The 45,044-nt window shown below is 56.6% G+C and carries 53 protein-coding genes, 1 tRNA gene and 1 other RNA gene (1 of these 55 cut by a window edge); 10 read left to right on the plus strand and 45 right to left on the minus strand.

The genetic code is table 11. The features are described 5' to 3' along the window. The 3 genes in view from G5168_RS13515 to G5168_RS13525 are tightly spaced (at most 4 nt apart) and all read right to left on the minus strand, a layout consistent with a single transcriptional unit that may run on beyond the window. A protein-coding gene (locus G5168_RS13515) for a curculin (mannose-binding) lectin protein (RefSeq protein ID WP_421252322.1) crosses the window boundary here: on the minus strand, positions 1 to 1,694 show its 5' end (the start). It extends 1,924 nt beyond the left edge of the window; only the first 1,694 of its 3,618 coding nucleotides appear in the window; it begins with the start codon at positions 1,692 to 1,694; the stop codon falls past the left edge of the window. Positions 1,695 to 1,698: 4 nt separating this feature from the next. Further along, positions 1,699 to 2,073: a hypothetical protein gene (locus G5168_RS13520; RefSeq protein WP_421252323.1), complete on the minus strand. Its 375-nt coding sequence runs from the start codon at positions 2,071 to 2,073 to the stop codon at positions 1,699 to 1,701. Next, positions 2,070 to 4,910, minus strand: a complete 2,841-nt coding sequence (locus tag G5168_RS13525) for a tape measure protein (RefSeq protein WP_421252324.1) — start codon at positions 4,908 to 4,910, stop codon at positions 2,070 to 2,072. The genes G5168_RS13520 and G5168_RS13525 overlap by 4 nt, the downstream gene beginning before the upstream one ends. A gap of 705 nt (positions 4,911 to 5,615) precedes the next feature. On the opposite strand from G5168_RS13525, the gene G5168_RS13530 reads away from it, so the two are divergent. The 4 genes from G5168_RS13530 (at position 5,616) to G5168_RS13545 (ending at position 7,864) form a co-directional block, all read left to right on the plus strand. Then, positions 5,616 to 6,179 carry a hypothetical protein gene (locus G5168_RS13530; RefSeq protein ID WP_421252325.1) on the plus strand — a complete coding sequence of 188 codons (564 nt, stop codon included), beginning with the start codon at positions 5,616 to 5,618 and terminating at the stop codon, positions 6,177 to 6,179. Positions 6,180 to 6,260: 81 nt separating this feature from the next. Continuing rightward, entirely contained in the window at positions 6,261 to 6,554 is a 294-nt protein-coding gene (locus G5168_RS13535) for a hypothetical protein (protein WP_421252326.1), read from the plus strand. Positions 6,555 to 6,779: 225 nt separating this feature from the next. Next, positions 6,780 to 7,064: a hypothetical protein gene (locus tag G5168_RS13540; protein ID WP_421252327.1), complete on the plus strand. Its 285-nt coding sequence runs from the start codon at positions 6,780 to 6,782 to the stop codon at positions 7,062 to 7,064. 200 nt (positions 7,065 to 7,264) lie between these two features. Continuing rightward, positions 7,265 to 7,864, plus strand: coding sequence for a hypothetical protein (locus G5168_RS13545; RefSeq protein ID WP_421204971.1), 600 nt, complete (start codon positions 7,265 to 7,267; stop codon positions 7,862 to 7,864). Positions 7,865 to 7,930: 66 nt separating this feature from the next. On the opposite strand, the gene G5168_RS13550 is transcribed toward G5168_RS13545, so the two are convergent. From G5168_RS13550 to G5168_RS13660, 23 genes are all read right to left on the minus strand, one after another. Continuing rightward, on the minus strand, positions 7,931 to 8,680 hold the full coding sequence (locus G5168_RS13550) for a hypothetical protein (protein ID WP_421252345.1): 750 nt from the start codon (positions 8,678 to 8,680) through the stop codon (positions 7,931 to 7,933). After that, complete coding sequence (locus tag G5168_RS13555) at positions 8,680 to 9,126, minus strand: phage tail terminator protein (protein WP_421252328.1); 447 nt, start codon at positions 9,124 to 9,126, stop codon at positions 8,680 to 8,682. The genes G5168_RS13550 and G5168_RS13555 overlap by 1 nt, the downstream gene beginning before the upstream one ends. After that, positions 9,123 to 9,548 carry a gp436 family protein gene (locus tag G5168_RS13560; protein ID WP_421252329.1) on the minus strand — a complete coding sequence of 142 codons (426 nt, stop codon included), beginning with the start codon at positions 9,546 to 9,548 and terminating at the stop codon, positions 9,123 to 9,125. The genes G5168_RS13555 and G5168_RS13560 overlap by 4 nt, the downstream gene beginning before the upstream one ends. 1 nt (position 9,549) lies before the next feature. After that, the gene (locus G5168_RS13565) at positions 9,550 to 10,029 is read right to left on the minus strand and encodes a Rho termination factor N-terminal domain-containing protein (protein ID WP_421252330.1); all 480 of its coding nucleotides are present in this window, start codon (positions 10,027 to 10,029) and stop codon (positions 9,550 to 9,552) included. A gap of 70 nt (positions 10,030 to 10,099) precedes the next feature. Continuing rightward, positions 10,100 to 11,008, minus strand: a complete 909-nt coding sequence (locus tag G5168_RS13570; RefSeq protein ID WP_040069229.1) for a Mu-like prophage major head subunit gpT family protein — start codon at positions 11,006 to 11,008, stop codon at positions 10,100 to 10,102. An 80-nt stretch (positions 11,009 to 11,088) separates the two neighbouring features. Continuing rightward, entirely contained in the window at positions 11,089 to 12,309 is a 1,221-nt protein-coding gene (locus tag G5168_RS13575; protein ID WP_421252331.1) for a phage protease, read from the minus strand. 419 nt (positions 12,310 to 12,728) lie between these two features. Beyond that, positions 12,729 to 13,262, minus strand: coding sequence for a hypothetical protein (locus G5168_RS13580; protein ID WP_421252332.1), 534 nt, complete (start codon positions 13,260 to 13,262; stop codon positions 12,729 to 12,731). A 14-nt stretch (positions 13,263 to 13,276) separates the two neighbouring features. Beyond that, positions 13,277 to 14,350, minus strand: coding sequence for a hypothetical protein (locus G5168_RS13585; RefSeq protein WP_421252333.1), 1,074 nt, complete (start codon positions 14,348 to 14,350; stop codon positions 13,277 to 13,279). A gap of 278 nt (positions 14,351 to 14,628) precedes the next feature. Next, positions 14,629 to 15,063, minus strand: a complete 435-nt coding sequence (locus tag G5168_RS13590) for a phage virion morphogenesis protein (protein WP_421252334.1) — start codon at positions 15,061 to 15,063, stop codon at positions 14,629 to 14,631. Then, positions 15,063 to 15,263 (minus strand): hypothetical protein, encoded by a 201-nt coding sequence (locus G5168_RS13595; RefSeq protein WP_013723702.1) that lies wholly within the window; start codon positions 15,261 to 15,263, stop codon positions 15,063 to 15,065. The genes G5168_RS13590 and G5168_RS13595 overlap by 1 nt, the downstream gene beginning before the upstream one ends. 35 nt (positions 15,264 to 15,298) lie before the next feature. Beyond that, positions 15,299 to 16,771, minus strand: a complete 1,473-nt coding sequence (locus G5168_RS13600; RefSeq protein ID WP_421252335.1) for a phage minor head protein — start codon at positions 16,769 to 16,771, stop codon at positions 15,299 to 15,301. 337 nt (positions 16,772 to 17,108) lie between these two features. Next, complete coding sequence (locus G5168_RS13605; protein ID WP_421252336.1) at positions 17,109 to 18,692, minus strand: DUF935 domain-containing protein; 1,584 nt, start codon at positions 18,690 to 18,692, stop codon at positions 17,109 to 17,111. Further along, positions 18,692 to 20,251: a terminase large subunit domain-containing protein gene (locus G5168_RS13610; RefSeq protein WP_421252337.1), complete on the minus strand. Its 1,560-nt coding sequence runs from the start codon at positions 20,249 to 20,251 to the stop codon at positions 18,692 to 18,694. Before G5168_RS13610 ends, G5168_RS13605 begins: the two co-directional genes overlap by 1 nt. After that, positions 20,251 to 20,826, minus strand: coding sequence for a DUF3486 family protein (locus G5168_RS13615; protein ID WP_005353368.1), 576 nt, complete (start codon positions 20,824 to 20,826; stop codon positions 20,251 to 20,253). Before G5168_RS13615 ends, G5168_RS13610 begins: the two co-directional genes overlap by 1 nt. A gap of 2 nt (positions 20,827 to 20,828) precedes the next feature. Further along, positions 20,829 to 21,125: an ArsR family transcriptional regulator gene (locus tag G5168_RS13620; RefSeq protein WP_421252338.1), complete on the minus strand. Its 297-nt coding sequence runs from the start codon at positions 21,123 to 21,125 to the stop codon at positions 20,829 to 20,831. Between the two features lie 79 nt (positions 21,126 to 21,204). Then, entirely contained in the window at positions 21,205 to 21,519 is a 315-nt protein-coding gene (locus G5168_RS13625; protein ID WP_215782978.1) for a DUF2730 family protein, read from the minus strand. Further along, the gene (locus G5168_RS13630) at positions 21,500 to 21,727 is read right to left on the minus strand and encodes a TraR/DksA C4-type zinc finger protein (RefSeq protein WP_076495051.1); all 228 of its coding nucleotides are present in this window, start codon (positions 21,725 to 21,727) and stop codon (positions 21,500 to 21,502) included. The genes G5168_RS13625 and G5168_RS13630 overlap by 20 nt, the downstream gene beginning before the upstream one ends. A 10-nt stretch (positions 21,728 to 21,737) precedes the next feature. Continuing rightward, positions 21,738 to 21,959 carry a hypothetical protein gene (locus G5168_RS13635; RefSeq protein ID WP_058059549.1) on the minus strand — a complete coding sequence of 74 codons (222 nt, stop codon included), beginning with the start codon at positions 21,957 to 21,959 and terminating at the stop codon, positions 21,738 to 21,740. Further along, positions 21,952 to 22,254, minus strand: a complete 303-nt coding sequence (locus G5168_RS13640; RefSeq protein ID WP_421207288.1) for a hypothetical protein — start codon at positions 22,252 to 22,254, stop codon at positions 21,952 to 21,954. The genes G5168_RS13635 and G5168_RS13640 overlap by 8 nt, the downstream gene beginning before the upstream one ends. Next, positions 22,251 to 22,826 (minus strand): glycoside hydrolase family 108 protein, encoded by a 576-nt coding sequence (locus G5168_RS13645; protein WP_279488095.1) that lies wholly within the window; start codon positions 22,824 to 22,826, stop codon positions 22,251 to 22,253. The genes G5168_RS13640 and G5168_RS13645 overlap by 4 nt, the downstream gene beginning before the upstream one ends. A gap of 70 nt (positions 22,827 to 22,896) precedes the next feature. Then, positions 22,897 to 23,346 (minus strand): hypothetical protein, encoded by a 450-nt coding sequence (locus G5168_RS13650; RefSeq protein WP_421252339.1) that lies wholly within the window; start codon positions 23,344 to 23,346, stop codon positions 22,897 to 22,899. 38 nt (positions 23,347 to 23,384) lie between these two features. Continuing rightward, complete coding sequence (locus G5168_RS13655) at positions 23,385 to 24,656, minus strand: hypothetical protein (protein ID WP_128296783.1); 1,272 nt, start codon at positions 24,654 to 24,656, stop codon at positions 23,385 to 23,387. Between the two features lie 73 nt (positions 24,657 to 24,729). Beyond that, the gene (locus tag G5168_RS13660; protein ID WP_042084123.1) at positions 24,730 to 25,152 is read right to left on the minus strand and encodes a Mor transcription activator family protein; all 423 of its coding nucleotides are present in this window, start codon (positions 25,150 to 25,152) and stop codon (positions 24,730 to 24,732) included. A 113-nt stretch (positions 25,153 to 25,265) separates the two neighbouring features. Between G5168_RS13660 and G5168_RS13665 the strand changes: the two genes are divergently transcribed. Continuing rightward, positions 25,266 to 25,559 carry a hypothetical protein gene (locus G5168_RS13665; RefSeq protein WP_042084125.1) on the plus strand — a complete coding sequence of 98 codons (294 nt, stop codon included), beginning with the start codon at positions 25,266 to 25,268 and terminating at the stop codon, positions 25,557 to 25,559. A 1-nt stretch (position 25,560) separates the two neighbouring features. On the opposite strand, the gene G5168_RS13670 is transcribed toward G5168_RS13665, so the two are convergent. The 12 genes from G5168_RS13670 to G5168_RS13725 form a co-directional block, all read right to left on the minus strand. Further along, positions 25,561 to 26,013: a gp16 family protein gene (locus G5168_RS13670; protein WP_288729734.1), complete on the minus strand. Its 453-nt coding sequence runs from the start codon at positions 26,011 to 26,013 to the stop codon at positions 25,561 to 25,563. Between the two features lie 38 nt (positions 26,014 to 26,051). Then, complete coding sequence (locus G5168_RS13675) at positions 26,052 to 26,279, minus strand: hypothetical protein (RefSeq protein ID WP_288729733.1); 228 nt, start codon at positions 26,277 to 26,279, stop codon at positions 26,052 to 26,054. Next, a complete protein-coding gene (locus G5168_RS13680) occupies positions 26,266 to 26,523 on the minus strand; it encodes a hypothetical protein (protein WP_042084131.1) in 258 nt (85 codons plus the stop codon). The genes G5168_RS13675 and G5168_RS13680 overlap by 14 nt, the downstream gene beginning before the upstream one ends. A gap of 45 nt (positions 26,524 to 26,568) precedes the next feature. Continuing rightward, positions 26,569 to 26,638, minus strand: an RNA gene (locus G5168_RS13685) — hammerhead ribozyme type II. A 7-nt stretch (positions 26,639 to 26,645) separates the two neighbouring features. Further along, a complete protein-coding gene (locus tag G5168_RS13690; protein ID WP_042084133.1) occupies positions 26,646 to 26,840 on the minus strand; it encodes a hypothetical protein in 195 nt (64 codons plus the stop codon). A 12-nt stretch (positions 26,841 to 26,852) separates the two neighbouring features. Further along, positions 26,853 to 27,473, minus strand: a complete 621-nt coding sequence (locus tag G5168_RS13695) for a DUF3164 family protein (protein WP_005345949.1) — start codon at positions 27,471 to 27,473, stop codon at positions 26,853 to 26,855. Between the two features lie 10 nt (positions 27,474 to 27,483). Then, entirely contained in the window at positions 27,484 to 27,663 is a 180-nt protein-coding gene (locus G5168_RS13700) for a hypothetical protein (RefSeq protein ID WP_029300298.1), read from the minus strand. Between the two features lie 19 nt (positions 27,664 to 27,682). After that, positions 27,683 to 27,931, minus strand: coding sequence for a hypothetical protein (locus G5168_RS13705; RefSeq protein WP_042084137.1), 249 nt, complete (start codon positions 27,929 to 27,931; stop codon positions 27,683 to 27,685). Positions 27,932 to 27,987: 56 nt separating this feature from the next. Next, positions 27,988 to 28,539 (minus strand): transcriptional regulator, encoded by a 552-nt coding sequence (locus G5168_RS13710; RefSeq protein WP_421252340.1) that lies wholly within the window; start codon positions 28,537 to 28,539, stop codon positions 27,988 to 27,990. Further along, positions 28,523 to 29,125: a hypothetical protein gene (locus G5168_RS13715; RefSeq protein WP_148610685.1), complete on the minus strand. Its 603-nt coding sequence runs from the start codon at positions 29,123 to 29,125 to the stop codon at positions 28,523 to 28,525. Before G5168_RS13715 ends, G5168_RS13710 begins: the two co-directional genes overlap by 17 nt. Before the next feature lie 45 nt (positions 29,126 to 29,170). Then, on the minus strand, positions 29,171 to 29,893 hold the full coding sequence (locus G5168_RS13720; protein ID WP_029300291.1) for an AAA family ATPase: 723 nt from the start codon (positions 29,891 to 29,893) through the stop codon (positions 29,171 to 29,173). 42 nt (positions 29,894 to 29,935) lie between these two features. Continuing rightward, on the minus strand, positions 29,936 to 32,149 hold the full coding sequence (locus G5168_RS13725) for a DNA-binding protein (RefSeq protein WP_421252341.1): 2,214 nt from the start codon (positions 32,147 to 32,149) through the stop codon (positions 29,936 to 29,938). 408 nt (positions 32,150 to 32,557) lie between these two features. Here G5168_RS13725 and G5168_RS13730 point away from each other — a divergent pair, with 408 nt between their 5' ends. After that, positions 32,558 to 33,304, plus strand: coding sequence for a LexA family transcriptional regulator (locus G5168_RS13730; RefSeq protein ID WP_421252342.1), 747 nt, complete (start codon positions 32,558 to 32,560; stop codon positions 33,302 to 33,304). A gap of 367 nt (positions 33,305 to 33,671) precedes the next feature. Here the strand turns inward: G5168_RS13730 and G5168_RS13735 are convergent, their stop codons facing one another. From G5168_RS13735 to fadR, 4 genes are all read right to left on the minus strand, one after another. Further along, on the minus strand, positions 33,672 to 34,556 hold the full coding sequence (locus G5168_RS13735; RefSeq protein ID WP_421252343.1) for an AEC family transporter: 885 nt from the start codon (positions 34,554 to 34,556) through the stop codon (positions 33,672 to 33,674). A gap of 12 nt (positions 34,557 to 34,568) precedes the next feature. Beyond that, on the minus strand, positions 34,569 to 35,126 hold the full coding sequence (locus tag G5168_RS13740) for a YaeQ family protein (RefSeq protein ID WP_005352343.1): 558 nt from the start codon (positions 35,124 to 35,126) through the stop codon (positions 34,569 to 34,571). Positions 35,127 to 35,314: 188 nt separating this feature from the next. Next, complete coding sequence (locus G5168_RS13745; RefSeq protein ID WP_005345965.1) at positions 35,315 to 35,455, minus strand: TIGR02808 family protein; 141 nt, start codon at positions 35,453 to 35,455, stop codon at positions 35,315 to 35,317. Positions 35,456 to 35,720: 265 nt separating this feature from the next. Continuing rightward, positions 35,721 to 36,434, minus strand: a complete 714-nt coding sequence (gene fadR / locus G5168_RS13750; RefSeq protein WP_026034983.1) for a fatty acid metabolism transcriptional regulator FadR — start codon at positions 36,432 to 36,434, stop codon at positions 35,721 to 35,723. A 333-nt stretch (positions 36,435 to 36,767) separates the two neighbouring features. Here fadR and nhaB point away from each other — a divergent pair, with 333 nt between their 5' ends. Both nhaB and dsbB read left to right on the plus strand, forming a co-directional pair. Continuing rightward, positions 36,768 to 38,348, plus strand: a complete 1,581-nt coding sequence (gene nhaB / locus G5168_RS13755) for a Na(+)/H(+) antiporter NhaB (RefSeq protein WP_421252344.1) — start codon at positions 36,768 to 36,770, stop codon at positions 38,346 to 38,348. A gap of 98 nt (positions 38,349 to 38,446) precedes the next feature. After that, the gene (dsbB, locus tag G5168_RS13760; RefSeq protein WP_005336895.1) at positions 38,447 to 38,968 is read left to right on the plus strand and encodes a disulfide bond formation protein DsbB; all 522 of its coding nucleotides are present in this window, start codon (positions 38,447 to 38,449) and stop codon (positions 38,966 to 38,968) included. 79 nt (positions 38,969 to 39,047) lie between these two features. Here dsbB and G5168_RS13765 read toward each other — a convergent pair whose 3' ends face one another. From G5168_RS13765 to uvrB, 3 genes are all read right to left on the minus strand, one after another. Beyond that, positions 39,048 to 39,695, minus strand: a complete 648-nt coding sequence (locus G5168_RS13765; protein WP_040069761.1) for a DedA family protein — start codon at positions 39,693 to 39,695, stop codon at positions 39,048 to 39,050. Between the two features lie 179 nt (positions 39,696 to 39,874). Continuing rightward, positions 39,875 to 40,132 carry a YkvA family protein gene (locus G5168_RS13770; protein WP_005360976.1) on the minus strand — a complete coding sequence of 86 codons (258 nt, stop codon included), beginning with the start codon at positions 40,130 to 40,132 and terminating at the stop codon, positions 39,875 to 39,877. Further along, positions 40,129 to 42,141, minus strand: coding sequence for an excinuclease ABC subunit UvrB (gene uvrB / locus G5168_RS13775; protein ID WP_193859255.1), 2,013 nt, complete (start codon positions 42,139 to 42,141; stop codon positions 40,129 to 40,131). Before uvrB ends, G5168_RS13770 begins: the two co-directional genes overlap by 4 nt. 133 nt (positions 42,142 to 42,274) lie before the next feature. On the opposite strand from uvrB, the gene G5168_RS13780 reads away from it, so the two are divergent. Together G5168_RS13780 and G5168_RS13785 are read left to right on the plus strand one after the other, a co-directional pair. After that, positions 42,275 to 42,350 (plus strand) — tRNA-Asn (locus G5168_RS13780). A gap of 773 nt (positions 42,351 to 43,123) precedes the next feature. Beyond that, positions 43,124 to 44,809, plus strand: coding sequence for an aspartate:alanine antiporter (locus G5168_RS13785; RefSeq protein ID WP_005345980.1), 1,686 nt, complete (start codon positions 43,124 to 43,126; stop codon positions 44,807 to 44,809). The last annotated feature ends 235 nt before the right edge of the window (positions 44,810 to 45,044 follow it).

Here is a 45,044-nt window from a genome sequence, read left to right on the forward strand (position 1 = left end):
CCGGGGGTATTGAGGCGCCCCGGTTCGATATGGCGCTCGGTCACCGGCTCGCCGTACTGGTACTGGGCGGCGTACTCCTGACCCAAGGCGGGCAAGGTAACGTGCTCCAGATCGATGATCCCCTCGGCATAGTTGATGATGCCGGTGATATCGCCGGTTATCTTGCCGTCCCCCGCCACATCGGTGGCCCGCTTGCCATCGCCCCAGGTGAGGATCACGCTCTTGGGGGTAATCCCCTTGTGGGGGAGCTGCCAGGCGCTTTTGCCGATGCTGATGGCCTGCCCGCTGCGGTTGGTGTAGTTCACAGGGGTGGCCCAGCTGAACATGATGGAGGTATCCACATCCGGCAGGGCGCCAAGGGTCAGCATCACCGACCCGGTGGCCAGGTTGATGGTGCCAGAGCCATAAGAGCGGTCGATGCCCAGCAGCTCCCCGCGCCCGTTGTCTTTCAGGTCATACCATTTGCCTTGCGCCATAAAGCTGACGGTAGTGGTGCCAGGCGCCGGGGTCGGATGCAGGGTGATGGTGTAGGCATAGCCCCGGTTGTTCGCCTTGACCTCGATCCTCGCCGTGTCAGCGATACGGGCAGGGCGGGCAGCTGGCCAGAAAGAGACGGTCTTGCTCTGGGTTCCGTAGTTCGGGCACTGGGCATTGAACTCCAGCTGGCCACGGCCATAGTCGATGGAGCCGACCACCGACCCGGCAACAACCAGCTCGCCCCCCTTGTCGGTGATGGTGGCCGCGCCGATGGTGATGGTCACCGTGCCAGGCTTGGCACCGCTGCCCAGGAACAGGCCACGGCTCGGGGCGATCACCGCTGCGGTGTTGATGCTCACCAGCCCACGGCCAGAATCCACCAGGCTGGCCAGCTCACCGGCAGCGGTCAGATCCACCGCTGGGGTCTCGCTGCGGGCCGCTGGCACCAGCTGGGTAAAAATGGTCTTGGCCCGTACCTGCATCGAGCCAAAGGCGGCATCTTCCACCATCCGGGTAGATGCAAAGTAGTTGGCCGCATCGGCCACCACGGTTTCGCGCAGGGCGGTCTTGGGGTTGGTCACCACATCATAGGGGGTCGGCTGCTCCCCCTCGAAGGTGAAGCGCAGCGGATCCGCCAGGGTGCAGGTGACCACGTTGCGGGTGAACTCGGGTACACCAGCGATCTGGAACTTGGTCAGCTTCTGGGTTACCTCCAGCACCCGCACATACTGCTCGAACTCCCCGGCCTTGTTCTCGTTGCCGACCATCACCAGGGTTTCGCCCACCTCCGGCAATCGCGCCTCAACCCGCTGGAAGAAGCGGATCGCCCGCTGCCCTTCCAGTTGGGTATCGTAGAGAAAACCCTGCCACTTGGGGCCACGCGCCAGATAGCGCTCCACCACATCGCGGGCGTTGTTGCGGGTGTCGTGGTGGTCTTTGGTGGTCATCAGGGCAAGGCCCACGTTCGGATCGTAGGGCGGCAGCAGCACGGCGGCATTGGCGCCATAGTAGGTGTCGGTGTCGTCCGTCTGTACCGCCAGAAAAACCTTGCGCAGGTTCACCACCCCATAGGCCCGATCCAGATCGCTGATATCGGGAAACATGCTGTTATGTTCGCCGCTGACGATCTCCTTGCCGGTGATGCGCCCGCCACCGTCCTCGGTGTCCGTCATCCGCTGGCTGGCCATCAGCTTGATATCGCCAGATAGAATGGTCATGGGGTTACTCTCCGCGCTCAATTTCGGTCAGATTCAGGGTCAGGGCGTAAGGGTGATCACCGTCTGGGTCAGCCAACTCGTACAAGGGCGTGGCTACCACACCAGGGCGGCGCCACACCACGGTGCGGGTCACGCCATCGAGCAGGGTCAACGTCATCAGCTGGGCCACCTGCGCTTCCAGCACCTTGAGCTCCTGCACCTTGGCACGGGAGCAATGCCCGCTCAGGGTCAGCGGCTGCCCCTCCGGCTTGGCGGTCTCCTCCACCAACAGGGCGCCGCTCAGGGTCGGGGTCACCACCTGTTCGACCGGCGCCCACTCGAACTCGTCGCGCCAGACCAGATCATCTGGTAGCAGCACGCTGTTTAAGGTCACGTTCATTGCCGCAGTCCTTGCTGTTTAAGAATGTTGATAAAGGCGTTGGCATTGGCCTCATCGGCCTGCAGTTCAGCCGAGCCCCCTGCCCCTTTGAGCTCGATGGTGATCCGCTCGGACAAGGGCCTGCGTGTCCCTGGGGTGTTGGTGCTGTGGGTAGATGCCGCGACAACCGGGGCCGGTGGCTGGGCGGCGGCCTGATTGGTTTTGGCACTCTCTTTGGCAAGAGCCTTGTCGAGCTCCTCCTTGAGGCGAGCCCGCATGACCTCCATTTCCTTTTGGAACTTCTCGCCGTAATACTTGCTCCACTCGCTGTAGGCCGGAATGTCCTTGACCTTCTGGCTGTAGCGGGCCAGCTCATCCTCAACACCAGCCAAGGTATTGGCCAACCCCTCGGCATTGCCGCGCAGACCATTGAGATCCACGGTTTTGTAGTAGAAGGAACCGGCGTTCACTGTGCGGGTATCGCCTCGGCCACCTCCCCCGCCACTACTGCTGAGGCTGGCATTCGTCTGCTTGGCTTCATCCTGTACCCCTTTAAGCCCCGCCCGCATCGCATCAGTAGCACCTTTGGCCCGTGCGGCCGCTTCGTCAAAGCCATCACCAATGGCCGCGACTGCCTGCTTGGTATCGCCGCTCCCCCCTTTCACTTTGGCCATGGCATCGGCGGCGATGGCCATGGAGCGAGCCAGCGCATCCCCGGTGATTTTTCCCTGGGCAGCCAGTTGCTTCTGACGCTCGATCACCGCATCGATCTCGGCGGTGGTCTTGGCGCTGTTGTAGGCGGCGGCCAGCGCCTCCTCGATGGCGGCACTACTGGCCCCCGTGTGCGCCACCAATACATCCAGGGCGCCGATGGTCTTCTGAAAACCCTCACCGATACGGCCATTGGCCTGCTCAAAATCGAGGCCGAGCACCTTAAACGCCTCTGCCAGTTTGGCTGGGCCATCAGCTGCGGTTTGCTTGGCCACTGCATTAATCTCGGCCAGATAATCACGGGTACTCTTTGCCTCATCCCCCAGCGCTTTAACGGCTGCAGCCCCCTTCTGCCAGCTTCCAGTGGCATCGTCGTAATGCACCTTGCCCTCGGCGACCAGGCGATCGAGATCCGCCATGCTGGTGATGGCAAAACCGAGCTCGGCTGACAGGGCGGCAAACTGACCATTGAGGCGGGCCTGAGTCTCGGAGCGCAGCGCTTGCGCCTCCCGGAGTGCCAGCTCAGCCTGCACCAGCTGACGCAGGGCGGAGGCGAACTGGGTGATCTGGATGATGGACTCGACTGCCACGGCGGCCAGCAGCCCCTTGACGGCTGCGCCCAGTACCCTGACCCCTATCGCAGCACCGGCTGCTGCTGTGCCCGCTGTCGTCATACCGCCTGCTGCTGTCGCTGTCGCCACAGGCATGGCAATAAACTGGGCGTAGAGGCCGCGCAGATCACCAATCCAGCCCGCGATTTTCAGGCCGACCCACGCCTGAGCCAGTACGGTCAGCGCGGTGCGCCACTCATAGAGGGTCTGGATCAGCGACTTGAGGGTTTCCCCCATGGTGATAAAGCCATCGGAGAGGCGCTTGGCCCACTCCTGCAGGCGGCCATCCTTGGCCATCGCCTCAAATTCGGCATTAAGGTTGGCCAGCTGGTTTTTGAGCCAGGCCAGCGCCCCGTTCTCTGCCACCATCCGGTAAAACTTGGCGAGGTTGTCCTGGGCGTTGGAGATAAGCCCGGAAAGCAGACTCATGTTGTCGGCAGCGGCACCGCGCGATTGGGCAGCAATCTCGTTCATCAGGGCCGAGATGGTCTCGCGGCCCAGCTTGCCCGCCTCAGAGAGTTTCTGCAGCTCGGCGGTATTCTTGCCAGTCACCTGCTCCAGCATCTGCCAGACCGGCACGCCACGCTCAATCAGTTGCAGGATCTCCTCCCCCTGCAGCTTCTGCTTGGCCCAGGCTTGGCCGAGCGCCAAGGAGATGCCTTGCACCTCTTCAAAACCGCCGCCCAATTTGAACGCCTGATCGACAATGCCCTGCATGGCCCCCGCCATGGGGTCGATGCCGAACGCCTTGAGGCGCACGAACACCTGGGTGACTTCACTGAGCTGCAGGGGGGTGTTCTTGGCAAAGTCCTGGATCCAGGCTGACGCCTCTTTGCCACCAGCAATCGACCCCATCACCGCCTTGAGTTGCACATCGAGGCGCTCGGCCTGATCGCCAGTCTGGAACATGGCTATCAGTTGGGTGGTAAGGGTCTGGATACCGAACCAGGTACCTGCCAGCGCCACCAGGCGCCCGGTCAGGCTGCCGATGGCCCCCTGCAAGCCACCGGCCTGCTGACTACCCTGGCTAAACTCGCGCCCCAGCCGTTTGGTCTGGGCGACACTCTTGGTCAGCTCACGCTGCAGGCGCTGCTGTTCCTGGGCAAGGTTCCTGGTATCGAGCCCGGACTGCTTGAGCCCTGCATGCAGGCGGGTATGACTGGCGGACTGAGCGACCAACTGGCGCTCCAGCTGCTTGACCTCGGAGGCCAGCAACCGCTCTTGTTCGGCCAGCACCTTGGCGTCGCCACTGCCTGCTTGGCTGGAGCGACGCAACTGCTCCAGCTTGTCACGGCTGAGCACTGTCGCCAGTTCGAGTTGGGTCAGGGCGGCTTTGGAGTCATTGAACTGCTGGATCAGCGCCTGCTGGCGGCTTAACGATTCGAGGCTCTCGGCCAACTGCGCCGTTTCGGCGGCCGTCTCGTCCGAGATCGGGCCAAGCTCCTGCACCTCACCCGCCAAGGCGGCCAGATCTTCCCGACCGGTGACCTTGGCCGCCAGCTCCAAGGCAAGTTTGAGGGTGGAAGAGGTGGACATGGAGCATTCCGATCAGATTCAGATATGCCCCATGGTAAAGGGATGGCAAAATAGGAGGGTTTATGGCGAATTACTGAGAGATATCACAGGAAGACCATTCACGGTCGATTATGATTTGCCGAAGTGGGTATTCATGGATGGTAGTTTTACCAGTGTATTGCGTAGCCAACCCCTTGACGGTATTTTCATATGATATCAATGACAGCCCCAACTAATGAGCTCAGATGAGCGTAAAATTCATAGTTAGCTTCTAGTGAAATGATTTTTAACGAGATTTATGTATCAACCACCAGATTGACATGAGCCATTTTAGGCATCAAGTGAAACTAGGGAGTAACTAGTGATGAATACGCGTGCTAACATGCTCTCGGTTGTAGCAGTTCTTGCTTTTTTCTACGCCGGAAGTACCCAAGCGGAGTGTCGCAAAGCTCAGGTATGCGACGATTACGGAATGAACTGTGAGGTACAAGATATCTGTGATAGTACCCTTGACCTTCCTTCTGTCGATTTACCACCGCTGCAACCACTACCCTCTACCGACCTTAAGCCACTCCCATCAATGGATTTGCCACCAGTCGGAACTTCACAGTGCGAATACAGACAAGTAGATGGACAGTGGCAAAATGTGTGCGAGTGATGTGAGGACACCCAACAAGTTCTTCCAGCCGATGGAAGGCTACCGTAACAGGGAGTGAATGGCTTTTTATGAACATTCTCGATGTCTTCACAATCTCGGCAATAATGAGTGCGATTGCTACTATTTTGGGTTGGTGGCTCAAGTCACGGCTTGACAGCTCGATTCAGCATGAGTACTCAAAGCTACTTGAACAGTTCAAGGCACAACAACGCCGATCAGATCTTCTACACTCCGAAAGGCTGAGCGCGTTGAAGGCCTTGGCAACAAAGCTACTTGCGCTCCGCAGGTATTGCAACGCCAGAAGCGCTGAGGTACGAAACGAATCCGAGTTCGAACCGCGAACAGAGTCTCTATCTTCAGAAGAGAACCTGTCTCTGCTTCAACACAGGCAGCAAATTGAGCGCGCAGTGGAAGAACGAGAGTTATTTTTAAGTCCAAATGTTCGAAGGAGTTTTAATGAGCTGTTCTCTCAAATGAGCCTGGGATTCAATCTCGAACTTTGGATAGCATCCGGCCAAAGTGAAAGCGAACTCAATGCTGCTCAACTTTTCAATCTCATAGCGGAAAAGGCAAATGATGTCATGAGTGCACTCTACCAAGATCTGAATCTTCCAGATGAAATCATCACCTAACCAATCTATCGAAATAGTCTCACCCTAGTAATTCGATTCGAACCTCTTGTGTAAACACACCTATATAAACTTGGAGTAAATGTGGATAAAAATATCCAGGCAATAGTTAATAACTGCTCAAATCTAACATTAAAGATCAATCTTGGCCCGAGATATAGAGTCTCAAAAAATGGTATGATGCATGGCAGTCTATGGCTTGAAGTTCAACAAGAATGTTATCGATTAAAGTTAACAGGTGAACCCAAGCTATTATTAACTAATTTCATCAATACAATCACTAACCAAAAGCCGACTTTCGACCAAGGTAATCCTGTTTGGCATTTATCTTTTGATGGTGAAATGGAGAAGATCGTAAAGTATTTAAATGAAATATAAATTCGAATGTTCACTGTAGAATAAACAATGGCGGGTCTGCCCGCCGTTCTGCTATCCCGCCCTTATACCGTCACGGGCCAATCCACATAGAAGAGGACGCTCTTACCATCCACGGCCAGCAGCTCCCTCTCCAACTGACAGCACAACGACCTGTCATTTCTGACAGTGGCAAGTGAGCCTGTACGGTCAAGACTTAGATTTACTGAGTCGAAAGGTATGGGCGTAATGCATCAATTTGGCGTCTGGCATGAAGGGGGGCAGCACACTATACAAGGGCTGCCGATCCTGAAACATCTACTGCGCTCACGCCATGGCGATGTGATGGTGCGTTATGTCAGCCGTGCAGATACCCCTTGCACCTTGTTTCTAATCATCAAAGATGGCGTACCGTACCAGAAGTTCAAAGAAGGCACTCCGCCGCTGGATTGGCAGTGGCTAGAACAATCCACCCTTCCCCTTTCTGCCTCATCTCAACCACTGGTCATGATTAAGCGGCTAGCATTGCGTTAAAACCAATCACCTCTAATCGTTCCCCCTCCTGTGTCGAGACACACTTTCTTGATTTAACTTGATGGTTATGTGCGGCAAATCACACTTACCAGCCCCTGATTTAGAGCTCGAGCACTAGTCTTAAAGTGTAAGCAGGAAGCGATCATGGTGGTGAGCTTTGCCAGCTCTGCAGTCCCCATACATAAATGGAGAGTGCGATCATGGAAAAAATTCCCTGTCTAATCTTGGCAGTCTGTATAGCCCCCCTTACTGGCTGTTCAAGCATACCGGACAAGTTAGCCGAATCTACGGCCATCGAATGGCCCTGGCCCGACAACAAACCAGGCGATAATGCCCAAGCTGAATATCTAAAAGCAACTGCGTATTGCGTCAAACTCCAGCAGTATTACGCCGCAGGCGGTAGTTCTACCAAAGCAGCAAAATTTGGTCTGGCAGCACTAGGTACAATGGCTGGCGCAGTCTTTGCGCCTATAGCCACGGGATCAGCAGCAATTGCATGGTCTGGCTTTTCGGGGGCGACCAATGCCCTACAAATATCCTATGACCAGTCCTTTGACTATGCCCTTGTGACGGCTCGGCGAGCACAAATTCAGAGAGAGATGGAAAAGGGTCAAGATGCTTATGCTGAAAAGCCAACGGTTCTAAGTGCTATTAATTTGGCATCCAGATGTGCCATGGCACCGGCACAGGTTGACCAAGCATTTATGGCTACGCTTAACGACTTAAGAAACAGCGGAAAAAAACCAGAAGAGAAGCAACCAGAGGTGGTAAAACCACCAGCAACCCCAGACAAAAAATAAGCAGAAATGAAATAATGGAAAACGGCGGGCCTCCCGCCGTTATTCATTCCCCCACAGCCCCAATCATCACACAGTGACCGGTCGATCCACATAGAAGGGGGCGGTCTCGCCATCCACGGCCAGCAACTCTCCCTCCAGCTCAATCTCGATGGGCTTGTCGCTCATAAAGTCCACTGCCTTCTTGGGGGACAAGCTGGCACGGGGCACAGTCAGTTTGATGGCCTCGCCACTGACGATACTGCGGCCATCAAGCAGCAGCCGCGCCTTGATCTCCGGCTGGATATTGCCCGCGATGCGGGTACCGGTCACCGCGTTATAGGTACCGCTGACCGTCAGGCTGCCGCCATCTGCCACCGAGCTCCCCTTGATCGCCCGTACCAGCCCGAGCGCATAGTTGACCTCGATATCGGTACCCACCACCAGCGCCTTGGCCCCTTCCTTGATGGCCAGGCCAGTCGCGGCAATATTGCTCTTGCCGAGCGGAGCCCACTTCGGCCAGGCGGGCAGAACGACCGGCAGATCAGTCAGCGTCCCGGCCCCCTGATTAATGGGGCTCTCCAGACCCATAAAGGCGGCTGCCAGCAGCACTGGTGGGATCTCGGTGGTCTTGATGGTGACCATGGCAGGCTTGGGAATGTGGTAGTTCTCCCGCGCCTGACCATATTGCCCCTTGCGCTTGCTGGGAATGGAGATCTTCTGGCTGTCGGGTTTCACTTCCAGGCTATCCACATCGATCGGGCCAATCACCCCGGCCGAGAGCCCGTTCACAAAGGTCTCGATAAAGAGATCCCCTTCCAGGTGCAGTGTTTCGCTCATCATCGCTCTCCTTTAAATTTCACTCGGGTAGTAAAGGCAAGCGGCAGATAGGCAGCACCGCCGCTGTAACTGGGTTTGACCGGTGGGGTGACCCGGCGAAAGGTACTGTCACCACATGCTCGCCCACTGACGGCCTGCAGGATGCGGGCAAGCCACACTCCGGCACTGACCTCCCTGGGGCTGGCACGATGCACCAGCACCAGCAACCAGAGCTGATCAAAGCTGCTGGCCCGGCCTGACTGGGTGCCTTCGCTCTCACGTTCGCCCTGATAGACCACATGCACCGCCGGACTGTGCTGGCCCAGATTGGCGATGGCTGCCACATCGGTGGCCACAAACACCTCCTTGAGCCCCGCAGGTTTGAGAGGGGCCAGCAGCTCACGCAGCCGCTCACCCGCCTGCAGGTAGTCGAGTTCGGTACCAGACGGGTTGGGGGGTTGGCTCATAGAAAGCCCCCATTGTCGCGCCCCTGACTCCGGCCAAAGACGCGCCCATCCGACTGCAGTTGAGCCAGATTCTGGCTCTCCAGGGTGGCGCCATCGGATGCCAACCCCAGCGCCAGCTCCCCCTTGCCAACCGATTTCAGAAAGGCCAGGGCAGCCTCATTGCGCTTGGCTATCTGCTCCGGTGCCTGTTCACCATAGAGACGGTGACGGGCGATATCGGCGCAGATAGGTACCAGGGCACTCGGTATATGGGCCAGCGGCAAGGGATAGCGACCCGCCAGATAGCCATCGATCAAGGCGCCTGCATCCTGCAGGGCGAGATGCAAGGCCACCTCGTCCAGCTCGCCGGTCGGCGTCATGGCCAGGCGCAGCAACTCGGCCTCGCCAAAGCGGATCACCATGTCATTGACGCTGGCATACATATCACTGCTCTCCGTTCTGGCCAGATGGCTGCTCATCCTTGACTGGGTATTGCATGTCGGTCGCCGCGATCGCCGTCACCAGTTCGGCCTTTTTGAGCTTGGCCGCCTCCGGGATACCCATCTGCAGCGCCAGCTCGCGCAGCTCATCGACCTTCATCTCGGCCAGCGGCGTGACCTTGCCCGCCTGAGTGGCGTCACTATTCTGGGTGGCAACACCGGCCAGATAGCCCGAACCGGTCAGGACGCCCAGTGTTGCGTCCAGATCCCCAGGCGCCGATGGTGCATCACCTGCCTGAAAGCTGGCGTCTTCAGCCAACCGGACGACCACCAGACGCGGGTCGTTCTCCAGGGTCGCGCACTGCTCAGGCGACACAACCATCTCAGACTTGCCCGGTACAATCGGCAGGCCCGCACGGAAATAGTTCTGACGAACCATTGATGTAATGCCGACCCGAATAGCCAGTTCCATCTCTTGTTCCATCTCATGTTTTCCTCGTCGAATCTGATAGAGAGGCTGTTTAAACCGGGGGTTAAACAGCCACAACGCAGGGTTAGAGGTAGTCAGCCACCACCAGCTCCAACTTGCCTTTCAGCTCGTTGCTGCTGCTGTTCGCCAGCTCTCGCTCCAGCATCTGGGTCGCCAGCTTCTCAAGGGAGGGCGGTACCACCAGCAGAGTGGCCTTCACCCCGAGCTTGCGGCCACCATCGGCTTGAAACTCCCGCATTTTGGAGAAGGAATCCCACAGGTTGTCGGGGGTCAGCGCCCGCTTGTTGGCAAAGGCCAGCTGCCAGAAGCCAAAGCCTGCGGCATCACGGCAATCGACCCCGTAACGGAACTCCTTGCGGGTGAATACCGCCTCGTCATCGACCTTGGTCATGGCAATCAGCTGCGGCGACTTGCGATCCTGGAAGATGACCGGCTTGAGGGCACGGCTGGTATCGAGCAGGAACCAGGGCTCCCCCTGATAACCGGCATCCACCACCACGTTGGCGCTCAAAACAGGGGTACCGGTGCCATCGGCCTTGGGATAGACAGGGTGATCGGTGTCGAAGAAATACTGGCCGTCATAGCAAGGCGTGGTGAAGCCAGCGCCGAGCAGACCAAAGCAGAGCTCGTCGGGGTGGATCCCCGCCGCTAGACCCATCTCTTGAAACAAGGGGGCATAGATACCCAGCTCGTCATCCTCGATATCGTTGCGATCGACCGCCACGGTGGCCTCGAAGTCTTCGTTGACGATCTGGTAACCGTGCGCCTTCATCGACTCGATCACCCGATCACCGACCCACTTGCGCAGACTGGGGAACTTGCCCAACCAGCCATAGGTGTTGGACTTGGTGGTCGATTTGATCACGGTGGCGATCTTGGTGTACTGGGCAGGCGCTTCACTCTTGGCGTCTTCAAAGTTCTTCTTGAAGCCGGTGAAGAGGGCCTGCAACAGCGCGGGAGTAACAATGGCCATACGGGTGTTCCTTCTCTGGTTAAACAGGTTGGTCTGGCGGTCGCGTTCGTCCGATTACGCCGCTGCGCGGCTAAGCGAACCTACCGGCCTTTTGCCTTGGCAAACTCTTCATAGGAAATGCCGAGCTGATCGGCGGCATACTTGTCGTCCGCCGAGAGCACAGCCTCTCCCTTCTTCTCGGGCAGGGTCACTTGGGTGGTCTGGCTGGCGGCCAGGGCGGCAATCGCCGGACGGGGCTCCAGCAACGCCTTGAGGGCCGCCACCCCTTTCTGGGCGGCATAGGCGGTCAAATACTCCTCTTCTGCTGCCACCACCTTGCCCTGGGTACGGGCTTCCTTGATCAAGGTCGCAGCATCCGTGGTCTCGACCTTGGCGCTCAAGGTGGCGACTTCCGTCACCAGGGCGTTATAGGTCTCCACCGGTACATACTTGGCCAGGTCAATCTGGCCACCCTGCCCTGTGGCGACGGTCGCCTTGAGCGCGGCCAGCGAGGTGCGCTCAGCAGTGAGAGCTGCCTCCAGCTCCGGCGCCTTTTTGGCAATGGCCTGCAGGGTATCCAGAGCAGCCAAAGCGGCAGTCCCCTGCTCGGCGGTAAACTGGCCATCGGCACTCGGCTGGATGCCGAGTTTGCCGAGCAGCGCGATCAGGTGTTCGTTCATGGATTTCTCCTGTTGTGTAACATGGGATGAGGTGGCCAGCTGGCCGGGTTGGGTAGACATAAGGCTTGAAGCGGGTAACGCACTCAAAGCGGCAAGCGCCTGCATGCCTACCACACCGGGGTCATTGGTAATGGCGGTCATCCGCAGTTCCAGCGGGCGGCCCTGGGCGTCATAGGGAAAGACGGCAGACAGGAATCGGTACTCTTTGGCAGCCACCAGGGCGGCAGCCCGCTCCGTCCAGCGCGGCTTGATAAAGAGCCCCTGCCCTTCGCGCCACTCAATTTCGTCGGCGTTGTACCAACCGGCCGCAGGGGCTGGCTGGCCGTTCTGGTCAGTCTTGAGGGTCTGGTGGTCGTAATCGATCAGGATGTCTTGCCCAAGGGCTTTGGCTCGGGCAATCAGGGCAGCAGCGATCTGCCCGTCCAGTTGCCAGTGGCCACTCGCCACATCGAACGGGCGACCATCACGGGCCTTGAACGGGCCGACCGGCAGCAATTGGTACCAGCCATCGCCTTGAGGGGTGAGCTGCGCATCGAGCACCGCCAGCCGCTCCCCGCTGACGGGGTTGGCTTGGAGGATGGCCACGAAGGGCGCTGAGTATGGGGTCTTGGATATGTTCATGCCGCCATAGTGCGGCGGCATGAAGGGGGATGGGGTTTATGGTGGGTTACTGCCACATAATTAGGAGAAAAATTCGACCAAATCACAACATTTGTGTATGGTTCGAACCAAACTAGCAGGATCTGTAAGAAAACACGAAATGCCAAAAAAACAATCAGAAGTAATTGATGCTATATCAGACAGGCCACTACGCTTACGTAAAGCACTTCTGGGAAAAACTACAGATTGTACCTCAGTAGGCGCTGTTACATCTGATGATGTTAAAGCCAAATGGCCTTTGTTGATGCAGAGTGGTTTATGCTGTCGAGATATAGTATCACTGGCAAATAGCCATGATATAGAGCCTCAAATATTTGAGCGACTGATGACAAATCTCTATAGCTCATTATAACATAAGTAGTATAAGCTAAATCCCCTTCCGCTATACGTAACAGAACGCATTATAAATCATCAAAGCTATTAGCACATGATTTACGCTCCATATTCATTAAGAAATAGAGGCCTACGCCACAAGCCCTTAATAGATACCAACATTGATAGAAAAAACAAACAGTTAAAACGAATAGTGCCTCTTGTTTCAGTACAAATACCCAGAATGGATCCTTAATCATAACTACTGCATATAGTGATGTAATTTTCATAAACATGCCTAAAGCAACCATCATCGCAGATGTTGTCATTGGACTAACAATAATTGCTATATAGTCAACTTGTTTATCTCTCTCTGCTCTTGTTTTTGTTCTAGACTCGATCACCGCTGTGGCGGGCCCAGCAAGTAAGGCTAACCATGCACCAAAAACAGCGAACAATAACCCAGAAACTGTCAATATAACATCCAAGAGAGATAAGATAGCCTGTCCCTTAATAAAAAAGGCGTAGTTATAGACGACGAAACCAATAGTTACAATTACAGTTATTCGGACACATTTAAGAGCCCACTCAGTCATCTCCTTCTTATTTTTAAAGTTAATCATACTCTTCCCCTTGCTTAATCAGAGACCCATCTTTTTAGTTCACCCCTAACATCCCTCTGCAGTATTGCCATCAATCTTTCTGCATCAGGGACTGAGTCTTCAAATGAACTGGGTACATTTAAATCCAACTCTTCAACAATTTTCCCACCGCTGAGATGATAAAGCTTCTGTTCGCCTTCCATTTTGTATCCCACGTCATACAGCTTATCATAATTACTTTCCTCATACTGTTTAATTGCACTGTCTATATCTTGTACTTTTAAGTTAACAGGCAACTCTAATTTAATTGACTTACGAATTCTTTGGTCAATTTTTTCCTCTCCTTCATCAAGGCTAAAAAACAATGATGCGAGTTGATATAACCCCTCTCTATACTTTTCTCTCGAAGAGATCGATTTCGCACTAATTACCTTAACTACCGCCTTAATCTTAGAGACCTTGTTTTTAATTTCTTCATAATACCCTGGCCTTGGGTATGGGGTCATGGAACATGCAGCAATCAATGTTTTATCAGGTATTCTTAGATCTGGTCCTGACGCAGGTTTACCCTGTGCAGAAAATCCATTTCTGATATTTGGATTATCCACTGACCTAATAACTGAATTAGAAAAAAACGATATAAACTGCAACATGAATGCTCGAAATTGAGCAAGCCCCAAATTATGAGTCTCAGCAGGACTTACACAAGCGACAGTGTTCAATTCAGGCAAAAACCAAAAAAACGTCGGGAACCCTGGTATTGCATCTTTATCACCAGAGACTGGTTTGACGTGGTTTTGATCTGAACTCGCTTGACCATTAGCAAACAAAATTTTCCCTTTACGGTTCTCGACCTCATTCCATAATATTACGAACCAGTCTCCATTATTGTTTTTTGATGGAACCATATCCAATAAGTATGAGTGGTTCAGCCTTAACTCCGCTTTGGAATAAGTTCTTTTCTCCATTAAAGGACGCTTACTCGCAACACCCCAATGATGCAATTGTTGCAACATATCCTTAACGTCACATGCTTTAGCTGGCTGATGTTTACGGCCTTCATAGATTCCCCATCGGCCAATTTTATACAATGCAAACGACAGTTTCATACTCATACGCTCTAGAACCCAAATGAAGCATATGATGATATGATCTAGCCTTCTGCTTATCGAGTCATTTGTTAGTATTCGACTCATCATCAGCAAAAAATGTGACGGCAGAGGAATTTGATTCATAAAGGTGCCCACTTGCAGGGGCCTCCAGCAACCAACATGAGCGGTTATCCTGTTTAAGGCTGTTTAAATACAGCACCTCTAACGTTTGACTCGTTTCCCCATAGGTTGTCTACCTCGTAGCTACCAATGCATTCTTACAGGCTTTGGCAGCGTCAGATAAGATACGCCTCCAGCGTCTCCAACACGCTCTGTTTATCCCCTTCTGACAGCCCCAGAGCGCGGCGCTCTGGCAGGTTGATCTCGGGACGGCCGAACTGGTGGGCGGCACCGTATACCATGGGCGTACCGAAGTAGAGGGTCTGGGGATCGACCTGATAGTCGAGGGTATCGCGCAGATCGTCGTTCAGACGAAGCACCTCATCGGCATGTCGGGGCTTGCGGGCACGGTACTTCTCCGAGAGCGGGGCCCAGGGCTCCCCTTCAGGGCTCTCTTGGGCATCCCAGCGATCCCGGTGCGACAGCAGTAGCCCTTCCCCTATATCTGCCAGCGGTTCGCTCAGGTCACCGGTTTTCTGATAGAGCTTGGCCAGCAGCTCAAAGGCATCGTCCACCCCGTGGTGGCTGATGGCGATAAAACTACCGGCCATCAGAACTCATCCTCAAAGGTGGTCATATAGTGCAGCGCTTCCTCATCTGCATTAGCCATCGCGGCCTCCCAGAGATCCCCCATCAGGTCAGCCTCCTCATCACGGGCTTGCTCACACAGGGCATCCAGCGCCTTGGCTTGCGCCAAGGTAAAGGGGCCATCCTGTGCCAGCAGGGCGCTGGCTTGTTCCAGCAAGGTCATTATCTCGCTCCTTTATGTTTTGATCTCCGGGGTCGCTAGCGGCCGCCCTTGGTAGTGGCAGCCGTAGCTTTGGCCAACATGGCTTCCACTCTCTTGGCCAGTTCGGGAAAATGCTCCAGCATGGATTCCCTCGCCAGCAACCAGGCGGCAAACGCCTCGGCAGCCATCTCTTTGCCATTGGTTCCGGCATATTCGGTAATCAGGCCGATGCCGGTGAGATTGGGCTCCCCGGCCCAGAAGTGAACCTGATGGCCGAGCTCATGCAACCAGGTCGAGATCCGCTGGGCCGATTCCCCCAGTTTATCGCCTACATTGGCCGACACACTCCAATGACGGCGCAAGGCTTCACCACTGGCGCCTCTTGGCAGCAATTGGCGCGGGCCGCTATTAGCGTGGGCATCAGCCAACACATCGGCAGCCGCCGCTTGCACCGCCTGCATATCCACCGTTTTTAAAGTATCGCCCCCCTTTACCTTGATAACCAGATGATCCCAGCTGGTTGCGGTAAAGCCGTTGACGCTGCTGGCCCGGCGCGAATAGTAAAAAGAGCGCACCAGATAGGGATCTTTGCCCAAGTAATCAGCAATAGCCGGGGCAACCTTGAGCCCAGCCGCCCCCTTCCCCATTTCGGTGTGCTTGATAAACAGGGTTTTGACCGGATGCGCCTTGAGGAACGCCGTCAATGGTTCGCGTTGGGGGGCTGGCAACTTGGCCAGCAGATCACTCAAACCCTGGGCGGTGACACCTTTAACGCTGGAGAAGGCGCTCTCCACTATCCGTTCTGGCAGTCGCTCGGCCAACGCAGGCTTGGCCGCTTCGCGCTTGGCCACCACCTTGGTCAGCTCTGCCGGAGTCTGGGGGCGATAATCAAAACCGGGGTCGATGCCTTTGGGGATTTTGTGCAACTCCCCGGTGGCCTTGTCCACCCACTCATATGCGCCATCATCCGGGGCCTTGCTGACTACCAAGCCGCGCCGCTTGAGGTCTGCTTCAGAGAGCAGGAACTTCTTGCACTTGCAGCCATAACCATTGCTCGGGCTGTGCGTCGCCCACCAGGGGTGATCCACCGGCAGCACCAGGTTGTTCCACTTGAGGTGCAAGTCCCTTGGGTGCTCGGAGTCCCCATGACGATAGAGCGCATAGGGGCGTTTGTGCTTGATACGCTGGATCTGCTCTTCACGCCCGGCGTTATAACTCTGACGCAGGTTGGTCTCGAAGATGACGCGGGAACGCCAAGACGCCGGGCCGGTATGTTCCCAACCGTGGCGAGCCACAATTTCCTTGAACGCCTTCTGAAAGGCCCCGATGGATTGCCCTTCACTGATCGCCTTGTCTACCGCCCCGCGCAGGTCAGCCAGCAGATCGGTCTTGGTGGCCCCCGCCACCATAAAGGCGCGGTTATGGGCATCGCGCCACACATCGACCCAGCGTTCGCTCGGCATATCGAGTTTCTGGCGAAAGAAGGCGATCGCCTCGGTAAAGGGCAAGGAGCCATAACGTATTGCCATTATATTGCTGCCTCATCAGACCTTTTTATCATTGCGATAATGATTGGCAGATATTGATGCGCCCTCTGTTTTATGATGAGTATGTTCCCAGTGCTGGTCAGCTTTCTCTTTTCATAATTCCAGTTTTCTGGGTGATATGGGGTCATCCGCGGTGACTGGCCGAACCAGCCGCAGCTTTGAAAAGGGGAATTAGCGCTATGGCTAAAACCAAAGAAGGCAAAAAGAAAGTTCACGTACCCGAACACACCAAAATTGTGAACGGTAAGAAGCAAAAAGTACGTGAGCACTATCGTTCCACTCCGAATTAATCGGACCTTCTCTAGCACTGGGAACATCATTAATTCCCCTCCTCCATCTCAAGCATGCCGAGCAGCTCGCTGGCGGCGATGGCTTGCGCCATCAGCGCCCCCAGTTCGTCATGGCTGAGCTCAGGTTCCAGTGCCAACAAGCCATCCCGGATCTCTTCCAGGGTCGTGGCCTGCATCACCAGCGTCTGGACGGCATCGGTCATTCCCGCCAGCAGAGGGGCCGCCTCGGCCTGCAACCGGGCCAACTGGGCATCGTTGTTATCTCCCTGCGCTGCTTTATGTGCTGCCAGTGTCGCCAGTCCCTGACGGGGCAGCCGAGCCTTGAGCTCCGCCTCCCCTGTTACCCCCCGATTATCCTGAATGACCAATACCTCTTCCTGAGCGGTGGGCACCGGGATCTGCAACTTGTCATAGACCCACTGGGTCGGGATCTTCATGCCGATAGAGACCAGCGTGCGCAGCGGCCCCGCCAGTTGCTGCATATCCTCCGGCTCGGTCACATCAAACTCCAGCCGGGGGCTGCGGCGGGGGCCCTGATAGCTCTTGCCGTTCAGGGCATAGAGCGGATAGACCAGATCGCGGGTCAGGGTGGCGGCCAGCTGGCGGAGATCAGCATCCCGTACCTCCTGGCGCACCTCGTTATGAACATTGCCCAGGGCATTGGTCGAGCTCTTGCCATCGGCCTGTGAGGTCAAGGTTCCCCCCAGGATGGCCTTGCTCATGGAGCGCTCGCACCACTCCATCATCACCACAAAGGGATCGGCCTGACCACTGGCGGCGTTCTGGAACTCAATCTCCATCCCGCGCGGAATAATGCCCCCGGCGTTATGACCGATGGAGAGCACCGCCTGCAGCAGGGTGGCCTTCTCTTTCTCGGTCGCCCCTTCCGGGTATTTGCCAAGGCGCACCGGCAGGCCGTAGATCTCCAGAAACTCCGCCAGATCCCGCACGCTGTAGTTCTTGAACAGAAACGGCCAGATCAGGGTACGGACAAGGCCGGTGCGGGCCAGATACCCCGATTTTGACTTGGCCTTGTGCAGCAGCCAGCCAAAGGGGTTGAGGGCAACCCCTTCGTGGCTGTTATCCCGCAGCCGCAACTGGTTGCGATCGTCCGGGTGGGTCTGAAACCAGGCAGGATCACGCCAGATGATGCCCTTGGGGAGCTGTAACCCCTCCACCAACTCCCAGCCGCAAAACTCCTGGGCACAAAACCCCTTGAGTACCGCATCAGTGGCGTCAAAGATGGCATCATCAAACCAGGTAAAGTCCTCTATCAGCTCACGGATCATCTCGCTGTCGCGCTTCTCCGCCGGGGTGGCGTTGCGGGGTGGCTCGATTGTCCAGCTGACCCCCAGCAGAGCGCGGCGACGCTTGCCGAGTTCACTCTGCAGGTGGGCATCCTTCTCCTCCATGTCTTCGGCCAGCTCGCACTGGGCGATCAGGTTGCCCTGTTCTGCCTCCTTCAATGCGGCTGCCGCCCTGCTCGGGGTAAGCCCCACCGTGGGGTGTTCACTATAGTGACGACGCAACTGGGCAAGCGCCGCCGAGTTCTCGGTCTGCGGCTCTTTTTCAAGCCGCAGGGGATTGCCGTTGATATCGATGATCCTGCCCATTACCAGGCCTCTCTCTCGAACGAATGATGGTTATCGCCCCTTGCTTCATCGCGCTTGTTGGGTAGCGGGGTGAACTCGATAGCGCCCCCCTCCATCCAACTGGCCCGCACCGCCATGGCCAGCGCCACCGCAAAGTCACCGTGGCGCTGTTGGCCCCCTTGGCCTGTGTTCTTGCCTTTGTCGATCTTGGGGATGCCGTTGATGACCTGGATTTTCCCCAAGTCATCCTGCACGTCTGCATGGCGCGGGATGGTCAGGTTGCCATCCTCAAACTCTGCCTTGAGCTTGGGCATCCACTCCCGATACCAGGGGTCATTGAGCATCACGCACTCGATCATGCTGGCGCCCCAGCGCAGTCTGGCAGCCTCTGCCAGATAGCCGCCGTTACCGGTGGCATCGAAGGCCGCCGCAGTGAAACGGTGCAACCCCTGCAGCAGGTAGAACAGGATCTGGCGCTGACTCTCATAGGGGGCATTGACCAGCTCCACCACAAAGGGCACCCGTTTGCGCAAGTTGGTGGCGATGGAGAGCGGCACGAACACCGACAAGTCCCCCTTGCGGGCGAAGTCCTCTCCAAACGCATGACGACAACTGTGATCAAGCGCTTCCAGGCAGGGCTTGAGGTTCTCCTCGCACCAGATATCCACCACTGCCTTGCGGGTCTCCTCGCTCTGCAGTTCGAAATCTTTGGGGGCGGTAAAGCGCAGGATGGGGATATCCGGTTGCATCGCCCGCTCAATCAGGGTGCGCTTGATATAGACGCCGCTGCTCTGCTTGGGTACGCAGAAATACTCCTCAAGGGCATCCTCTTCGGTGGCGGTGGCCTTGAGCAGCCCCGCCTTCCAGGCATCCTCGGCTTCCTGTGTCCAAAGGCCGCCCTTGACCTGGCAGATCCGGCGATAGAGCCCCTGGCGGCAGGCATCGTCCAGGCTGATGGTATGGATGGAATACTCTTTGCGGCCCACTCGGCTGTCGTTGATGAGCTGGTTAAACAGGTTATCGACACCGTTATGGGTACTGATCAACCGCACCTTGGCGCCCCACATGGTCAGCGCCATGGCGGCCTTGAGCACCTCGGCCAGTCGGTCGTGGAAAGCGGCCTCGTCGATGGTCACATTGCCCTGCATCCCCCGCAGGTTGGAGGGGTTGCTGGAGAGCGCCTGCACCTTGAAGCCCGAGGCGAAATAGACCACGAAGGTGAGGATCGCCTTGTCCTCGTCGTCGGTGAATACCTCCTCCTGGATCTCACCGGCCGCCTTGTTGTACGCCTTGGCCCACATGGCCACCGCATCGATAAACTCGCGGGCCATCTCCTTGTTGCTGCCCACATAGAAGTGGTGGCAACCGCCAGCCGTCTTGGTCTTGGAGGCCGTCAGAGCCGCGTCAGCCGCCTCCGCCCAGGTGATACCGGTACGGCGGCTCTTCTCGGCAATCTTGAGCGGGCTCTCGTCGGCAATCCAGATCCGCTGGTACGGCAGCAACACCTCGTCGGGGTTGTATTCGGTACCCAGGGTCTGGGCCAACTGTTGGGCGATAGGGGTCTGAGCAATGGTGGTCATCAGGCAATCCCCAGGATTTCGCGACGTATCTCGGCGGCGGCTTCACCACTCAAGCCCGCCTGAGTCACAATGGCTTCGGTCTTGGCGGCGATCTCTTCGGCAAATGCCTGGCGGATCTCTTTCTCCCGCTTGTGACTCTGCATAGCGGTCGATTCGAGCCGCTGGGCTGCAAGCATGGCGTTTTTCAGCATGTCGATATCCACCGCCTCCTCCGGGTTCTGCACCTGAGCCAGCATCGCCTTGAACAGCTGGGAACGACCCAGCTCCAGAATGAGCTTGGTGGTCTCCCCCATCGGCTTGTCGCCAAGCTGGGAGGTCAAGGCGGCCGTGGTTTCACGCAAATCCCGCAGGTGCTGGCCGACCTGTTCAACCTGGCTGGCATGACGGCTTAACCCGGAGCGGGAGAGCTTGAGATCATCGGGCAACCCAGCCTCCTCGATCAGGCCGTTGATCTCATCCAGGATGGCAGCCTGACTGTTGCCCTTGTCCCGCAGCATCTCGTTGAGCGCGTTGCGGATGGACTCAGGCAGCAGCCACACCTTGCTGGCGCGGCCTCGGGTCGGTTTATCGGCCATGGTCAATCCTCCGCTCGGGGCTTCTTGACGCCGGGCACCGTTGCCCGGCCCTCTGCCGCATCCTGCCCACGACCGGTCAGGTGAGCCACCTGCACCATGGCCAGTCGCTCGATGCGCACCAGTCCCTGCTCTTCCAGCCAGGCCAGCAGGGTCTTCACCCGATCCCGTGTCACCCGGCCGGTACCCAGCTGGTCGAGGCAGTCATTGAGGATTGACTCGTTGGCGGCACCACCGATATCCAGCAGGGAGCGCAGGATCACCAGCCGCTGCTGGGCGTCCAATATCGCTTGAATACTCATGCCTTCTCCTTAAGTGCGATTGGTAACGGCAGCCTGGTAAAACACTGCTGGGCCCCACATAACAGAATTTGTTGAATGCTCATGGCTTCTCCTTCTGTACGGCGGCGAGCTCGTTTTCCAACAGCAGATCGGCAAGACGACGGGCTTGGCGCAGCTCCGGCTTCACCTCCCGCAACTCCCCTCGCAGCTCGCTGATCTCCAGCTGCAGCTTGTGCAGCTCACGCTCGCTCGGCAGATCAGCCAGTACCTGCTCCACCCGCTGGACTCTCTGCGCCAGGGCCGTGAGGTCTTCGCGCTTGGCGTAGGTCTTGGAGAGCAAGATGATGACCACCAGACCCACCAGGCTGGCCAACGCATAGAGCGGGCCCCAGTTCTTAACGATGAATTCCCACACGGGTCGCCTCCTTGCGCTCATACAGGGTCTGGCACTCGATACAGCGCTCGGCACCAGGCTCGGCTGCAAGGCGGGAGGGCGGGATGGCTTCGTCACAATCGCAGCAGATACCATCGCCGTGTGGCCTTGCCCTGTTCTGGTGGGCTTCGATAATGCGCCCAGTCCGATCGGCATCGGCCTGCTGGGCGCGGTCTATGAGGTTTGTCACATGACCTCTCTTACTTGACGGTATGAGTCGCCTTGATGCGGCCCCAGATGGCGAGCAGGCCACCCACCGCACTGGCCAGATCCACCAGGGTGGATGCCAAGCTGGCTTGGGTACCCGCATCGACCGGCACACCGAACAGGCCCGCAATACCGGCCCCCACGGCAATCACACCACCGATCACGGTGCGGCTTTTGAAGGCAGACTTCGCTTGAGGTAACAGAGAATCAGGCATGATGGACTTCCTTTTGTTGAGGTTGGGAATGACGGGCACGGGCCCGCAGGCGATCCAGTTCGGTCACCGAACGCCACCCTTTCTCGAACAGGGATTGACGGGTCTGGTGGTGGCTATAGAGCGGGATCGCCTTCGGGTCAGCGATCTGATTGGCCAAAGCGGCCTTGAGATGGGCTTTGCGCCCATCCTTGAAGCAAGCGAGATAGCGGGGGTTCTTGAGCTCAGGAATGCCAAAGTAGCCCGCAGCCTGGATCGCGGCCGTCGCCTTCTGTTGCTTGATGGTCAGCACGCTCATGCCACCACCTCGCCAACCACGTCGGAAAGGAGGTAGCTCTGCAGACGCAGCAGCCGGTTGATCCAGCCATCGGCATTGGCCCATTGACTCGGGTCTTTGCGCACAATTCCGTGCATGAAGCTGGCCCGCTGCATCATCAGCGCCAGCAGGAACGGGCCTTCGCCCTTGGCGCCCAGTTGCTGTTTGAGCCTACCAATCGACACCGGGCCAAGGCGGCCATCTGCCATCACCCCCAAGACCTGCTGCAGCTGTTGGATGGCGCGTTTCGGCCCGTGATGCACCGCTGCATCAAACACGGCGATAGCGAGGGCCGGGCTTAAGCTGGCAATCAGGTCACAGCGAGCGGGCGCCCAGTAGTTCTGGCGGTAAAAGGGCTCGGGATGGGCCGGAGTCAGATCACCGATAGCGATATCGGGTACCCCATCCCGATCGAGGTCGGCCATGCCGTCCTTCTTGCCATCGGCGGCATCGGCGATGCCGTACTTGGTATGACCACCACGGTCGGCGGGATGGTTGACTTCGCCCCCTTCCACATCGGGACGAAGCAGCCATTTAAGTGCGAGTGATAACATAAAGGCCCCTCGGTGAACTGCGTTATCAGCAGCGTACCGAGGGGCCTGTATGGCAGGGGTTTATGGTGGGTTACTTCAAAGAGTGTTCGGGAGGTGAGGAGCTGGCAGTCGATGGTCGCCCATATTTCATCGCAAAATAGCGCTGTTCCATCATGGACAATGTTTGCTCTTGGGTAGCTACTGTTGCTTCATTGATCGATTTTACTAATCCGCCAACATAGCGATCCGCTTCTAACCTTGCGGCAGCCAACTTTATTTTAGCCTGCTCAATATCCTTCTCCAGTGCCTTCAGTTTGTCATCATCTGTTGCATTTGATGGCAGACCTACAGCCGCAGCGCTTTGTGTTGCCTCGGGTATGGCTTGGGATGGTACTTCTGATTCAGCTGGGGCATTGTTGCTCATAGGCTTGCTATCACATGGCCAATAGTCCACCCACTCCCCATCGCATTTATATTTTATGGCCCCCTCCGCAAGACCAGCCACAAAAATTGACGATATAGCCAACGCAAACCACTTCACTTGAACCTCCTTGTATAAAAATAACACTAAGTGGTTAATCAAAGCCCTGCATCATTCTGAGCCTTAATTTCCTGTTCACATTCCGTCTCGTTAGAAAAACTATATTCAATAGCCAAATACCCTGAGTTTGTATCGTTTGCTGTAGCAAGAAGAGCTACTGAAGCAATATCATTTGGTAAGGGTTTTTCTGCCCCCTTCCAAGAGGTAAATAGATAACGTTCTTTTTTATGCAAAGCCCTCATCCAATCCTCTGGCTCCTTCCAGATGGAACCAACCGTTAAAAAATCCGTTCGCTTATGCTTCCCATAGCGCTGATCCAATTTTTCTTCAAAATCATCAAATTCTGTTTGCAACTGATGACCATGGGGATTGGTTGTTATATCCTTCCCTATTGCTTTAATCCAACAAAGACCAGATTTATCAGATATTTGTACTGCGTACCTCACAAAGTCTGGATGTGGTTTAGGTGGATTGTCAAAGAGGTACGTGCCATTGCCGATCGGTGTAATATGACCTTTAAACATCTCTTTGGTCATCCCCATCGCCACACCAAATGGGCCATCAGCAGCCAACATAACATGTGGTTCTTCAATTGGTGTTGGTGTTTCCTTGGTTTCATTGGGTACTGTCGCTTTAACATTGCTTTCTGTATTAGGTGTGGACAATGCTGATGAGCTGACTGTTAATGGCAAGCCATATTTTGAGACTAGATACTGCTGCTCCAACATTGCAAGTGTCTGCTCTTGAGTTGCTACGGTTGATTGGCTGACGGCTGCAATTAGACCACCACTATATTGAGCCGCTTTAGCTTTAGCCTCAACTAGGTGCTGTTTTGCTATTTCTATATCACTCTGCAGAGCTTGAGCTCGTTCAGGATCCGGCTGGCTTGTTGGCACGACAATAGTCACCTTGGCACCTGTTTCGATTGCTTGTATTCGCTGAGTTAATATATCTCGGCTTAGTTTCAACGTTTCTTCGCGAACTTGTTTAATGGCTTTTATCAACCCACCATTATATTGAGCAATCTCAGCAGAGACAGTATCTATATCCTGACCAAGCTTATCGCGTTCTTGCTTGAGCTGTCCCACCAGCTCTTGTTCCTGTGGTGTCAGTGTCCTTTGCTCATTACACGCTGAAAGAACAAAAATAGAACAAACCAAAAATGCAATCTGTGTTTTTTTAAACATCACGAGCGACCTCTTATCCTTAGTCAAAAAACTCAATCCAGAATCGCTATCTCGCCCAACAACTCCAGTATGATGAGCTGCAACCCCAACAATTCGAACTTGCAATACCGAATAGTCAGCCATAAAAAGAAACCCCATTACATGGGGTTCTTTTGTATCTGTGAAGATGTACGCATTTTGATGCGTTTTTTCTCAATTACTTGAAAAGGGCATACTGCATGCGACATTTCATCAATTGTCGTTGCTCCGCAACCACAGCATAGGTCTGGGGTACCGACAGCCCGTGCTTGCGGGCAAGCGCATCGATATTTCGGCCGTTGAACTCATCCCAGATAGCCCTATCCCGCAGCGCAGCCTTAAGATGATCCCCGGTGGGGATGTAGTAGGCCCGGCCCCCCATATAGTGGGCCTGTACCAGTGCTAACTTGCGGGCCTGAGCCTTGGCCTGCTCGGGCCGCATCCCCCCTCTTGCCAATTCGCAGGCCAGCACATCCACCAGCTCGCTCAGGGCTTTGGGCCATTTGGCCGTCAGTTCAGAGGCAGGGATCTGGTCGAGGCGATCGACCAATTGCCCCAGTGAGGCGTGATCATCGGCAAAGAGATCCTGATTGTGTTCCATGACTCCCCCGGCAAAACAGAAAAAGCGGTGCGCCGATTAGAACACAGGCTATTTTATGCGCACATTTTTTAGCGCATACTGAGTCCCTCGTTATCAAAGGGAGATTGAGACGAATGAGATGGAGCGAGCGCGTTAAAGAGTGGTTACTTGATCTCGATGTGAAACTGCAACGAGACCCTCATGCCCTATGGCCTGCGACTCTCGCCTGTGTGATTGCCATTGTGCTGATCATTTTTACCGGGGTACAAGTCAGCAAACTACCAGAGCAGGTTCATATGTTTGGTGGTATGAAAGACGTATTGTTGATTCTATGGGCCCCCTCAGTAGTAATTGGCTTGATTATTGTGGCCAAGGGAGTAAGTGCCACAATGGCTCGACTAGAAAAAGCAGGGCGTATTCCTGATTAACTCAGATACGGCTGTTCCACTTTTTCAGCGCTTCCAGCACTTTGACGGCCAGAGGCGCATCCAACCATCCTACCTCGGCCACCCCTACCCCGCCGTTTAAACGGGCGGTCATCCGTTGCACCCAATGGTTTAATGCGGTATCCGAACCATCCCTGATGATGCCAAGGCGGGCCATCTCACACCAGATGGCCCTGATCTTGGCAATTTCATTGACCCGTAGATGACCACCGGACGCTGGACTCAGCCGTCTGTTGGCTGCATGGCGAGCAGGCTTGGGAATAAAGCCCGCTGCTTTGAAGGCTGTCAGCACCTGTTCCAGCTCCTGTTCGCTTAACAGGGCGGCGCTGCGCTTGCCGGTGTGGCTGGCCAACAGGTCGCGGTAACACTCGTCATCAAGCGCCAACACACGGCGCCCTACCTGTACCAACCGGATCAGTCTGCTGCGCTTGTTCATCAGCTATCCCCTCCCCGTTCTGCCTTGCTGTCATGGTGCTACTCGGCCACTCTCATCTGCTGGTAGTGCTCATTGAGGCACCCCCGACACCAGCTGGAGAGCCGTGTGGCATCGCTCGCCACACCGAAAAACTCGGTATCCCATGGCCAGAACTCGCCACAACGGGGGCAACGCTGCTCCAGCCCCAGTTCGGTGATGCAGGCCCGACCGCTTTGCAGGCGGCGAGCCAGAATATGGGGGGCCAGCAGGGGGCTATAGATGGCCATGGCGACCCCCGGTTTCGTGTACCCCACCACCATCTCTGGCCGATTTGGCCTGTTGCAGCTCGGCCACCAGTTGCCAGCGCATCTGGCAGGCTTCTCCGGCCAGTGCGTGAAAACCACGGGCGCGCGCTTCTTTATCAAACTGTTTGAGCTGTTTGCACACAGCCCGTTTTTCAGCGGCCGCCAGTGCAATGGCTGCGCTGCTGAATATCTTGGTAAGCCGAATATCCATCTCTGTTTTGGTCATCGCCGTGCTCCTTGTATCAAGACGGTGAAGACCTGGGCCCAGATCATTTGGTTGCTCATCAGTACCCGGTCACCACACCGGATAGACAGGGCGGCATCGTCGCCCTGTTTCGCATTGGGCCATTACTCGAACTGCAGTGGCGTCACCCCTTGATACTCCTCGGCATTGAGGGGGGCAGGCCCCAGCCCCAGCGTCCAGAGCAGGGCGGCCTTGATGCCATCCTCATAGGTGTCGTCGGGGTAGCAGGTGCCCTCGGTTTCGGTGATCTGCTCACAGAGCAGCAGTTGCTCTTCGGCTTTTTCCACGTTGATTTCCATCACGCCTCCTCCCTATACCTTGGCCAGATCCAGGCTCATCTGGATGTAACGCCCGTGAGCGTCACGCTCGTAGAGCCGCAGATATTGGCTGGTGCCGGTCACCTGGATGGCATCAACAGCGGCTTGCATGGCCAGCAGCCAATCCGGGTCATCGATATTGAGCTGACGCAGGGAGAGCACCTGATTCACGTCGATATGACCGCTCTTGGATACCCTAAAGGCATGATCTACCAGAGCGCGGATCTCGCTGCTGGCGCCATCGCTCCAGCGTTCGATGCACTGGTCAATCAGCGCTTTGGCGGCCTGGATCCGTTCATCAAATTTGCGGTGCTCCCCCACCGCCCGAATGAGCTTGTAACGGCCATCAAAACTGAGCAGGGTCACGTTGCCCTTGGTGCCGCCCCACGCCACGCCGTACTGCTCGGCGGAGAGATCCACAAAGTCGGCGATCTGTTGCATGGCGCCAATCTTGAAGGCGGCCAGCTGTGCGCGTTGCTCGCGAGCTGCGGCGATAATGGCCAGCACCACTTCGTCGCGCAGCTTGTCTGCCGGGGCGATCAGGTTTTCCGGTACCCAGTGCCCCTGGGCGTTCTGGCGCATCGGGGTGGTACTGGCGGTTTGTGCTTCTTGCATGGGCTTCTCCTTAATGGATCTTGTTGCTGCCGGGCACCGGAGGGCACATCACGGCGCTGTACTGCTCTGCTGTCGCGCTCGCCAGCTCCTCCTGATGGGTCGCGCTGCAGAATTCGAGAAACTTGGGTAACTGGCGCAGCACCACCCGCGCCAGCGCCTCGTCTTCTATCTCAAGCTGGATCTTGCTCATCTCATCCCCCTTGCCGGTTTCAGGATTCTTGGCGCCAGTGGAGCAGGCAGCCGCCAAAGCGCACCAGGGCGACTTCGCGCACCACGCCCGCCAGACATTCACGGCTCAACACGGCGCGCGCCTTCATCTCTTTGGGCAGTGGCCCGGTAACCGCCAGCAGCGGGGTATGGCAAACCCGACTGGTGCGAACGTCATATCCCTTGGCCGTCAGCCAGTGGCTGAGTTGCTCGGCGGTCTTTTGCAAATTGCTGTGAAGATGCTTTTTCATCCCGTTCTCCTTGTGATCTCGTCACCGGGCCCACCGCGAAAGAGCCCCGCCAACCCTTATTTGCCTTCTTGCTTGTCGAGCAGTCGGTTGTATTTGATGGCCATGATTTTCAGCTCTTCGGCCAGCAGCTCACTCAGAATACGCAGGCTGCTGCTGGCATTGTCGCCATCGCTTTTGGCCTGTCGGCGCAATCTGGAGAGGGTGGCCTCGGCGTCATAGCGAGCCGTTTTCTGCGACCCTTTGCCCTGCTCTACCGATAACCGCATCGGACGGCGCAGTTGCTGCGCCTCGGTCAGCTGGCTATGGGGGCAACCGCTGCGGCATGCCTTCCAGAGCTTGATATCCATCGGACTGCTGCCCACTTCGCTGGGGCCTCGGCGTTGGTGCGCGAGACACTGATGCGCCGGGATCTCACCCAGGATGGGGCACCTCACCTTGTTGCCCATCAGGGCCCCTTCCACCAGGGTCTGTACCCTTGCCATATCGCCGGGATACTTTTCGTTGCAGACTTGGCTGATGGTGGTGCGAGAGAGCCCGAGCTTCTCGGCCACCTGGGCCAGCGAACTGGCCGCCACTTCGGCCTGCAACACCTCAAGCCACGTTTCCATGTGTCTCCTCCTCCCGTTGGAACGGGTATAACTGCTGCTGGTTTTGATCCCAGCAACCATGGTCACGACACAGCGGGGCATAACGGCCTGTATCCCTGACCAGCTGATAGCGTCCTGTCAGGCCGTGTCTGGCGGGTACAGGCAGCAAACTGTCAACTTTGAACAGCACCTTGACGTAACCGGCTTTTACCAACCTATCGGTGTAAAACCAGGCTTGTTTCTGACCCGTCTCTGCCGTCAGCATCAGGTCTGTCAGGGTGAAGAAGCGGCTGATCTTCATGGTGTTCCACATTTTCTGTTGATTGGTTTTGCGCTTGTTCCTGCATTTGGGCCGCTTCTGGCCACTGCTTTTGCCAATCGGTGGCATGTATTGAGCGCTAACCACTTTGAAATAGGCCGGGCGGGATACCACGCCGTCCGGGTGTTTAATGAGGTGGCCAGCGGCCAACCAGTCACGCACGACCTTGTAGATATGTGCCTCCGACATTCCCGTCACGGCGATCACGTCCTTGATCAGAAAAGTCTCTTGCTGGCACATCCATTCCCAGGCTTGCAACGTCATTAGCGTTGCTTTTGTATCAACCACTGGAATCCCTCCCGTGCTTTGTTTTTATTGGCTGTAGCCTGACGGCTAGCGGCTGCGACGCACGTCATGGAGCAACTCGCTGGCGTCAACGTCCTCCAGCCGGATAATCCGGGCATCAGAGGCCATCGCCATTTTTTCAATCTTGTCGAGGGCCGAGACGATAGTGCGCACCACGCCGTTGGAACGCTTGCGGATCAGATCCAGCAGTGCATCGTCGATCTCCACGTCCACCTCCAGCATTTCGCTGGCAATCAGGGACACATCATCGAGATCGGCCGGTTTGAATTCGATCCACTGGGAGATGCGGTTAAACAGTTGCTTGCGCTGGCTGATGCGGCGGGCAATCTCTTCCATCCCGACCAGGATCAGGGGTTGTTCGGTGGCATCGTAGATATCGCGCAGGGTCTCCATGATGCGGGCATTGCCGACCACGTAATCGGCCTCGTCCACGAAGATGGCCAGCTCTTCGGCGCGCACGGATTCGATGATGCTATCGACCTGAGCGCGCAGGTTGTGGCGCTGGGGAATGCCGATCTCTTTGGCAATCTGCTCCAGCAGGCTGGTCACCGTGTCGGCCTTGTAGCAGCGGACATAGATGCCGTTCACTTCGTCCTGGTTGAACAGCCATTCCACTGCGGTGGTCTTGCCAAAGCCGGAGGGGCCATGGATCAGGCCAATGCCCGGCACTATGCTGGAGCGGTTGAGCAAGTTGTCGAGCAGCTGCTCGGTCTTGATCATGTTTTTGACTTCAACGATCTTGTGTTTCATAGTGGGTTTGTCCTTTGTTTTTGGGCCTTTTCGGGCTATTCGCTAACCTTTTGCCTGGGTGCGGCGGGTAGCCCGAACTTCATCCAGATGGCGGTAAATGCGTTTTGCCATCAGCTTGTGGCTGTAGAGGTATCGGGTCAGCCACTCCTTCTCCCGCTCTGTCAGCGGGGTATCCAGCTCCCGCTCTGCCAGATAGATGGCTTGCTCGTACTCGGTCTTGAGTGCTCTCGATTCCTGCCCTGCGGTGGCTTGCGCCCGCTGCGCCTTCGCTTCCCGTCTGGCTTCTATGGCGGCCAGTTCTGCCGCATTGAAACGGGCGGGTTCAGCGGGCGTTGAGACCCCGGTGAGCGCGGCCAATGCCGGGTTATCGAGGGTGAGATCGCGACGGCTGAACGCTTCAATACCCTTGGCCTTGTCGACGAAGTGGCGCACCACATCCTGATGGAGCTGGTCGATGCCAAAGGTCTTGGCAAGGTTGCGCATCTCGCGGCGAAAACTGGCCAGCGCCTTGGCATCGGCTTTTTTGGCCGCCCGGAAGGCATCGGGGCTGATGCCATTGCCCAGCAGGTCGATGTTGATGGCCTCGATCCGCTCGTTCCAGTCGCCGGTGCGGTACAAGATGGCGCGGCCCACATCGCACGGATCGAGAAAGACGCTGACCCGCTGGCTCTTCCAGTTGTGCTCCAACAGTTCGGGGGCGCTGTATTTGAGGCCACCGGCCTTGATAAAGCCTTTGGAGACGGTCGCCTCACCGATATGGTTGAGCAGCAGATCCAGCGCAGCTTCATCGGGAATGGCGCGGCGCTGATAACGGGCCAGCTGGTACTTTTCATTGGGGCTGACCCCGAGGGCACTGTGCTTGCGGTTGTGGTAACGGGCATCGAGCCAGTTATCGAGCAGGGTTTGCAGCTCTGCGGCTGTCATGGCCAGCTCGTAAATATCTTTTTGCGCATCCGGTTTGCGCTTCTCCTCCAGCCGCTGGGCAAAGCTCTTGCGCGCCTCGATCACCTGACGGTCTGCCACACAGTGACCTATATAGGAGGGCAACAGCTCGATCAGGCCGTGGCTCAAGGTACGGAAAAACCGCTCGATATGGGGTTTCTCCCACCCCGAGTAGGCGTTGGAGCGGCTGACGTTCATACCAAGCAGGGTGCAGATGGACATGACCCGCTGGCTCACGTAGTCAGAGCCGTTATCGGTGCGCATCACACCGTTATCGTTGAGGGTGCCCCAGGCCAGCAGGGTCTTGCGCAGCAGCAGGCAGATCCCCTCGCTCGATGAGCTCTTGGCCACCAGCAGACGAACGCGACGGGTATACACGTCGATCACCGCGATGATGCTGTGGCGACCATCCACCAACATGGCATCGACCGGGGTGCTATCGAACTCCCACACGTCGTTGGGCTGGGCCATCCAGGGGTACATCTCCTCGATCGCGCTGCGGTATTTGTTGTTGTAGGCATCCGGGTTGGTGGTGTAGGTAAAGGCCACCTTGTTCTCTGCCAACCATTTCACCATCCAGCGACGCAAGGAGGATTGGCTGGGGATCTGCCATCCCAGCTGATTCATGTCGCTGTATTGGCTGGCCAGTTCGTGCAGCGCCCCCCACTTGTTGGCCAGATGGGGCTTGGTGGTGACCAGTGCGGTGAGAAACTGGGCCAGATCCGGGCTCTGTTCGACGGTTGATAGCCGTTCCCGCTGATAGTTGCCAGCCAGGGCTGCGGGGCCTTCATCCGCAAGCGCACTTTGCCAGCGGCGCAGGGTGATCAGACTGAATGGCTTTTGCCTTTCATAAACGCTGACAGGCAGGGCGAGAGTGCGGGCACGGTATGCCTCGATAAAGACGCGGCGACCCACCTCCCCTTGCTGGCAGGCGTGATAGGGGGCCAGGAAGATATCGGCGGCCTGCAGGATCAGCAGTCTGGCATCGACCTTCTGGCGAGCCCCCTCCCCCAAAGTCAGCAATTTGCGGCCTGCCTCCGGTTTGACCGGCACCTCGCGTGCCAGCAACTTGGCCATGGCCTTGCCACCCGCCGCATGGTCGGTCACCGCATGGCCTTGTGCGGCCACAGCTTGTTCTGCCAGATAACGGCGGGTTTCAATCGGCAGTGAGCCAATGTGGTATTCGGCCCCTTTGCCTTTCTCGCGCTTGCGGCTTTGCCACTCTTCACGCTCGGCCTTTTTGCGCACACCATCGGGGTAAGCGGGCATGCCGACCAATCCGGCCAGCGCCTGGGCGGTGTACCAGGTGCTCATTGGTCACCTCCCAGCAGGTCGATCCCCAGCGACTCGGACAGCAGGGCCATGATGGCGCGGCTTTCCCGACGCTTGGGGCTAATCCCTCTGGCCGGAGCATAGTGTTTGATGCAACGCTGTACGGCTCGGGGGTGCAACCCTTTAGCGCGGGCCCAAGCAGCTTGGGAAAATCCGCATTTTATGAGCTCAGCCCTGATCCACTCTGGTGTTTTCCCTGACATACTCACCCCGTTTCGGTATCATCAAGTGTCGCAGCGCGTATCTTTATCATTCATAAAAGAATGATTTTATGTCGCGATGCGTCATATATGAATGATTGATCACCCCAAAAAGATTGACAAGTCTTTTTGTGCGGAATTTTTTGTCTATCGACTCACCAGCATTAGCCACTAGCCGAGAATTCCTTGTATGTCAGAGCGTTATGAAGAAAAACCACAAGCAGTACAAAAAGACGGTGAGGTATCTTTTCTGACGGCGGGAATGGATACTTTGAGTGACCGTCTGGATGAGCTGCGCGGGAGCCTGAGCTACAAGGCATTTGCCGAACTGGTGGGGATGAGTGAGTCGGGGATGCGCAAATACTTCCCACCGTTTAATTCGCTGCCCACCATCGACAAGGCGCTGCGCATCGCGCGGACGTTCAATGTGAATCTGGAGTGGCTGGCCACCGGTCAGGGCCCGAAACACCCCGATGGAACGGCAGAGCAGATGGTGCAACGTGAGGAGTTTGATGAAGAGTACGCGCTGATCGATGGCTACCATGTCACAGTCAGTACCGGCCATGGTGCGTTTAATGATGATCATGAGGTTAAACGCAAGCTGGCCTTTCGCCGCAAGTGGCTCACGTTTCGCAAGTTAAACCCGGAAAACTTGGTGGTGGTCTTCGCCAAAGGCGACAGCATGGAGCCCACCATCCACTCTGGTGACTCTATCCTGGTCGATATCAGCAAGAATCAGATCGAAGACGGATCCATCTTCGTGTTGCGCCTGGGAGAAGAGCTCTACGCCAAGCGCCTGCAGAAAAACTTCGACGGCGGGATCACCATCATCAGCGACAACCGCGATGATTACCCCCTGCAGGTCGTTCCAGCCAACCAGCTGGAGAGCCTGGCCGTGATCGGCAAGGTAGTCTGGGCCGGGCACGATTTTTTTTAACTGTAACTATCTGATTTTGTGATACCCCGCTGCTGATATTATCTAGCCAGTGATTATTTAAATGGCTCTAGGCAGCAATCACTACATTTTTCATTTTCAGTGCATCGACTCGCAGCCTGACTCTAAAGTTTTCATTTTGCGGTTAAACGGCTTGGTTTAACCGCATCACGCCACAAGCCCCGCCATTCCTGAGTTTGTCCCGCCATCTCCCACTTGTTTTCGCCAGCTCCCGGTTTTTCATTCTTGGTGGTGGGTTACAGGAGGCAATGTTGGACAGAAATCGCATGGATTAGATGCGAACGACTGTGACTCGGTTCGATCAAGCAATTGGCCAGTGAGTCGCACCGTCGCACCAATGCAATCTGGCTTAGCCGGGCAGATGAAGTGCCAGCCAGACCGCCAGCGGGATCACCAGCACAGAGAGGGCATTGCCGCCGAGCACGATACTGGCCACCTTGTCCGGCTGGCAGTGATACTGCTCGCAGAGCATGTAATTCAAGACCGCAGGGGGCAAGGAAACCGACAACATCAACAGCGGGATCCACTCCGTCTTGAGCGGCAACAGCCAGATCGCCAGCAGCAGCGACAATCCCCCCGCCAACAGATAGAGCAGGTTGCACTTGAGCGCGAGGCCAAGGTGATCAAGCTCTCCCTCCATCAGGCGAATGCCCAGCGCAAAGAGCATCAGGGGCACCGAGATCTGGCCGAGCAGCGAGGCCGTGGTCACCACATATTCCGGCAGCGTAATGTGCAGGTTGGCCACCAGCAAACCGGCCAGCGCGGCCCACAACACAGGGCTGCGCAGCCATAGCCAGCGGGAGGTATTGGCCGAGAGGATAAACATGCCGACCGAAAAGTGCAGCAGATTGGAGAGCACAAAAAGGATCACGATGGCCCCCAGTTGCTGCTCGCCAAACGCCAGCACCATCAAGGGGATACCGAGATTGCCGGTATTTCGGAACATGGCGGGCAAGATCAGCGCTGCCCGCTCAATCCCTTTGAGTTTGAGCAGCGCGAGCAGCAGACCGGGTAACAGAATAACCAGCGCCCCCGCCGCAATCAGCGGCAGATGCTCCGCCAGCGCCAGCGGATACTTGACCAGCGCGGAGAAGACCAGCGCCGGGGTAAACAGCTCGATATTGGCCCGATTGACGTAACCGAGGGCGGCCCCCGGTTGCAATCGCCCGTAGAGAGCGCCGAGCCCGACCACACCGAACACCGGGATGACGATATTGAGCAGGGCGCTGAACATGGGCGGCGTCCGTTACAGTTCGCGGGCCGGTTTGCCCATCAGCACCACCGGATCCAGCGTTACTTCCAGTGCGCCGTTACTGACCCAGAGCTGACCATCGGAAATGGTGCAAGTGAGCTGCATGGTACGCTCGACCATAGCGGTGAGCGGCAGGGTCTGGCTGTCGGAGAGTTCGATGATGCTGAGGTTGTCATGCTGGCTCAGCTTGCCCTGGTTCTGCTTCCACCAGACGGCTGTACCACGACCGCCGTAGAGGTAGAGCACCACCTGACGGGCGCGGTTACAGGCCTTTTTCAGCCGTTTTTCATCGGGTTGGCCCAGCTCGATCCAGAGCTCTATTTCGTCCGAGTAGTTCTTGCACCAGAGCTCGGGTTCGTCATCGGCGCTCAATCCCTTGGTGAACTCCAGTCGCTCGGCGGCGTGCCAGGCAAAAGCCGCCAGCCGGATCATCATCCGCTCATCGGTTTCGGAGGGGTGGCGCGCCAGCGTGAGGGAGAAGTCCTGATACAGATTGCGATCCATATCAGACAAACTGATCTGGGCCTTGAATACGGTTGCCTTGAGAGCCATAGAAAACCTTGAACCCCTGATAAGAGAAGGGTGAGTGAGAAATACGGGCGCCAGTGTAATCAAAATCGGCGGCAGGTTCGACCATCCTGACCAAAGATTTCCCCTTCCCTGCCGGGATAAGTGCTTTAAAAGACACACAAAACAAATGCCAGTCCGAAGACTGGCATTTGGCGGCATGGAGAAGCGACTCACTTCTCGGCGGACTGTACCCCGAACGCATTCAGCAGCATGCAACAGGTCACTGCCACCGCCACGAATCCGCTCAGAAAGATAAAGGGCATGGCCCCGTATCCCAGTACTGTCCAGATGGTGTGTTCAAGAAGACTCATTGTTGTGTCCTTCATCCGGTGAAAGGTGTGTTCCTTCTGGCGGATATTGGCTCCGCTCTTGATGCCTCCATTTGACCTCAATCAGCGGTTGGGTCCTATGCCACCAAAGTGATAAATGCAGGGTTCATTTGCGCTGGATCAAGCTTTTTGGCCAAATATCCATGCAGTTCAAGCAATTACCATCACCAATCTAGGATAGACACAAACACGGCAGAATAAAAAAACGCGCCGGATGGCGCGTTTCTTGGACAGCACAGGCAAGGGATCAGTTGTCGCACAGATCGCTTGGCATGTCCTGACGCAGGCGGGTCCACAGCTTGCCGGACTCGATACCGTACTGACGCACCGTCATGAACACGGCTTCGTGGTTCTTGGTCTCCGCCAGATTGAGCAGAGTCTTGTAGTAGGCATCTGCGGTCTCGCGGGCCTGCTTGTCGGAGAAGTAGTAGCTGCCAACCCGGCTGTACAACCCTTTGAAACCGTTCAGGATCAAAGCGTAGATCGGATTGCCGGAAGCAAACGCCAGCTGGTGGTGCAGGCGATAATCGAACTCGGCATAAGCCTGAGCGTTGTTCTCGACCCCATCGGCACCACGCAGGATCTCGGCGGCCTGTTCCGGATTGTGACGGATCGCCCCGCGGATAAAGATGGTGCAGATATGGGTACGGGCGGAGAGCAGCTGAGCTATCAGATCAGGTACCTTGTCCTGATCCAGACGAGCCAACGTCTCCAGAATATTGAGGCCGGAGGTTTCCCAGAAATTGTTCACCTTGGTCGGCTTGCCATGCTGTATGGTCAACCAGCCATCACGGGCCAGTCGCTGCAGCACTTCGCGCAAGGTAGTCCGCGTCACCCCGATCAACTCGGATAATTCACGCTCGGCGGGCAGAATAGATCCGGGAGGAAAGCGATTGTTCCAGATGGACTCGATGATGTATTCCTCGGCAAACCCAGCTGGGCTCTGCGCTTTTATAACCATGAATTGACTCTGTTGTAATGCGTAAAAAGGCTGACGAATGATATCAAAGCGATGATGGCTGGCAAGCATAAGGTCAGTCCTCTGCTCACATATGGCAAATATAGTGTTGGGAATATGTATCTAATCGCCACGAGGGAGCCAGCCAACCCCGACAAGGTGGTTATAAAACAGACAGATGGGCAGAGATCCATCGGCTATCATTTATAATCGTCACGCTTTTTGATTAAAATCACGAGGAATCAGACAGATAAAGGCCAACATCCGGAGGCACAGGTCGAATCATCCTTGACTGCATAGAAGCAGATCCTAACAACAAAGTTGAGACCCATTATCATGCCAATAAGCCTAGGGCAGGCATTCGCCAAGAACTTCTTGGGCAATGCACCACAGTGGTATAAAAGCGCCATCTTGCTATTTCTGGTGATCAATCCGATTGCCTTCCACCTTGATCCTTTCATTGCGGGCTGGTTACTGGTCGTTGAGTTTATCTTCACCCTGGCCATGGCCCTCAAGTGCTACCCCCTGCAACCGGGTGGTCTGCTCGCGATCGAAGCCGTGTTGATCGGCATGACCTCCGCCGATCAGGTCAAGCACGAGCTGGTCGCCAATATCGAAGTGCTGTTGTTGCTGGTGTTCATGGTGGCAGGCATCTATTTCATGAAGCAGCTGCTGCTCTATGTCTTCACCAAGCTGCTGATCGGCGTACGCTCCAAGATCCTGCTCTCCCTCTCCTTCTGTCTGGTCTCCGCCTTCCTGTCAGCTTTTCTCGATGCCCTGACCGTGATTGCCGTGGTGATCAGCGTCGCCACCGGCTTTTACGCTATCTATCACAAGGTCTCTTCCGGCAAGGAGTTTGGTCACAGCCATGACCATACCGACGATAATGAAGTGGCTGAGCGCAATCGCCAGGATCTCGATGATTTTCGCGCCTTCCTCCGCAGCCTGATGATGCATGCCGCTATCGGGACCGCGTTGGGCGGTGTCTGCACCCTGGTGGGCGAGCCGCAAAACCTCATCATCGGCGAGCAAGCCAGCTGGAACTTCGCCGAATTTGCCATTCGCATGTCCCCCGTGACCGTCCCCGTCTTTATCTGCGGTCTGCTGACCTGCGTGTTGGTGGAGCAGTTTCGCTGGTTTGGCTATGGCGCCCGCTTGCCGGACACAGTGCGCGCCATCATGGAGGAGTACAACCGCTACGAAGAGGCAAAACGCAGCCCGCAAGACAAGGCCAAGCTGATCGTTCAGGCATTGATTGCGGTCTGGCTGATCGTCGGTCTGGCCATGCACCTGGCAGCCGTTGGTCTGATTGGCCTCTCGGTCATCGTGCTGGCCACCTCCCTGACCGGGATCACCGAGGAGCACTCGCTGGGTAAAGCCTTCCAGGAGGCACTCCCCTTCACCGCCCTGCTGGCGGTCTTCTTCAGCGTGGTCGCCGTCATCATCGATCAGCAGCTGTTCAAGCCGGTGATCCAGCTGGTACTGGCTGCCAAGCCGGAGAACCAGCTGGCTCTCTTCTATCTGGCCAATGGGGTGCTCTCCATGGTCAGTGACAACGTCTTTGTCGGAACCGTCTACATCAACGAAGTCAAGACTGCCCTGCTCAATGGCGCCATTGACCGCGCCCAGTTCGATCTGCTGGCGGTAGCCATCAACACAGGTACCAACCTGCCATCGGTCGCCACCCCCAATGGTCAGGCCGCCTTCCTGTTTATGCTCACCTCGGCATTGGCGCCGCTGCTGCGCCTCTCCTATGGCCGCATGGTCTGGATGGCGCTGCCCTACACATTGGTGCTGGGGCTGATCGGCTTTTTCTCTGTCGAATTGCTGCTTGGTCCTGCCACTGAGTGGTTCTATCAGCACGGATGGCTGGTGATGGAGAGTGCGTTGCCAGCGGTACAGCCGGCACTGCATTAATCCGTTGCGACGGTTTCCGAGGGCCCTTTCAGGGCCCTTTTCTTTTCGGTTCCGCTCTGCTCTAATTCAGCCACTGTTTTTTCTGAGAGATCAATGAGATGATCGAGTTTCTCCGCCGTATCGCCGCCCATCGGCTGGCCTGGGGTCTGTTGGCAGCATCAGCCCTGTTCCTCGAGTTGTGCGCCCTCTTCTTCCAGCATGTGCTGGGCCTCTCCCCGTGCGTGATGTGTGTTTACGAACGGTTGGCGACCCTGGGTGTGCTGGCCGCTGGACTGCTCGGCATGGTGGCGCCGGATAAGTGGTATGTTCGCTGGAGTGCCATGTTGCTGTGGGGCTACAGTGCCTTCCGCGGCTTCCAGCTGGCCCTCAAGCATGTGGACTATCAGGTCAACCCCTCCCCGTTCAACGTCTGCAGCCCGTTTGCCGACTTCCCGAGCTGGGCTCCGCTCGATCAGTGGCTCCCCTGGCTCTTTATGCCGGAAGGGGATTGTGCCCAGATCACCTGGCAGTTCTTCGGTTACTCCATGCCCCAGTGGCTGGTCGTCATCTTCGCCGCTTACCTGTTGGTCTTCACCGTAGTGGCCATCGGCAATCTGGTGAAAGGGCGTTGCTGCAACTGATCATCATGGCCGTGTGGAGATAAAAGGGGGGAGCCATTATGGCTCCCCCCTTTCTCGTTCTGGCTGACCGTATTTCTGGTTACGCCCTGGCAGTGCTCATCTTGGCCTTGACCGCGCCAATTACCATGGGCAACAGGGAAATACCGATGATGCCGAAGATCAGCAGGGTAAAGTTGTGACGCACCACCGGCAGATTGCCAAAGAAGTGGCCGGCATAGACGAAGGAGAGTACCCACAGCAGGCCGCCAACCAGGTTGAACGCTAGGAAGCGCGGATAGGTCATGGCCCCCATCCCTGCAACGAACGGCGCAAAGGTGCGCACGATAGGCAGGAAGCGGGTGATGATGATGGTCTTGCCGCCATGCTTGGCATAGAAAGCGTGGGTCTTCTCCAGATAGTCGCGGCGGAAGATTTTGGAGTCCGGGTTACGGAACAGCTGCTCGCCGAAGAAGTGACCAATGGTGTAGTTGACCACGTTGCCCAGCACAGCTGCGATGATCAGCACGGCCGCCAAGGTGTGGACGTCCAGCACACTGCCCACGGTAAGCGCACCGGCGGCAAACAGCAGGGAGTCACCCGGCAGGAACGGCGTCACTACCAACCCTGTTTCACAGAAGATGATCAGAAACAGGATGGCGTAAACCCAGACGCCATAGTTCTCGAACAGCTCTTTCAAATGCACGTCAACGTGCAGGATAAAGTCGATTGCAAAGAGGATCAGATCCATTTTTTCCATACCCATAAAGTGAACGGCGTGGAGTCTACGCCAATGCCATCCGGGCGACAATCACCGGGGCAGCCTCTTTTTTGTCCCGCAGTGCCCACCTTCAAATGAAACCGTTTTTCCGCTTCCTTCGAGGGTGGGAGCACAAAGAGAGAAGCCGAGTATGTTGTTGAAAAGGTGAACTAGGAGGCCTGTTCCAGATCGCTGCGCACTGCGGGGGGCAAACAACGCTCCCAGCCCCATAGCAACACCAGCAGCAGGGTCACATCATCGAACCAGCCCAGCAAGGGCACCACGTCAGGGATAAGATCCACCGGACTGATGCCATAGAGCAGGATAAGGATCACCAGCCCCCTCGCCCACCAGGGGGTACCGGGATGGCGAAAGCCCTGATAGAGACGACGAAGTCGTTGCCAAATCAGCCAGCGTTTGCGGCTCATGATTCGATCAACTCGCTGCGCAACCGCTGGATCTGATCCCGCAGTGCCGCCGCCTGTTCGAACTCCAGATCCCGGGCATGCTGGAACATCTGCTCCTCCATCCGCTTGATCTCTTTGGCAATCTCGCTGGCTGAGCGGACATGGTATTCCCCTTGCGGCTCGGCCGCCTTGCGCATCCCCTTGCCAGGTTTGCCTGCCGTGCGGCTGCCTCCCATGTCCATCACATCGCCAATGGACTTGTTGAGCCCTTTGGGGGTGATGCCATGCTTGAGGTTATGGGCATGCTGCAAGGCGCGGCGCCGCTCGGTCTCCTCAATGGCGACCTTCATCGAGTTGGTGATGGTATCGCCGTAGAGAATGACCTTGCCGTTGAGGTTACGCGCCGCCCGGCCGATGGTCTGGATCAGCGAGCGGGTGGAGCGCAGGAAGCCCTCTTTATCCGCATCCAGAATCGCCACCAGCGACACCTCCGGCATGTCGAGACCTTCCCGCAGCAGGTTGATGCCGACCAGTACATCGAACTTGCCGAGGCGCAGATCGCGGATGATCTCCACCCGCTCGACCGTATCGATATCGGAGTGGAGATAGCGCACCTTGACGTCGTGCTCCGCCAGATACTCGGTCAAGTCTTCCGCCATCCGCTTGGTCAGGGTTGTGACCAGCACCCGCTCCTCGACGGCGACCCGCTTGCGGATCTCGGAGAGCAGATCGTCCACCTGCGTGGTCACTGGACGTACCTCGATCTCCGGATCGAGCAGGCCGGTTGGGCGCACAACCTGCTGCACCACATCGCCGCCGGACTTCTCCAGCTCGTAGGGGCCGGGAGTCGCCGAAACAAACACCGTCTGCGGCATCAGCGCTTCAAATTCGTCGAACTTGAGCGGCCGGTTGTCGAGCGCCGAGGGGAGCCGGAAGCCGTACTCCACCAGGGTCTCCTTGCGGGAGCGGTCCCCTTTGAACATGGCACCGATCTGCGGCACCGTGACGTGAGACTCGTCTATGATGAGCAGGCCATCCCCCGGCAGGTAGTCAAACAGGGTGGGCGGCGGCTCCCCCGGCGCACGACCGGAAAGGTAGCGGCTGTAGTTCTCGATGCCGGAGCAGTAACCCAGCTCCTGCATCATCTCCATGTCGAACTGGGTGCGCTGGCTGATGCGCTGCTCCTCCACCAACTTGTTGAGAGACAACAGTTGCTCGCGGCGACTGCGCAGCTCCTCCTTGATATGCTCTATGGCCCCCAGAATGGTCTCGCGCGGGGTGGCGTAGTGGGTCTTGGGGTAGATGGTGTAGCGCACTACCGTCTGCTCGATAGCGCCGGTCAGGGGATCGAACTGGGAGAGGCGCTCCACCTCTTCATCAAACAGCTCTACCCGCAGCGCCAGCTTGTCAGATTCGGCAGGGTAAATATCGATGACTTCACCGCGCACCCGGAAGGTGCCGCGCTGGAACGCCATGTCGTTACGGGTGTACTGCAGCTCGGCGAGACGGCGCAGGATATCCCGCTGGTTGATCACATCCCCCACTTTGAGATGCAGCATCATGCTCAGATAAGCCTGGGGATCCCCCAGACCATAGATGGCCGACACCGAAGCAACGATCACCACGTCGCGCCGCTCCAGCAGAGCCTTGGTGGCGGACAATCGCATCTGCTCGATGTGATCGTTGATGGAGGCATCCTTCTCTATAAAGGTGTCGGTGGTCGGCACATAGGCTTCGGGCTGGTAATAGTCGTAGTAGGAGACGAAATACTCCACCGCGTTGTCGGGGAAGAACTCCTTCATTTCACCATAGAGCTGGGCGGCCAGGGTCTTGTTGGGAGCCAGGATCATGGTCGGGCGGTTCAAGGTGGCGATGACGTTGGCCATGGTGAAGGTCTTGCCCGAACCAGTCACCCCTAGCAGGGTCTGATGAGCCAGCCCCGACTCGATGCCATCCAGCAGTTGGGCAATCGCCGCGGGCTGATCCCCGGCGGGTTGAAACTGGCTGGCTAACTTGAACAATTTGCTCATGAACACTCCCGACACAAAACAGCAGAGGAGCAGTGTAACCGAGGGTTTGGCAGCGGTACACCCGTGCCATCATCCCGCGAATGGCTTGACCACCCAGGACACCTTCTGTATGATGCTCCTCCTTGCCTGATGTTCCCCCGTAGTTCAGTCGGTAGAACGGCGGACTGTTAATCCGTATGTCACTGGTTCAAGTCCAGTCGGGGGAGCCAAATTCCTCACCATCTCGGTGCAAGTTATCCACTTTAGTGCCCTCTCCAGCCAATTTTAATGCACAAGATCCTTCTTGCTGCTGACGCTCCCTTTTGTTACCCGTCCCGGCTCGACAGAGTTTTCTCCTGTCGCATCTAACTATTTGATTTTTATACAAACATTTTTCTTCCGGTATTTTTTGAACAGCCCTTGCATCCCAGTATTGGCGCGGCTTTCAGGGCGATGAACAAGTTTCATAAACAGGGTTATCCACAGATTCTGTGGGTAAGTGCAGCAAGCCCTGTCAGGACGCGGGATTGCCTGTTATCCCCTGCAACAGGAGACCATTTTACAGGCTAACCTGATTTTATTCTGTTTTGTCCCACCCTCTGTAACTGTTGATTAACAGGCTCTATTGGCACTTTCCGGAGATATCTTTTTGCCAGCCCTTTCCCCATATGGGAATGACGCTAGTATCTCGTCATTTGACTCTTTTACGACCAAGAGAGCCCCAGGTTGAATCTGCTGAAACCGATCTGTGGCGAAGCGCTAGACAGCAGAATCTAAAATCTCACCCATGACAGTGCAAGCCCGGCTGCAACCAGCATGTTTCACTAATTGACAACGGGAAGGAGAGCAAAAATCACCTGCTTTTTTCCGATGCTCCCCTTATCCCGCCGCCTGCTCATTAAATAGCGTCCGATAACTTCCGATTAATCCCCCCTTATGCTTCTTTATTAGTGATAGATACGGCACAATATCGGCCCCACTTTTTTCCTCGGTTTTTCCGGGCATGACTATAGATTTTGTGACACTGCTGCATCAAAGCGACTCCCTGCTGCTCTTCGTGGTATTGGCCTTCGGCCTGCTGCTTGGCAAAGTGCGGATTGGCAACTTCCAGATTGGCAACACCATAGGTGTGCTGTTTACCGCCCTGCTGTTTGGCCAGATGGGCTTCGAGTTTACTGCCACCACAGAAAACGTCGGCTTTATGCTGTTCATCTTCTGTGTGGGGATTGAGGCTGGCCCCCACTTCTTCAGCGTCTTCCTGCGCGATGGCATCCACTACATCACCCTGACTCTGGTGATCTTGCTGACAGCTCTGCTGCTGACAGTGGGGCTGGCCAAGTTCTTCAATCTGGGGCCGGGCATGGCGGCGGGGATCCTGGCGGGTTCCCTCACATCGACCCCGGCGCTGGTGGGTGCACAGGATGCCCTGCGCAGCGGTCTGCTCAATCTGCCCCATCAGACCGACATGCAGGCGGTGCTCGACAATATGGGTATCGGCTATGCCCTGACCTATCTGGTCGGTCTGGTGGGCCTGATGCTGGTGGTTCGCTACCTCCCCTCGCTGGCACGACTCGACCTCAACACCGAGGCGCAGAAAATAGCCCGTGAGCGGGGCCTCTCTGACAGCGACAGCCGCAAGACCTACCTGCCCATCATCCGCGCCTATCGGGTTGGTCCCGAGCTCGCGGCCTGGATCGGTGGCCGTACCCTGCGGGAGACCGGCATCTACCCCCACACAGGCTGCTATGTGGAGCGGATCCGCCGTAACGGCATTCTCGCAAGCCCCGATGGCGATGCCGTCATTCAGGAAGGGGACGAGATCGCCCTGGTAGGCTATCCCGAGAGCCACGAGAAGCTGGACGTCAACTATCGCAACGGTAAAGAGGTGTTTGACCGTAACCTGCTCGACCTGCAGATCGTCACCGAAGAGATAGTGGTGAAAAACGACGCAGTGGTCGGCCGTCATCTGGTGGAACTCAACCTCACCGAAAAAGGGTGCTTCCTCAACCGGGTGGTCCGCTCCCAGATCGAGATGCCGTTCGATCGCAACATCATGCTGCAAAAGGGTGACGTGTTGCAGATCAGTGGCGAGAAACAGCGGGTCAAACTGCTGGCCAACAAGATCGGCTTTATCAGCATCCACAGCCAGACCACGGATCTGGTGGCCTTCACCACCTTCTTCGTACTCGGGCTGCTGATCGGCTCCGTCTCGCTGGTGTTCGGTCAGATTGAATTTGGTCTCGGCAACGCCGTCGGCCTGCTGTTGGCAGGTATTTTGATGGGCTATCTGCGTGCTAACCACCCTACCGTGGGTTACGTACCACCTGGCGCCCTGCGACTGGCCAAGGATCTCGGTCTGGCGGTCTTTATGGTGAGCACCGGTCTCAAGGCGGGTGGCGGCATTCTGGATCACCTGAGCGAAGTGGGTGCCGTAGTGCTCTTCTCCGGCATGTTGGTCACTACCCTGCCGGTGCTTGTCGGTTATCTGTTCGGGGTCTGGGTATTGAAAATGAACCCGGCGCTGCTGCTCGGCGCCATCACTGGTGCCCGTACCTGCGCCCCCGCCATGGATGTGGTCAACGAGGCAGCCAACAGCTCCATTCCGGCGCTTGGCTACGCAGGTACCTATGCGGTGGCCAACGTGATGCTGACGCTGGCAGGCTCCTTTATTATCGGCTTCTGGTTCTAACCAGTAACCATCAAATTACCGCTAACAAAGAAGGGAGCCTCAGGCTCCCTTCTTGCTATCTGCCTTTCTCCCAAGATGCGAAGCAGGCTTATTGGTGTGATCTCACCTGACACCAACCATCAGCGCTGAACTCTGCCCCCTATCCTACAATGGTTGACGCTCTGCTCTGCTCTGCTCTGCTCTGCTCTGCTCTGCTCTGCTCTGCTCTGCTCTGCTCTGCTCTGCTCTGCTCTGC

The sequence above is a fragment of the Aeromonas sp. 600724 genome (genome assembly GCF_049175135.1).
In the GTDB taxonomy this organism is placed as follows: Bacteria; Pseudomonadota; Gammaproteobacteria; order Enterobacterales; family Aeromonadaceae; genus Aeromonas; species Aeromonas veronii_A.

What these genes read in the sequence shown, in the direction of transcription:
- G5168_RS13520 (WP_421252323.1), bottom strand. Translation starts at nt 2,073, where the DNA reads ATGAACGTGACCTTAAACAGCGTGCTGCTACCAGATGATCTGGTCTGG.
- G5168_RS13525 (WP_421252324.1), bottom strand. Translation starts at nt 4,910, where the DNA reads ATGTCCACCTCTTCCACCCTCAAACTTGCCTTGGAGCTGGCGGCCAAG.
- G5168_RS13530 (WP_421252325.1), top strand. Translation starts at nt 5,616, where the DNA reads ATGAACATTCTCGATGTCTTCACAATCTCGGCAATAATGAGTGCGATT.
- G5168_RS13540 (WP_421252327.1), top strand. Translation starts at nt 6,780, where the DNA reads ATGCATCAATTTGGCGTCTGGCATGAAGGGGGGCAGCACACTATACAA.
- G5168_RS13545 (WP_421204971.1), top strand. Translation starts at nt 7,265, where the DNA reads ATGGAAAAAATTCCCTGTCTAATCTTGGCAGTCTGTATAGCCCCCCTT.
- G5168_RS13550 (WP_421252345.1), bottom strand. Translation starts at nt 8,680, where the DNA reads ATGAGCGAAACACTGCACCTGGAAGGGGATCTCTTTATCGAGACCTTT.
- G5168_RS13555 (WP_421252328.1), bottom strand. Translation starts at nt 9,126, where the DNA reads ATGAGCCAACCCCCCAACCCGTCTGGTACCGAACTCGACTACCTGCAG.
- G5168_RS13560 (WP_421252329.1), bottom strand. Translation starts at nt 9,548, where the DNA reads ATGTATGCCAGCGTCAATGACATGGTGATCCGCTTTGGCGAGGCCGAG.
- G5168_RS13565 (WP_421252330.1), bottom strand. Translation starts at nt 10,029, where the DNA reads ATGGAACAAGAGATGGAACTGGCTATTCGGGTCGGCATTACATCAATG.
- G5168_RS13570 (WP_040069229.1), bottom strand. Translation starts at nt 11,008, where the DNA reads ATGGCCATTGTTACTCCCGCGCTGTTGCAGGCCCTCTTCACCGGCTTC.
- G5168_RS13575 (WP_421252331.1), bottom strand. Translation starts at nt 12,309, where the DNA reads ATGCCGCCGCACTATGGCGGCATGAACATATCCAAGACCCCATACTCA.
- G5168_RS13580 (WP_421252332.1), bottom strand. Translation starts at nt 13,262, where the DNA reads ATGATTAACTTTAAAAATAAGAAGGAGATGACTGAGTGGGCTCTTAAA.
- G5168_RS13585 (WP_421252333.1), bottom strand. Translation starts at nt 14,350, where the DNA reads ATGAAACTGTCGTTTGCATTGTATAAAATTGGCCGATGGGGAATCTAT.
- G5168_RS13590 (WP_421252334.1), bottom strand. Translation starts at nt 15,063, where the DNA reads ATGGCCGGTAGTTTTATCGCCATCAGCCACCACGGGGTGGACGATGCC.
- G5168_RS13595 (WP_013723702.1), bottom strand. Translation starts at nt 15,263, where the DNA reads ATGACCTTGCTGGAACAAGCCAGCGCCCTGCTGGCACAGGATGGCCCC.
- G5168_RS13600 (WP_421252335.1), bottom strand. Translation starts at nt 16,771, where the DNA reads ATGGCAATACGTTATGGCTCCTTGCCCTTTACCGAGGCGATCGCCTTC.
- G5168_RS13605 (WP_421252336.1), bottom strand. Translation starts at nt 18,692, where the DNA reads ATGGGCAGGATCATCGATATCAACGGCAATCCCCTGCGGCTTGAAAAA.
- G5168_RS13610 (WP_421252337.1), bottom strand. Translation starts at nt 20,251, where the DNA reads ATGACCACCATTGCTCAGACCCCTATCGCCCAACAGTTGGCCCAGACC.
- G5168_RS13615 (WP_005353368.1), bottom strand. Translation starts at nt 20,826, where the DNA reads ATGGCCGATAAACCGACCCGAGGCCGCGCCAGCAAGGTGTGGCTGCTG.
- G5168_RS13620 (WP_421252338.1), bottom strand. Translation starts at nt 21,125, where the DNA reads ATGAGTATTCAAGCGATATTGGACGCCCAGCAGCGGCTGGTGATCCTG.
- G5168_RS13635 (WP_058059549.1), bottom strand. Translation starts at nt 21,959, where the DNA reads ATGCCTGATTCTCTGTTACCTCAAGCGAAGTCTGCCTTCAAAAGCCGC.
- G5168_RS13640 (WP_421207288.1), bottom strand. Translation starts at nt 22,254, where the DNA reads ATGAGCGTGCTGACCATCAAGCAACAGAAGGCGACGGCCGCGATCCAG.
- G5168_RS13645 (WP_279488095.1), bottom strand. Translation starts at nt 22,826, where the DNA reads ATGTTATCACTCGCACTTAAATGGCTGCTTCGTCCCGATGTGGAAGGG.
- G5168_RS13655 (WP_128296783.1), bottom strand. Translation starts at nt 24,656, where the DNA reads ATGGCTGACTATTCGGTATTGCAAGTTCGAATTGTTGGGGTTGCAGCT.
- G5168_RS13660 (WP_042084123.1), bottom strand. Translation starts at nt 25,152, where the DNA reads ATGGAACACAATCAGGATCTCTTTGCCGATGATCACGCCTCACTGGGG.
- G5168_RS13665 (WP_042084125.1), top strand. Translation starts at nt 25,266, where the DNA reads ATGAGATGGAGCGAGCGCGTTAAAGAGTGGTTACTTGATCTCGATGTG.
- G5168_RS13670 (WP_288729734.1), bottom strand. Translation starts at nt 26,013, where the DNA reads ATGAACAAGCGCAGCAGACTGATCCGGTTGGTACAGGTAGGGCGCCGT.
- G5168_RS13675 (WP_288729733.1), bottom strand. Translation starts at nt 26,279, where the DNA reads ATGGCCATCTATAGCCCCCTGCTGGCCCCCCATATTCTGGCTCGCCGC.
- G5168_RS13680 (WP_042084131.1), bottom strand. Translation starts at nt 26,523, where the DNA reads ATGACCAAAACAGAGATGGATATTCGGCTTACCAAGATATTCAGCAGC.
- G5168_RS13690 (WP_042084133.1), bottom strand. Translation starts at nt 26,840, where the DNA reads ATGGAAATCAACGTGGAAAAAGCCGAAGAGCAACTGCTGCTCTGTGAG.
- G5168_RS13695 (WP_005345949.1), bottom strand. Translation starts at nt 27,473, where the DNA reads ATGCAAGAAGCACAAACCGCCAGTACCACCCCGATGCGCCAGAACGCC.
- G5168_RS13700 (WP_029300298.1), bottom strand. Translation starts at nt 27,663, where the DNA reads ATGAGCAAGATCCAGCTTGAGATAGAAGACGAGGCGCTGGCGCGGGTG.
- G5168_RS13705 (WP_042084137.1), bottom strand. Translation starts at nt 27,931, where the DNA reads ATGAAAAAGCATCTTCACAGCAATTTGCAAAAGACCGCCGAGCAACTC.
- G5168_RS13710 (WP_421252340.1), bottom strand. Translation starts at nt 28,539, where the DNA reads ATGGAAACGTGGCTTGAGGTGTTGCAGGCCGAAGTGGCGGCCAGTTCG.
- G5168_RS13720 (WP_029300291.1), bottom strand. Translation starts at nt 29,893, where the DNA reads ATGAAACACAAGATCGTTGAAGTCAAAAACATGATCAAGACCGAGCAG.
- G5168_RS13725 (WP_421252341.1), bottom strand. Translation starts at nt 32,149, where the DNA reads ATGAGCACCTGGTACACCGCCCAGGCGCTGGCCGGATTGGTCGGCATG.
- G5168_RS13730 (WP_421252342.1), top strand. Translation starts at nt 32,558, where the DNA reads ATGTCAGAGCGTTATGAAGAAAAACCACAAGCAGTACAAAAAGACGGT.
- G5168_RS13735 (WP_421252343.1), bottom strand. Translation starts at nt 34,556, where the DNA reads ATGTTCAGCGCCCTGCTCAATATCGTCATCCCGGTGTTCGGTGTGGTC.
- G5168_RS13740 (WP_005352343.1), bottom strand. Translation starts at nt 35,126, where the DNA reads ATGGCTCTCAAGGCAACCGTATTCAAGGCCCAGATCAGTTTGTCTGAT.
- G5168_RS13745 (WP_005345965.1), bottom strand. Translation starts at nt 35,455, where the DNA reads ATGAGTCTTCTTGAACACACCATCTGGACAGTACTGGGATACGGGGCC.
- fadR (WP_026034983.1), bottom strand. Translation starts at nt 36,434, where the DNA reads ATGGTTATAAAAGCGCAGAGCCCAGCTGGGTTTGCCGAGGAATACATC.
- nhaB (WP_421252344.1), top strand. Translation starts at nt 36,768, where the DNA reads ATGCCAATAAGCCTAGGGCAGGCATTCGCCAAGAACTTCTTGGGCAAT.
- dsbB (WP_005336895.1), top strand. Translation starts at nt 38,447, where the DNA reads ATGATCGAGTTTCTCCGCCGTATCGCCGCCCATCGGCTGGCCTGGGGT.
- G5168_RS13765 (WP_040069761.1), bottom strand. Translation starts at nt 39,695, where the DNA reads ATGGATCTGATCCTCTTTGCAATCGACTTTATCCTGCACGTTGACGTG.
- G5168_RS13770 (WP_005360976.1), bottom strand. Translation starts at nt 40,132, where the DNA reads ATGAGCCGCAAACGCTGGCTGATTTGGCAACGACTTCGTCGTCTCTAT.
- uvrB (WP_193859255.1), bottom strand. Translation starts at nt 42,141, where the DNA reads ATGAGCAAATTGTTCAAGTTAGCCAGCCAGTTTCAACCCGCCGGGGAT.
- G5168_RS13785 (WP_005345980.1), top strand. Translation starts at nt 43,124, where the DNA reads ATGACTATAGATTTTGTGACACTGCTGCATCAAAGCGACTCCCTGCTG.